Here is a 57,491-nt window from a genome sequence, read left to right as displayed (position 1 = left end):
TCGACCGACGATCCGCTGGAAAAGCGCACGACGACGGTCGGCCGCATCCAGCCGCATCTCGAAGTGAAGATCGTCGATCCGAGCGGGAACATCGTGCCGGTCGGCGCGACGGGCGAGCTGTGCACGAAGGGCTATTCGGTGATGCTCGGCTACTGGGGCGACGACGCGAAGACGCGCGAAGTGCTGGTCGACGGCTGGATGCATACGGGCGACCTCGCGACGCTCGATGCGGACGGCTACTGCAACATCGTCGGCCGCCTGAAGGACATGGTGATTCGCGGCGGCGAAAACGTCTATCCGCGCGAGATCGAGGAATTCCTGTTCCGCCATCCGAAGATCCAGAGCGCGCAGGTATTCGGCGTGCCCGATGCGAAGTACGGCGAGGAGCTGTGCGCGTGGATCGTGCTGCGCGCGAACGAGCAGATGACCGAGGACGACGTGCGCGCGTTTTGCAACGGGCAGATCGCGCACTACAAGATTCCGCGCTATATCCGCTTCGTCGACGAGCTGCCGATGACGGTGACGGGCAAGGTGCAGAAGTTCGTGATGCGCGAGCGGATGATCGAGGAGCTGAAGCTCGACGTGCAGAAGACCGCTTGAAGCGGGACGGCGCGGGAAAATGCGGGAAAAACGGGGCGGCTCGCGGGTCGCTACGTTTTCGATGGACGAAAAAAAGCGGGCTTATTAGCCCGCTAAAAACCACACGCTACGGGGTTAGCGCGAGGAGACCAAAGATGAAACCGGATCCGGCGGGGAGCCGGAAACGACTCCAACAGGGATGCCCCTCGGAAGGGCTTCGGTACGTGACCGACTGGCTCGCAGCGCTTCGCGTCCGCTCACACTTGGCACACGAGACCGCATCCGTGTTGAAACCGTTGAGGCCCATTGTGGGCGAATTAATGACCCATGGCGGTAACAAAGTGTTTCAGGTTGTAACGCCCGCCAGATAAGGCTTTCCGGGATTTTTTGCTGTTTTCGGGATCCTGAAAAAGGTCATATTTACCCATCTTTTCCGCTGTGTTTTCAAGGTATGCGCGCGATGCGTTTTTCACGCGTATCGGGCGCGATGAATTGCCGATTTTCACGCGCGAACGGGCACGGCCCGACCGATACCGCGCATGACGATTCAATCGTCAGAAAGATTTTGAAACGTGATCGGCACGCGTGGAAGTCGGCCATTCGGCCAATTCGGCGGGTTTCGGGCCGCTGGAAGGCCGCGGCTCGCGACGGCAAGGTGTAACGGCGGCATGCCGGCCGCCGCCCCGCGCGGGACGTCGGCGCCCGGCGGCCGCGGGATCGATGCCCGCGATCGGCCGCCGTGACGCGGGCTTGCTTATTTCAGCCACTTGTCGGCAATTGCCTGGTATTCACCGGTGGATAGGGCGAGATGCAGCCACTGGTCGACGTATTGCTGGAACACGACGTCGCCGCGCGGCACCATGTACGCCTTCTCGCCGAACTGGAACGGCTTGTCCGGATGCACCGAGCAGAGGCCCGGATTCAGCTTTTGCTGCAGCAGCGTCTCGGAGGCGTCCGTCACCATCACGTCGGCCTTGCCGGCGAGGATCTGCTTGAAGATCGTCACGTTGTCCGGATAGACGGTCAGGTTCGCATGCGTGAAGAACTGCTTCGCGAAGCGCTCGTTGGTGCCGCCCGGATTCACGATCACGCGCGTGTCGGGCCGGTCGATCTGCGCGACGGTCTGGTACTTGTCCACATCCGCGCAGCGCACGATCGGCGTCTTGCCGTCGACCACGTACGGCTGCGTGAAGAACACGCGCTTCTGGCGCTCGAGCGTCGTCGACACGCCGCCCACCGCGATGTCGCACTTCGCGACGAAATCGTGGGTGAGGTTCGGCCAGCTCGTCTTCACGTAGTCGGTCTTCACGCCGAGCGATTTCGCGAGCGATTCGGCCATGTCGATGTCGATGCCCTCGAAGCGGCCATCCGTGCGGTAGTACGAATACGGCTTGTAGTCGCCCGTCGTGCACACGCGCAGCGTGCCGCGCGCGAGCACGTCGTCGAGCCGCGAGCCGGCCGCCGCGGCGCTTGCCGGCGCCGCCGGGGCCGCGCCCTGCGCGTGCGCGGCAGTGCAGCAAAACGTGGCGGCCGCGGCGAGTGCGGCGAGTGCGGCGAATGTCTTCATCGGTCTCCTCCTTCGTTTCGTTCGATATGAGCGTCCGATCATAACGGAGCCATCGCGCGCGTCATATGGCCGCCATCGCATCGGCATGCGCAGCCCGATCGCGGCTGTCCGGTAAAATGCCGCTTTGCCTTCGCTTCGTCGCTCCTACCGTGGCCCATAACCTGCTCAACGACACCTTCCTGCGTGCGCTTCTGCGCGAGCCGACCGACTACACGCCGATCTGGCTGATGCGCCAGGCCGGCCGCTACCTGCCCGAATACAACGCGACGCGCGCGCGCGCCGGCAGCTTCCTCGGTCTCGCGAAGAACCCCGACTACGCGACCGAAGTGACGTTGCAGCCGCTCGAGCGCTTCCCGCTCGACGCCGCGATCCTGTTCTCGGACATCCTGACGATTCCCGACGCGATGGGGCTCGGCCTCGACTTCCAGGTCGGCGAAGGGCCGAAGTTCGCGCATCCGGTGCGCACCGAGGCCGACGTCGCGAAGCTCGCGGTGCCGGACATCGAGGAGACGCTCGGCTACGTGACGGGCGCCGTGCGCGAGATCCGCCGCGCGCTCACCGACGGCCAGGGCCGTCAGCGCGTGCCGCTGATCGGCTTCTCGGGCAGCCCGTGGACGCTCGCGTGCTACATGGTCGAAGGCGGCGGCTCGGACGATTTCCGCACGGTGAAGTCGATGGCGTATTCGCGCCCGGACCTGATGCACCGGATCCTCGACGTGAACGCGCAGGCGGTGGCCGCGTACCTGAACGCGCAGATCGAAGCGGGCGCGCAGGCCGTGATGATCTTCGATACGTGGGGCGGCGCGTTGGCCGACGGCGCGTACCAGCGCTTCTCGCTGGACTACATTCGCCGCGTGGTGTCGCAGCTCAAGCGCGAGCACGACGGCGAGCGCGTGCCGGTGATCACGTTCACGAAGGGCGGCGGGCTGTGGCTCGAGGAAATCGCGGCGACGGGCGTCGACGCGGTCGGGCTCGACTGGACGGTCAACCTCGGCGCCGCGCGCGAGCGCGTCGCGGGGCGCGTCGCGCTGCAGGGCAACCTCGACCCGACGATCCTGTTCGCGCCGCCGGCCGCGGTGCGCGAACAGGCGCGCGCGGTGCTCGACAGCTACGGCAACCATCCGGGCCACGTGTTCAACCTCGGGCACGGCATCTCGCAATTCACGTCGCCCGATCACGTCGCCGAACTCGTCGACGAAGTCCATACCCACAGCCTTGCAATCCGTAGCGGAGAGGCGGGCTGAACGCAAGCGCCGGCATGCTGCGCTGCGGGATGAAAATGTTTCGTTTTTGAAACTAAACAGGACGCAATCCCGCTCCCGATGCCGATTCGGTGCTTGTCAAGACTTGACTTATACACATTTTCCACGTTGCAGCGCGGTAGAGCCCCGTATCGGTCAATTTGTCTCGCTATGGTGAGGTAATTTGAATAGCAGCCTTATGGAATAAGGCTTCGCGGGGCACCGCCGGAAGCGGCGAAAAACAGCGGAAAGCACGGCCCGGCGCGCGTTGCGGCCGTTGAGCGGCGAGTTCTCAACAAAGTTATCCACAGGCTGGGCAGGGTATACGGCGATTCCTAATGCGAATCCAAAACTTAGCGCCGAATCTGACGTTTTACTTTAAGTTCGCTGTCGCGATGCGAGCGTGGATGCAGGCCGTCCGTATGCCGCGTACCGCCGTTGCCGGAGCGCGCGGATGAGCGGCACCTACCTGCGCGTGGCGCTCGACCATCCGCTCGCGACCCTGTTCGACTATCGCTGCGACGCGCAGCCGACGCCCGTGCCCGGCACGCTCGTGCAGGTGCCGTTCGGCAAACGGCAGGCCGTCGGGCTCGTCTGCGAAGTCACCACTCACACCGATGTCCCGCCGTCGCGGCTGCGCGCGGTCGATGCGATCTGCACGGAGCTGCCGCCGCTGTCGGCCGACTGGCTCGCGCTCGTGTCGTTCGCCGCCGACTACTATCAGCGCGGGCGCGGCGAAGTCGCGTTGCCGGCGCTGCCGCAGGCGCTGCGCGACGCCGGACGCTGGGGGCGGCTGCTCGCACCCGAAGTGCGCTACCGGCCGACCGAAGCCGGCCGCGCGGCGCTGCCCGACGCGTTGCCCGCGCGCGGCGCCGCGCTGCGCCGGCTCGCGCAGGCGCTGGTCGATACCGGTTCGCTGACGCTGCCTGACGCGCGCGCGCTGCATCCGAAGGCGGCCGCGACGCTCGACGACTGGGCGGCGCGCGGCTGGGTCGACGTCGAGGAGATCGGCTGGACCGATATGCCTGTGGCCAACCCTGTGGACAACCTGTCGACAAGCAGTGGACGGGCTGTGCCGCCAGCGTTGACGGACCAGCAGGCCGAGGCGCTCGACGCGATCCGCGCGGCGCAGGGCTTCGCGCCGTTCCTGCTGCACGGCGTGACCGGCAGCGGCAAGACCGAGGTCTATCTGCATGCGCTCGCGTCGCTGCTCGACGCGCGGCCGGATGCACAGGCGCTCGTGCTCGTGCCCGAAATCAACCTGACGCCGCAGTTCGAGGCCGCGTTTCGCGCGCGCTTCGCCGGCGCGCTCGCCGACGATGCGATCGTCACGCTGCACAGCGGGCTCGCCGAAGGCGAGCGGGCGCGCAACTGGCTCGCCGCGCACACGGGCCGCGCGCGGATCGTGCTCGGCACGCGCCTCGCGGTGCTCGCGTCGATGCCGACGCTCGCGCTGATCGTCGTCGACGAGGAGCACGAGCCCGCGTACAAGCAGCAGGAAGGGTTGCGCTATTCGGCGCGCGACCTGGCCGTGTGGCGCGCGAAGCAGCTCGGCATCACGGTCGTGCTCGGCTCGGCCACGCCGTCGCTCGAGAGCTGGTGGCAGGCCGAGCAGGGGCGCTACACGCGACTCACGCTGTCGCGCCGCGCGGTGGCCGACGCGACGCTGCCGACCGTGCGGCTGATCGATCTCGAAGAGGAACGGCGGCGCGGGCGCGCGTCGATGGGCGGGCTGTCGGGGCCGCTCGTCGCGGCGCTGAAGGCGCGGCTCGAACGCGGCCAACAGAGCCTCGTGTTCCTGAACCGGCGCGGCTACGCGCCGCAGCTCGCGTGCGACGCATGCGGCTGGGTGGCCGGTTGCCCGCGTTGCAGCGCGTACGTCGTGCTGCACAAGCCCGAGCATGCGCTGCGCTGCCATCACTGCGGCTGGGAAGCGCGGATTCCGCGGTCGTGCCCCGAGTGCGGGAACGTCGACATCGCGCCGCTCGGGCGCGGCACGCAGCGCATCGAGGAGGCGCTCGCCGAAGCGGTGCCGGGCGCGCGGATCCTGCGGATCGACGCGGACAGCACGCGCCGCAAGGGCAGCGCGCAGGCGCTTTTTTCCGACGTGCACGCGGGCGAGATCGACATCCTGGTCGGCACGCAGATGATCGCGAAGGGGCACGACTTCCAGCGCGTGTCGCTCGTCGGGGTCCTCAATGCCGATACCGCGCTGTTCTCGCACGATTTCCGCGCGAGCGAGCGGCTGTTCGCGCAGCTGATGCAGGTGAGCGGCCGCGCGGGGCGCGCCGGCCTGCCGGGCGAGGTGATGGTGCAGACGCGCTATCCGCGTCACGCGCTGTACCACGCGCTCGGGCGGCAGGACTACGTGGGCTTCGCGAATTCGACGCTCGCCGAGCGTCGTGACGCGCACCTGCCGCCGTTCGTCTACCAGGCGCTGCTGCGCGCCGAAGGGCGCACGCTCGACGCCGCGCTCGCGTTCCTGCTGCAGGCCGCGGCCGCATTGCCGGGGCTGCCGGGCGCCGACCGCGTGACCGTGTACGACGCGGTGCCGATGACGATCGTGAAGGTCGCGAACGTCCACCGCGCGCAGTTGCTGCTCGAAAGCGCGTCGCGGGCGGCGCTGCAGCACGCGCTGCGCGCGTGGCAACCGGAACTGCGCGCGCTGAAGGGCGTGCTGCGGTGGAGCGTCGAGGTCGATCCGCTCGATATCTGAGCGGCGCCCGCGCGGCCGTCGCGCGGAGTCGCCCGATAGCGGACGCCCGGGCTGCCGGGTACCCGAACCGTCGTCGGTCGCATGCCGGGCCGCGTCCCTCCGTGGGCTGCTGGTGCCCAACCCCTCCGTCGCCTATCCGATGCCGGCACCGTGCCGCGTGTCACACTTCCCAGTGCAACCCGTATTCGGCTGCTTCCGCGCATGCCGGAGGTTGCACGCGCGCGTCGAATCGGCCCGATCAGGGAAAACACCGAGCCTCCGACCACGGGCAACCCCTAGGTTGCAACCACATAAGTGACTGATTATATTGGCTAACTTATGGGTGCAACCTTTGTCTCAATTTGGTTGCACCTTTTTATTGCGTGCCGTAGGATTTCGCGCATCCTCTTACACCACATTGCCGGGCTCGCACCGGCGCACGAACCCACCATGGCAAGCACCACTCTCGGCGTCAAAGTCGATGACCTTCTCCGCTCGCGCCTGAAAGACGCGGCAGCGCGTCTCGAGCGCACTCCCCACTGGTTGATCAAGCAGGCGATCTTCGCGTATCTCGAACGGATCGAGCACGGCCAGTTGCCGCCCGAGCTGTCGGGCCACAGCGGCGTGACGGAGCTTGCCGACGGTCACGCCGGGGACGGCGACGACGACAACTCGCCGCATCCGTTCCTCGAGTTCGCGCAGAACGTGCAGCCGCAATCGGTGCTGCGCGCGGCGATCACGGCCGCGTACCGCCGGCCGGAACCGGAGTGCGTGCCGTTCCTGCTCGGCCAGGCGCGTCTGCCCGCGAACCTGCAGGCGGACGTGCAGGCGCTCGCGACGAAGCTGGTCGAGGCGCTGCGCGAGAAGAGCTCGGGCGGCGGCGTCGAAGGGCTGATCCACGAGTTCTCGCTGTCGAGCCAGGAAGGCGTCGCGCTGATGTGCCTCGCCGAAGCGCTGCTGCGCATTCCCGATCGCGCGACGCGTGACGCGCTGATCCGCGACAAGATCAGCAAGGGCGACTGGCGCTCGCACGTCGGCCACGCGCCGTCGCTGTTCGTGAACGCGGCCACCTGGGGGCTGATGATCACCGGCAAGCTCGTGACGACCAACAGCGAAGCGGGCCTGTCGTCGGCGCTCACGCGCCTGATCGGCCGCGGCGGCGAGCCGCTGATCCGCAAGGGCGTCGACATGGCGATGCGCCTGATGGGCGAGCAGTTCGTCACCGGCGAGACGATTTCCGAAGCGCTCGCGAACAGCCGCAAGTACGAAGCGCGGGGCTTCCGCTACTCGTACGACATGCTCGGCGAAGCGGCGACGACCGAAGAGGACGCGCAGCGCTACTACGCGTCGTACGAACAGGCGATCCACGCGATCGGCAAGGCGGCCGGCGGCCGCGGCATCTACGAAGGCCCGGGCATCTCGATCAAGCTGTCGGCGCTGCATGCGCGCTACTCGCGCTCGCAGCAGGACCGCACGATGAGCGAGCTGCTGCCGCGCGTGCGCGCGCTCGCGCTGCTCGCGCGCCGCTACGACATCGGCCTGAACATCGACGCGGAGGAAGCCGACCGTCTCGAACTGTCGCTCGATCTGCTCGAGGCGCTGTGCTTCGATCCGGATCTCGCGGGCTGGAACGGCATCGGCTTCGTCGTGCAGGGTTACCAGAAGCGCTGCCCGTTCGTGATCGACTACCTGATCGATCTCGCGCGCCGCAGCCGTCACCGTCTGATGATCCGGCTGGTGAAGGGCGCGTACTGGGACAGCGAAATCAAGCGGGCGCAGGTCGACGGCCTTGAAGGCTATCCGGTCTATACGCGCAAGATCTACACCGACGTGTCGTACCTCGCCTGCGCGAAGAAGCTGCTCGCGGCGCCGGACGCCGTGTATCCGCAGTTCGCGACGCACAACGCGTACACGCTGGCCGCGATCTATCAGCTGGCCGGCCAGAACTACTACCCGGGCCAGTACGAATTCCAGTGCCTGCACGGGATGGGCGAGCCGCTGTACGAGGAAGTCACGGGCCGCGACAAGCTGAACCGTCCGTGCCGCGTGTACGCGCCGGTCGGCACGCACGAGACGCTGCTCGCGTACCTCGTGCGTCGTCTGCTGGAAAACGGCGCGAACACGTCGTTCGTGAACCGCATCGCCGATAAGACCGTGTCGGTGAAGGAACTGGTCGCCGATCCGGTCGACGAGGCGTCGAAGGTCGTCCCGCTCGGCGCGCCGCACGCGAAGATTCCGCTGCCGCGCAACCTGTACGGCGACGAGCGTCCCAACTCGATGGGCCTCGACCTGTCGAACGAACACCGTCTCGCGTCGCTGTCGTCCGCGCTGCTCGCGAGTGCGCACCACCCGTGGCGCGCGGCGCCGATGCTCGCCGACGACGCGCTCGCCGACGCCCCGGCGCGCGACGTGCGCAACCCGGCCGACCAGCGCGACGTGGTCGGCACGGTCAGCGAAGCGACGTCCGAACACGTGAGCGCGGCGCTCGCGCACGCGGTGGCCGCCGCGCCGATCTGGCAGGCGACGCCGGTCGATGCGCGCGCCGATTGCCTGGTGCGCGCCGCCGACCTGCTCGAAGCGCAGATGCACACGCTGATGGGCCTGATCGTGCGCGAAGCCGGCAAGTCGCTGCCGAACGCGATCGCCGAGATCCGCGAAGCGGTCGACTTCCTGCGTTACTACGCGGCGCAGATCCGCGGCGAATTCTCGAACGACACGCACCGTCCGCTCGGCCCCGTGGTCTGTATCAGCCCGTGGAACTTCCCGCTCGCGATCTTCATGGGCCAGGTGGCCGCGGCGCTCGCCGCCGGCAACACGGTGCTCGCGAAGCCGGCCGAACAGACGCCGCTGATCGCCGCGCAAGCCGTGCGCCTCTTGCGCGAGGCCGGCGTGCCGGCCGGCGCGGTGCAGCTGCTGCCGGGCACGGGCGAGACCGTCGGCGCGGCGCTGGTCGCCGATCCGCGCACGCGGGCGGTGATGTTCACCGGTTCGACCGAAGTCGCGCGCCTGATCAACAAGACGCTCGCCGCGCGCCTCGACCCGGACGGCAAGCCGATTCCGCTGATCGCCGAAACGGGCGGCCAGAACGCGATGATCGTCGACTCGTCGGCGCTCGCGGAGCAGGTGGTCGCGGACGTGATGCAGTCGTCGTTCGACTCGGCCGGTCAACGGTGTTCGGCGCTGCGCGTTCTGTGTCTGCAGGACGACGTCGCGGACCGCACGCTGACGATGCTCAAGGGCGCGATGCACGAGCTGGCGCTCGGCAACCCGGACCGGCTGTCGACCGACGTCGGCCCGGTGATCGACGCGGAAGCGAAGCAGACGATCGATACGCACGTCGCGGCGATGAAGGACAAGGGCCACGCGGTCACGCAACTGCCGATGCCCGACGCATGCGCGCACGGCACGTTCGTGCCGCCGACGCTGATCGAGATCGGCAGCATCGACGAGTTGAAGCGCGAAGTGTTCGGCCCCGTGCTGCACGTGGTGCGCTACCGCCGCAGCCAGCTCGACAAGCTGCTCGAGCAGATCCGCGCGACCGGCTACGGGCTGACGCTCGGCATCCACACGCGGATCGACGAGACGATCGCGCACGTGATCTCGAAAGCGCACGTGGGCAACATCTACGTGAACCGCAACGTGATCGGCGCGGTGGTCGGCGTGCAGCCGTTCGGCGGCGAAGGGCTGTCGGGCACGGGCCCGAAGGCCGGCGGCGCGCTGTACCTGCAGCGGCTGCTCGCGACGCGTCCGTCGGGCCTGCCGCGCGCGCTCGCGCAGTCGCTGGTCGCGGACGGCGCGACTGAAAGCGATGCGCGCGGCAACCCGGCCGCGGCGCTCACGACGCTGCGCGACTGGCTGATCGAGCAGCGCGAGCCGGCGCTGGCCGCACGTTGCGACGGCTATCTCGCGCAGGTGCCGGCCGGCGCGACCGCCGTGCTGAGCGGGCCGACGGGCGAGCGAAACACGTATACACTCGGCCCGCGCGGCACGGTGCTGTGTGTCGCGGCCACGCCGGGCGGTGCGCGCGCGCAGTTCGCGGCGGTGCTGGCGACGGGCAACCGCGCGTTGTTCGCCGGTGCGGCGGGCGAGGCGCTGGTGGCCGCGCTGCCGGCGTCGCTGAAGGCGCACGCGGCCGTGCGCAAGCAGGCCGACGCGCCGTTCGACGCGGTGCTGTTCGAAGGCGACAGCGACGAGCTGCAGACGCTCGTGAAGGACGTCGCGCAGCGCCCGGGCCCGATCGTGTCGGTGCAGGGCGTGTCGGCGGGCGCGTTCGAGAACGGCGACGCGGAAGACTACGCGCTCGAGCGGTTGCTGACGGAACGCTCGGTGAGCGTGAATACGGCCGCGGCGGGCGGCAATGCGAATTTGATGACGATCGGCTGATCATCCTTGCCGTTCGGATCAAACAAAGGAAGCGGCCAGGCGATCCCGAAGCCGCTCCCATTTACCCTGGTACCAAGGAGATGCTATGCAACACACGATGAAAAAAGTGGCAGGCGCGACGTTCGTCGCGGTCATGTCGCTGGCGGGGACGGCTCATGCGGATGACGTGAAGATTGGTTACGCAGGGCCGATGACGGGCGCGCAGGCGCACTACGGCAAGGATATGCAGAACGGGATCGTGCTCGCGCTGGAAGACTTCAACGCGACGAACCCGAAGATCGGCGGCAAGGCCGTGAAGTTCGTGCTCGACACGCAGGACGATCAGGCCGACCCGCGCACGGGTACGACGGTCGCCCAGAAGCTGGTCGACGACGGCATCAAGGGCATGCTCGGCCACTTCAACTCGGGCACGACGATTCCGGCTTCGCGCATCTACGCGAACGCGGGCATTCCGGAAATCGCGATGGCGACGGCGCCGGAATACACGCAGCAGGGCTACAAGACGACCTTCCGCATGATGACGTCCGACACGCAGCAGGGCTCGGTGGCCGGCACGTTCGCGTCGAAGGATCTCGGCATGAAGAAGATCGCGATCGTCGACGACCGCACGGCCTACGGCCAGGGTCTCGCCGACCAGTTCGAGAAGGCCGCGAAGGCCGGCGGCGCGACGATCGTCGACCGTGAATTCACGAACGACAAGGCTGTGGACTTCAAGGCGATCCTGACGAAGCTGAAGGCGGCGAAGCCGGACCTCGTCTACTACGGCGGCGCGGATTCGCAGGCAGCGCCGATGGTCAAGCAGATGAAGACGCTCGGCATTACCGCGCCGCTGATGAGCGGCGAAATGGTGAAGACGCCGACGTTCCTGAAGATCGCGGGCAACGCGGCCGAAGGCACGATCGCGTCGCTGGCCGGCCTCCCGCTGGAAGAAATGCCGGGCGGCAAGGCTTACGCCGACAAGTACAAGAAGCGCTTCGGCGAAGACGTGCAGACGTACTCGCCGTACGCGTACGACGGCGCGATGGCGATGCTGAACGCGATGAAGAAAGCCGATTCGACCGATCCGGCGAAGTACCTGCCGGTGCTCGCGAAGACCGACATGGCCGGCGTCACGTCGACGCACGTCGCGTACGACGCGAAGGGCGACCTGAAGAACGGCGGCATCACGATGTACAAGGTCGAGAAGGGCGACTGGAAGCCGCTGAAGAGCATCGGCGGGAAGTAAGCAGGTTGATGTGATGTGCGGCGCGGGCGGCGGCGAAAGTTGCTGCCCCGTCGATTATGCGAAAAAGCCACCGGGCCGTCGGGCCGGGTGGCTTTTTCTTTGGCGGTGCACGGCCAGGTAGTACATACGGCTCTTGCCGGCGATGATTCAACGGTTTGGGTATGTTCCGACGGGGGCGTCGCGTGTGTACGTCAATGCCTCATCGATGCGACTGGCGGCAGTGCGAGGTTACTTATCTGCACAGCACTTGTTGGGGCAATCGGGCAGGAAGGAAATTTCCACACGCCGCCCGTTATCCACGTCCCCATGCGAATAGACGCGGGCGCTCGTCTTAATGGTTCCGCGTAGAAAACCGACTTGCTTCAGCAGCGCATACGCGGTTTGCATTCGCGATTGTGCAAGGGGCAGTGCGCTCTGTTCGCTTTCCTCAGCATGGCCGCTAATCAGCGTTGTTTCCTTGGTTACGTGACGCGCGTAGGCGATTTTCTGGTCTGCTGCCCAGTTTGCAGTGCGGATGATTTCAGAATTCGATACATATGAACTCTCTTTCGGAAAATGGATGTCGAAATTTTCGCTTGCGACACACGCAGATGCGTGACTAGACGTGACGACGCATAGGCCAGCAATTAATTTCATAGTTTATTATTTGGTGAGTTTTGTTGTCGGAGAGACGCCGGAGCGTCGCATAAATTTCCACATCCATTTTTGCAGAAAGGCAGAAGACTCACGCCGATCTGCAAGTATCCTCCATGGCCGGTGCTATCGATTGGATATGTAATTCGATTGACGTGCGTATCAACATAGATATATTGAGGCTTGATGCCAAGCTGTATCAGGAAGTCTTTCAGCTGGTCACCTCTTGATTTTGCCAGATTCAAGGGGTTGCGTTCGCCGACATATGCGCTGGCGATGATTTGCGCCTGCACTTCAACATCGGGCCATTGACGTGCAGCCAAAACCATATCCATTATCTTTATTCGATATGCATTTGGAATGCCGGGATAATTCAGAGGCACGCTTTCGAGCATGTTTTCCGATATCGTACAAGCGCTTGCGTGTTGAATAAAAACGGCACCGGCAAGCGCAGCAACGGGAATCAAAAATTTTATCATTCAATCACCAAATATTCTTTCTTAAGAATTCACTTATGTCATCAAAGTGCGCGATGTAGCATGCAATGCTGTCTGCATTTCTATGTGCACCTTCTGGATTGGCTTGTGCCCAATACCCGATCCCTCGAGCAAACCCATAGTTGACGTCGTCCGCATCGAATGTGTCAATGTAATGGGAACATTCGTGAATGAGAATTTTCAATTTGCAGTTTCCAGCAACGTAAACATCCTCGACAGTGCAGAAATGCGGGTAGATCGCGATTATCCGACGTGCCGAATCGGGCTTGCATACAGCCGCGTCATTTGTGCCAGTATCAGGGACCACTGAGCATGTAAGTTGCCGCTGGCTTTGTTCGTCCCATCTGATGATCTTCTCGGGCTGTAGTTCGCACATAGCCGCAGCGAGCCTGGGGAGGCCGAAACTTAGTTTTTGACGTATCGCTTCGTCGCTTCGGCCAAACCAGAATTGCACTCTATCTCGGGCAATTTTATCCCATCGCGCCAGATCCGATATGCGCTCCTCAATTAATATCACCGCGGTGTCCCGTAGTCGCATTATTAGGGATCTGAATGCCTTGTTACTCATGTTGGGGCAAATTGGCATCGTGTTGATTGATATATAGACCATGGACCCCGGACTGGTATTGGTGACGGCCCCCGAATGGACGAGGACCCATTCTTCGTTTTCCTGAACTTCGAAGTCGTATTTATTTCCCGAAAAACCGCTCATCGCGTCAATACCCCTTCGTATAGATTTTCAGAGATGCTGCGGCGTCGGTGGCAATTCGATCTGTTTGCCCGGCCACGTCCGTGGTGCCTGCGAAGATCCGCCCGGTGTCGGTGACGATTCGATAGCGAACGTTGGCGAGCGGACGGTGTGCATCATCGAGCAAGGTAAATTGCTCGTCATGTACGGCATCCGATAAGGCAAACGGCAAATGGGCTGCACCAGGTTTGCGCCCATCCAGCGTCGAAATTTCGCCCGCAGTAAAAATCATCCGCATGCCACGCTCAGCGTGGAAGACCGGTGGTGGGTTGCATCCGCAGACATTGATATCGCCGCTCAATGCCCACTGTTTGCCGTTCGGACCGGTACCTGGCCAGCGCGGCCCTTGTGGTGCGATGTACCCTTCACGCTTGCAGGCCGAACAGTAGGTCTTCATATCCAGCGTGGCGATATGAACCCTCGGCGGCGGATTGGAACAGGTCACGGTGTCGAGGCCTTCGACAATCACCGCTTCCCCGGCGCGGTCGCCTTTGGCAAGAAAGTAGCGGATCATGGACGCTACCTCAGCGGGGCATGGGCGAGCGGGTGACGACGCTAAATACGACGGACGACGCTACGCCTTGTCGCTCGGGACTATCGGTGATCGTGTCGCCGTTATCGAGTTGGCTGCCCACGAATGCGAGCGGCGCGAAATCGGGTCTGTCGACCAAACCCAGGCCGCTCGTAACGCGCGCGGTTGAACCGTCCGGATAGTGGATTAGGTCGCCCACCGTGGCAGCCTTGCCCAAGTGCGGTGCCACTTCCCACGTGCCGGACGGCTCGCGCAATGCACCGCCGCGCGCTGTTGTCGCGCCACATACCGCCAATCTGTAGGCGGGCGGCGCGGGCGGCGGCACATAGGTCGGATCGAACAGGCCCGCAACGCTTTGCCCGTCTCGCACATGAATGCCGCATGAGGTGCGCAGCGTTTCGGTAATGCGATCACCGTTGCTCAACCGGCTGCCGACCAACGCGAACGGCTTGCCGCCGCTATGGTTGTTTCCCGCGCCGTCGATTATCGCTGCCTCGCTGCCGTCGTTATAAGTCACTACGTCGCCGACGCAGGCGACTTCCAATCCCGCCAAGGTTAGGCCGCTGGTTGCGGTGGTGACGCGTCCACCGCGTTCCGTGAGTGCGCCAACGGTGGCAAAAAGATGGGTCGGTGCTTCGAGTTGGTTTTTCATCCGGCTTCCCTGTCTCAGTAAATGGAATGGCTACCTTGAGACGCTATTCCAGATAAGAAACGTCGATCAATCGGACGAATATGATTCAGCGCTGGCAACTTCTATTACTTGTTTCGTTCTGCCTTTTGCACTGACCGCGCGTGTGCGAATGCGCCGGCTCAATCGCGGATGCTCAGCCCGCCCGCACGCGCAGCAGAAACTTCTGCAGCTTGCCGGTCGGCGTGCGCGGCAGCGCCTGCACGAACGCGAACTCACGCGGGACCTTGTACGCCGCGAGCCGCTCGCCGCAGAACGCGCGCAGCGCATTCGCATCGGGCGCCGCGTTCGCCCGCGTCACGACGTGCGCGACGACCGTCTCGCCCCAGTCCGGATGCGCGACGCCGACGACGGCCGCCTCGGCGATGTCCGGGTGCGCGCCGAGCACGTCCTCCACTTCCTTCGAATAGACGTTCTCGCCGCCGGTGACGATCATGTCCTTCAACCGGTCGACGATGAACAGATAGCCATCCCGATCGATCCGCGCGAGGTCGCCGGTGCGATACCAGCCGCCCGGCGCGAACGCGGCGCGCGTCGCCGCCGCGTCGTCGAGATAGCCGAGCATCATGCTGTCGGCCTTCAGCCAGATCTCGCCGGTCTCGCCCGGCCGTGCATCGACGCCGTCCATCCGCACGACCCGCAGGTCGACGCCCGGGCCGCCGTGGCGGCCGATCGAGCCGGCTTTCGCGATCTGCTCGTCCGGATACAGCGTCGTACCGGCCGGCCCGGTTTCCGTCATTCCGTACACCTGGAAGAACGCGCGGCTGCGATACGCGTGCGCAAGCCGTTCGGCCTGCGCGGCGCCGATCGGGCCGCCGCCGTACAGCCACGCGCGCACGCTCGACAGGTCGAACGCCGCGAAGCCGTCGACCATGTCGAGCGGCAGCGTGTACGACACCGGCGCGCCGAAATACAGCGTCACGCGCTCGCGTTCGACCGTCTGCAGGAAGCGCAGCGGATGGTATTCGCGCAGCAGCACGACGGTGCCGCCCGCGACCAGCGTGCCGCCGAACCAGTTGTTCAGCGGCGACGAATGCCAGATCGGCATCGCCATCAGCGTGCGCTCGTCGCGGCCGATACCGATCGCGAGCGCCGCCTGCATCGCGGCGAGCGTCACCGTGCGATGACTGTGCACGCAACCTTTCGGGCGGCCGGTCGTGCCGGACGTATAGAGGATCTGCGCGACGTCGTCGTCGGCCGGCTCGATGCCCGCGAGGCCGTCCATCGTCGCGCACATCGTGTCGAAGTTCGGCACGCCGTCGAGTTCGCCCTCAGTCACGAGCCGCCGCGCCGGATGGGCGATACGCTCGACCACCGGCGCGAGCGCCACGTCGAACAGTAGCGTGGTGCTGCCGCTGTGTTCGAGCACGTAGTCGACTTCCGGCGCCTGCAGCTTGTGGTTGATCGGCACGAACGCCGCGCCGAGGCGCCATGCGCCGAACATCAGGTCGACGAAGGCCGGCGTGTTGAAGCACATCGCGGCCACGCGGTCGCCGGCCGCGATGCCGAGCGCGCTCAGCACGGCCGCCGCGCGGTGCGAACGCTCTCGGGCGGCGGCATACGTGATCGTCGCGGATTCGCTGACGAGGAACGGTTTGTCGGGCGTCGCACGGGCGGCGCGGTCGAGGGCGGCGACGAGGTTCATCGGGGCTCCGGGGCGGGGGCGAACGAACGCGAATTCGGGGAGCGGGCCGGCGTCAGGCCGGGTACGCGCGCTGCAGCAGCGCGGCGACGTCGATCGCGTGCGGATCGAAGCCGCCCGCGACGCAGCCCCAGTCGGGCGCGGCAAGCCGTGTCGCGACGAACGCGTCGGCGACGGCCGTCGGCGCATCGCGGCGCAGCAGGCACGCCTGCGCGACGAGCGCGAGCCGCTGCGCGAACACGCGGCCCGACGCTTCGAGCGTGTCGGCCGGGGCGGCGAGCATCGCGCGCAATCCGTCGAGCGCGGCCCGGATGCGCGGTTCGCCCGCGCCGAGGTCGGCCAGTTCGTCGAACAGCGCGGCGGCCGCGTCGGGCTCGCGCGACACCGCGCGCAGCACGTCGAGGCACATCACGTTGCCCGAGCCTTCCCAGATCGAGTTGACGGGCGCCTCGCGGAACAGGCGCGCGATCGGGCCGTCGTCGACGTAGCCGTTGCCGCCGAATACTTCCATCACCTCGCCGGTCAGCTCGATCGCGCGCTTGCAGACCCAGAATTTCGCGGCGGGCGTGACGATCCGCTTCCATGCGCGTTCACGCGGCGAGTCGTCGCGCTCGAACGCGTCGGCGAGCCGCATCGCGAGCGACAGCGCCGCCTCGCTTTCGAGCGCGAGATCGGCGAGCACGGTGCGCATCAGCGGCTGTTCGGCGAGCGCGCGGCCGAATGCGTGGCGCTGGCGCGAGTAGGCGATCGCTTGCACGACGCCCTGGCGCAGCATCGCCGCGCTGCCGAGCACGCAGTTCAGCCGCGTGGTGGTGGCCATCTCGATGATGGTCGGAATGCCGCGGCCTTCGTCGCCGAGCATGATCCCCCACGCGTCGTTCAACTCGATCTCGCTGCTCGAGTTGCTGCGGTTGCCGACCTTGTTCTTCAGCCGCTGGATCTCGACCGCGTTCTTCGTGCCGTCGGGACGCCAGCGCGGCACGTAGAAGCACGACGGGCCGCCGTCTTCGGTGCGCGCGACGACGAGGTGCGCGTCGCACATCGGCGCGGAGAAAAACCACTTGTGGCCGCGCAGCCGGTATTCGCCGCCGCGGCCGCCCGCGCCGACCGGCGTGGCGAGCGTCGTGTTCGCGCGCACGTCGGAGCCGCCCTGTTTCTCGGTCATGCCCATGCCGAACCAGATCGCGCGCTTGTCGGCGACCGGCACGTCGCGCGCGTCGTAGTCGTCGCTGTAGAGCTTGTCGCGCAGCAGGTCCCATAGCGCGGGCTCCTTCTGCAGCACGGGGATCGCGGCCTGCGTCATCGTCGCCGGGCACAGCGTGCCGGCCTCGATTTGGCCGTGCAGGTAGAAGCCGGCGGCCGTGGCGGCCCAGCGGCCGCGACGCGTGTCGCGGAACGCGAGCGACACGAAGCCTTCGTGGCGGTACTGGCCGAGCAGCGCGTGCCAGGCGGGATGGAAGTCGACACGGTCGATGCGCCGGCCGCGCCGGTCGAACGCGTTCAGTTCCGGCGTGTGACGGTTCGCTTCGTCGGCGAGCCGCGCGGTGTCGGCGCTGCCGAGCCGCGCGCCATATGCGTCGAGCTGCGGCACGGCCCACTCGGCCCCGGCCCGGACGAGCGCGTCGCGCAGCGCGAGATCCGTCGCGAAGAGGTTATAGTCGACGAGTTCGTCGAACTGGTTCGTGACGGCGTGGGTCGAGTCGGTCATCGCGGTTGTCTCCGGTCTCATGCTTCGCGGGCAGCCGGCGCGATGCCGCCCGCAAGGGCGCTTCGGCGCGGGTTCCGGCTTCCGGTAAAACGTATTCCCTGCTGAATTCAGAGTAGCAAATATGCCGCCGCGACATGTTCAGGTTCCGGCGCCGCCCGGCTCGCCGGCGGCGCAACCCGCGCCCGCATTGCGCCGCCGGCCGCGCCAGTCGCGCGCGCAGGCGAGCTCCGACGCGTTGCAACAGGCGTTCGTTCAGCTTTTGCTCGAACGCGGCTACGCGAAGGCGACGATCCGCGAGATCGCGGCCGTCGCGGGCGTCAGCATCGGCACCTTCTACGAGTATTTCGGCGACAAGCAGAGCCTTGCGGCGCTCTGCATCCACCGCCGCGTGTTGGCGCTGGCCGACCGGCTGCGCGACACGGTACAGCAGTCGCGCGGTGCGCCGCGGGCCGAACTCGCCGTCGCGCTGGTCGATCTCCAGGTCGATACGATCGCCGCCGACGCGGCGCTGTGGGGCGCGCTGCTTGCGCTGGAGCGGCAGGTGTCGCCGCTGGCCGCCTATCGCCGGCATTACGACGCCTATGTCGCGCTGTGGCGCGACGCGCTGGCCCACGCGGCCGATCCGCCACCGGCCGCGCGGCTCGACGGGCTCGCGCGGATGGCCCACACGATCTGCTACGGCGGCCTGTCGCAGGCGCTGCTGACGCTCGGGCCCGCGCTCGATTTCGCCGCGCAACGCCGCGAACTGCGGGCCGTGCTGCTCGCATACCTCGCGGCGGCGCACGCCTAGCCTTCCGTAGGGAAATGCCCGATTTGCATGCCGGCCCGTCGAGCCGGTCTTGCCGTTGCGCACTTCTCCCGGATAGTCATGAGAAAAATGCATGGCCGCCATGACGAACTTTCGATTGTCCGCCGATATTGGCTCGGGCTAAATCATGCGGCAGATGCAGGGCCGCGCAGGGTGCGGCCCGCCCGAAGAACATCAGGAGGAGTCATGCGAAGCGCTACCGCGCCCCGTTCGAAACTGCCCGACGTCGGGACGACGATCTTCACGGTGATCGGCCAACTGGCGGCGCAACACGATGCGTTGAACCTGTCGCAGGGCGCACCCAATTTCGCGCCCGATCCGGCGCTCGTCGAAGGCGTCGCGCGCGCGATGCGCGACGGCCACAATCAGTACGCGCCGATGGCCGGCGTGATCGCGCTGCGCGAGCGGCTCGCCGAGAAGACCGAGGCGCTGTACGGCGCGCGCTACGACCCGGCGACCGAGATCACGGTGATCGCGAGCGCGAGCGAGGGGCTCTATGCGGCGATCAGCGCGCTCGTGCATCCGGGCGACGAGGTGATCTATTTCGAGCCGTCGTTCGACAGCTATGCGCCGATCGTGCGGCTGCAGGGCGCGACGCCGGTCGCGATCAAGCTGTCGCCCGAGCATTTCCGCGTGAACTGGGACGAGGTGGCCGCGGCCATCACGCCGCGCACGCGGATGATCATCGTCAACACGCCGCACAACCCGACCGCGACGGTATTCTCCGCCGACGATCTGGAGCGGCTCGCGCAGCTCACGCGCGATACGGGGATCGTGGTGCTGTCCGACGAAGTCTACGAGCACGTCGTGTTCGACGGCGCGCAGCACCAGAGCGTCGCGCGCCACCGCGAGCTGGCCGAGCGCAGCGTGATCGTGTCGTCGTTCGGCAAGTCGTTCCACGTGACCGGCTGGCGGGTCGGCCATTGCCTCGCGCCGGCCGAGCTGATGGACGAGATCCGCAAGGTGCACCAGTTCATGGTGTTCTCGGCCGATACGCCGATGCAGGTCGCGTTCGCGGAGATCCTCGCGCGGCCGGACAGCTATCTCGGCCTGTCGGCGTTCTACCAGGCCAAGCGCGACCTGCTCGCGCGCGAGCTGGCCGATTCGCGTTTCGAGCTGCTGCCGAGCGAAGGCTCGTTCTTCATGCTCGCGCGCTTTCGCCACTTCTCGGACGAAAGCGACAGCGATTTCGTGCTGCGCCTGATCCGCGACGCGCGTGTCGCGACGATTCCGCTGTCGGCGTTCTACACCGACGGCACCGACGCCGGCGTGATCCGGCTCAGTTTTTCGAAGGACGACGCGACGCTGATCGAAGGCGCGCGGCGGCTGCGTTCGCTGTAAGACAACCGGCGGCGGAGACGTCGCATCGACCCGACACAGGAGATCACGATGAAACACACGGCCACCCTGAAACTCGCGTTCGCACTCGCGTGCGCCATCGGCTCCGGCGCGGCGCTCGCCGATGCGCCGACGCTGCGCTTCGGCCTCGAAGCGCAATACCCGCCGTTCGAATCGAAAGCGCCGAACGGCGACCTGCAGGGCTTCGACATCGACGTCGGCAATGCCGTCTGCCAGACGGCGAAGCTGTCGTGCAAATGGGTCGAGACCTCGTTCGACGGGCTGATTCCGGCGCTGAAGGGCCGCAAGTTCGACGCGATCAATTCGGCGATGAACGCGACCGAGCAGCGTCGCCAGGCGATCGACTTCACGACGATCATCTATCGCGTGCCGACCCAGCTGATCGCGCGCACCGGCAGCGGGCTGCTGCCGACGCCGGAATCGCTGAAGGGCAAGCGCGTGGGCGTGCTGCAGGCGTCGATCCAGGAGACCTTCGCGAAGGCGCACTGGGAGCCGGCCGGCGTCACGGTGGTCGCGTACCAGGACCAGAACCAGGCGTATGCGGATCTGGTCGCGGGCCGCCTCGACGCGACGCTCGTGCTCGCGCCGTCGGGCCAGCGCGGCTTCCTGTCGCGCCCGGACGGCAAGGGCTTCTCGTTCGTCGGCCAGCCGGTGCACGACGACAAGATCCTCGGCAGCGGCATCGCGTTCGGCCTGCGCAAGGGCGACGACGCGCTGAAGGCGAAGCTCGACGCGGCGATCGACAAGCTGAAGGCGGACGGCACGGTGAAGTCGCTCGGCCTGAAGTATTTCGGCGATATCGACATCTCGACGAAGTAAGCGGAGCCTCGCACGATGCCGACCTCGAACCCGGACGCCGCGGGCAGCGAACCGGACGGCAGGCCGCTGCCGGGCGGGGCCGTCGATGCCGTGCTCGCCGCCGAACTGGGCGACGCGCTCGTCACGCGCGCGGCCGATATCGATCCGCGTTACTTCACCGCGTACAACGAGCCGGCCGGCGTGCGGCCGCGTGCGCTGGTGCGCCCGCGCAGTGTCGACGACGTGTCGCGCACGCTCGCGCTGTGCACGCGGCTCGGCCAGCCGGTCGTGCCGCAAGGCGGGTTGACGGGGCTCGCGCGCGGCGCGATCGCGCTGGGCGGCGAGGTCGTGCTGTCGATGGAGCGCTTCGCGGGCGTCGAGGCGCTCGACGCGGCGGCCGGCACGATCACCGTGCGCGCGGGCACGCCGCTGCAGACGGTGCAGGAGGCCGCGCAAGCGGCGGGCTTCACGTTCGGCGTCGATCTCGGCGCGCGCGGCTCGTGCCAGATCGGCGGCATGCTCGCGACCAATGCGGGCGGCACGCGCGCGATCCGCTACGGGATGATGCGCGAGCAGGTGCTCGGGCTCGAGGCGGTGCTCGCGGACGGCACGGTCGTGTCGTCGATGAACCGGATGCTGAAGAACAACGCGGGCTACGACCTGAAGCAGCTGTTCATCGGCAGCGAAGGGACGCTCGGCGTCGTCACGCGTGCGGTGCTGCGCCTGCATCCGGTGCTCGCGGCGCCGGCCACCGCGCTCTGCCGCGTGCGCGACTACGACGCGGTGGTGGCGCTGTGGAACCGCGTGCGCACGCTGCCGGAAGTGGTCAGCTTCGAGGCGATGTGGCCGGCGTTCTACGACTACGTCGCACGCCATACGCCGGGCGTCACGGCGCCGTTCATCGGCGACGACGGTTTCGCGGTGCTGATCGAATGCGCGACGAGCGCGCCGGGCGGCGATGCGCACCAGGCGCTCGAAGCGGGGCTGGCCGCGGGGCTTGAAGCGGGGCTCGTCGACGACGCGGTGCTCGCGACCTCCGAGCGGCAGGCGCGCGATTGGTGGACGCTGCGCGAAGGGCTCGCGATCGATGCGCTGCCGCATCTCGTCAATTTCGACGTGAGTCTGCCGACCGGCGAACTGGGCGCGTTCGCCGAACGCTGCGAGGCGGCGTTGCGGGCGCGCTGGCCGGCGCTCACGTGCCTGTTCTTCGGCCATGTCGGCGACGGCAACGTGCATATCGGCGTGTCGCTCGCCGACATGACCGACGCGGACGCCGATGCGCTCGATCACTGCGTGTATGCGGTGGTACGCGACATGGGCGGCTCGGTGTCGGCCGAGCACGGGATCGGCGTGCTCAAGCGTCCTTATCTGGCGCACACGCGCAGCGACGCGGAAATCGGGTTGATGCGGCGTCTGAAGGCCGCGCTGGACCCGCGCGGCATCCTGAATCCCGGCAAGGTGCTTTGACCGCGCCGACGCGCGTTCCTCGCGGAAAACGGCTGGCGCCGCGCGTCAGCCGTCCACCCAGCGCAGCGCGCCGATCTTCAGGTGTTCGACGACGCTGCGTGCCCAGTCGAGCTCCGCATTGAGCAGCACGAGCGCATATTCGTTCTGGAGCAGGAACAAGCGCGGCACCTGGTCGGCCTGCGCGGTGGCGCGCAGCGCTTCGAGCCGCTCGCGCTCGGCGTCGAGCCGTGCGATGCGCAGCTCGAGCTGGTGACGCGCATCTTCCGCGTCGAGCAGCGGCAGGAATGCGAGGCCGGCGCCGAACGCTGGAAATTCTCGCGCGGGCTCCGCGAGCAACGCATGCAGCCACGCCTGCCCTGCGGTGTGTCCGGCTTCCGTCAGCGCATACACCGTGCGCTCCGGAAACGCGCCGTCGCGCTCGGTGTCGTGCACGACGATCAGCCCGTCGCGCAGCAGCCGGTCGATCGTCTGGTACAGGCTCGTGCGCTGCCGCACGTTGACGACTTCGTCGTAGCCGCGGGCCTTCAGTTGCTGCAGCATCCCGTACGGATGCATCGGCGTTTCGGTGAGCGTCGCGAGGACGGCCAGCGCGAGCGGGGACGGGCGACTCATGGACATGAATAGTTAAATTATATCTAGTAATAATATAACTATTCTCTATTGGACTATCTTATTTGACAAGGCTTTCAGCCGAGATGCGAGCGCTTCGCGGCCGGTGCGACGGTTTCCATCGTCGCGAGACCGTGCACGATGCCGCACTCCTCGACCGAATGCTCGCCGACGCACTGGCGGCGCAATTCGGTCAGCTGGTCGCGCAGATGCGTGAGTTCCGCGAGGCGGGCGTCGACGTGTCCGATGTGATCGTCGAGCAGCGAATTGATCGAATCGCAGCGGTCGGCCGGCGTGTCGGTGAGCCGCAGCAGCGCGCGGATTTCGTCGTGCGCCATGTCGAGCGCGCGGCAGTTGCGGATGAAGCGCAGCCGCTCGACGTGCACGTCGGTGTAGTTGCGGTAGTTCGAATCGGTGCGCTCCGCATCGGGCATCAGGCCCTCTTTCTCGTAGAAGCGGATCGTCTCGGGCGTGCAGCGGGCCGCTTTGGCCAGTTCGCCAATCTTCATGCCTTTCTCCCGTGTAAGGGTTGACCTTGTAGTGGCTTCAGGGTGTTAACTCTACACCGTCAAGCCATCAAAGGAGGTTGTCATGACCGACGCCCAGCGTCCCCACGACCCACGACACCGTCATGCCGGCGGCGCCGATGCGTGCTGCGCGGATACGCGCGACACGCAGACGGCGACCGTGGCCGATGCGGTGCCGGCGGCCGGCGAGCGCGCGCACGGCCATGAACACGATCACGATCATGGCCGCGGGCACGATCACGCTGCACATGGCGACAGGGGGCATGACCACGATCACCACGAGGCGCGTGACGATACGCATCAGCATGGCGCCACGTGTTCGCACGACCACGCCGCGCACGACCATGCCGGTCACGACCACGACCACGACCACGACCACGCGGCCGGCGATTGCTGCGCACCCGCCGCGCTGACGCTCGCGCCGCTGCCGGTCGCGCAGGCGACCGCGTCGGGTCACGTGCGCTCCGCGTTCCGGATCATGCAGATGGACTGCCCGACCGAGGAAACGCTGATCCGCAAGAAGCTCGGCGGGATGGAGCAGGTATCGGCGCTCGAATTCAACCTGATGCAGCGGATGCTGAGCGTCGAGCACGTGCCCGGCGCGCAACCCGCGATCGAAAGCGCGATCCGCTCGCTCGGGATGACGCCGGAAGCGGCGTCGGCCGACGCAACGGCCGCGCCCATCGCGCCGCCGCCCGCGAAACCGTGGTGGCCGCTGGCGCTCGCCGGCGTCGCCGCGATCGCGTCCGAAGGTGCGACCTGGGCCGGGCTGCCGGTGTGGCTGTCCGCGGCGCTCGCGCTCGCCGCAGTGCTCGCGTGCGGGCTCACCACATACAAGAAGGGCTGGATCGCGATCCGCAACGGCAACCTGAACATCAACGCGCTGATGAGCATCGCGGTGACGGGCGCGATGGCGATCGGCCAGTGGCCGGAAGCCGCGATGGTGATGGTGCTGTTCACGATCGCCGAGCTGATCGAGGCGAAGTCGCTCGACCGCGCGCGCAATGCGATCCAGGGGCTGATGCAGCTCGCGCCGGACACCGCGACCGTGCAGCAGGCCGACGGCGCGTGGCGCACGATCGAGGCCGCGCAGGTCGCGCTCGGCGCGGTCGTGCGCGTGAAGCCGGGCGAGCGGATCGGGCTGGACGGCGAAGTCGTCGCCGGCCGCTCGACGGTCAACCAGGCGCCGATCACCGGCGAGAGCCTACCCGTCGACAAGACCGCCGGCGACGCCGTCTACGCGGGCACGATCAACGAGTCGGGTTCGTTCGACTACCGCGTGACGGCCGTCGCGGCCCACTCGACGCTCGCGCGGATCATCCACGCGGTCGAGGAAGCGCAGGGCGCGAAGGCGCCGACGCAGCGCTTCGTCGACCAGTTCGCGCGCATCTATACGCCGATCGTGTTCGCGGTCGCGCTGCTGGTCGCGGTGGCGCCGCCGCTCGTGATGGGCGGCGCGTGGCACGACTGGATCTACCGCGCGCTCGTGCTGCTCGTGATCGCGTGCCCGTGCGCGCTGGTGATCTCGACGCCGGTGACGATCGTGTCGGGCCTCGCGGCCGCGGCGCGGCGCGGGATTCTCGTGAAGGGCGGCGTCTATCTGGAAGAAGGGCGCAAGCTCGCGTGGCTCGCACTCGACAAGACCGGCACGATCACGCACGGCAAGCCGGTGCAGACCGACTTCGACGTGCATGCGGACGACGTCGACGCGGCGCGCGTGCGGCACCTCGGCGCGAGCCTCGCGGCGCGCTCCGATCACCCGGTGTCGCAGGCGATTGCCGCGGCGGCCCGCGACGCCGGCACGACCGCATTCGCCGACGTACAGGACTTCGAAGCGATCGTCGGGCGCGGCGTGCGCGGCACGATCGACGGCACGCGCTACTGGCTCGGCAATCACCGGCTCGTCGAGGAACTCGAGCGCTGCTCGACGGCGCTCGAGGCGAAGCTCGACGCGCTGGAGCGGCAGGGCAAGAGTGTCGTCGTGCTGGTCGACGCCACGCGCGTGCTCGGCATCTTCGCGGTGGCCGACACGATCAAGGACACGAGCCGCGCCGCGATTGCCGAGCTGCACGCGCTCGGCATCCGCACCGCGATGCTGACGGGCGACAACCCGCATACCGCGCTGGCGATCGCGCAGCAGGCCGGCATCGACGACGCGCGCGGCAACCAGTTGCCGGAAGACAAGCTCGCGGCGGTCGAGGAACTGTCGGCGGGCGGCGCGGGCGCGGTCGGGATGGTCGGCGACGGGATCAACGATGCGCCGGCGCTCGCGCGCGCCGACATCGGCTTCGCGATGGGCGCGATGGGCACCGACACCGCGATCGAGACGGCCGACGTCGCGCTGATGGACGACGACCTGCGCAAGATCCCCGCGTTCGTGCGGCTGTCGCGCGCGACGCACCGCGTGCTGGTGCAGAACATCGGCTTCGCGCTCGGCGTGAAGGTCGTCTTCCTCGGCCTCACGGTCGCGGGGCTCGGCACGATGTGGATGGCGGTCTTCGCCGACGCGGGCGCGAGCCTGATCGTCGTGGCGAACGGCTTGCGGCTGCTGTCGTCCTCCGGGGCGTTCGGCGATGCCCGGGCCACGCGTTGAGGCGCGGGCGATGAGTTTTCTGAAGCGGATTCTTGGCGGCCGCGGCGGTGATCATGGCAGCGGGCACGGCCACGGCAATAGCGGAAACGGGGGCCACGGCGGCGCGCATCACGGCGGCGCGCGCCAGGGCGGGCACGGCGGCCACGATGCGCGCGACCGCAACCGCCACGGCTGGGGCTGGGGCTGGCAGGCGGCCGATGCCGGCAACGGGCAACGCGGCCACGACGGCAACATGCCGCTGAGCCAGCTCGCCTGCGCGGGCTGCGGCGCACTCAATGCAGCCGATGCTCGCTTCTGCACGCAGTGCGGCGCGGCGCAACGCGGCAGCGCCTGCAGCCGCTGTCACGCGGCGCTGGCGGCCGACGCGCGCTTCTGTCCCGGCTGCGGGACGCAGGCTGCCTGAAGCTATCCGCACGTTCGCGCCGCACGTTCGCACCGCACGTTCGCGCCGGCCGAGCATACGCACAGGCCGGCGCGCTTCGTTCGACAGCCGGCGCACCGGCATGCCCGATGTCGTCCCGGGCATGCTCGCACCGCAATATCGTCGCGGTCCGTTCAGATACACGGCGCCACGACGCATCCGTCGCTCAGCGTAGCGGCAGGTGAATTTCGGTGCGCAGGTCGGCCGGCGCCGTATCCATCGGCGTATTGAGGTACAGCTCGAACGGCGGCGCGTCGGCGGCTTCGCGGCCCGAGTGACGCAGCCAGTCGCCGTAGAGCCACTGGTAAGCGGTCTGCAGGTCCGCATACGGCCCGGTATGCAACAGCACCGCGTATTCGCCGCCCGCGATTGTCACCCGCTCGACCGGCGGCACGGGCGCGACGTCCGGCGCGCCGTCGGCCGGCATGACGCACGCTTTCGCGCGCAATTGCGCTTCAGGCGTCGTGTCCGGATCGTCGTAGAAAATCCCGATCATCTTCGCACCCGGCTCGATCAGCCCGTGCTGCCCGACCCACGCGCCGATCTGCCCGAACGCATCGCCGACCTTCATGTACGCGCCAGTGTGCGCCACCGCGTAGCCGCGCAGTTCCGGCAGGCGCCGGATCTCGACCTCGTGCTTGAACATGTCTGCCTCTCCTCGCTGTAGTGGATAAATCGGCCGGTGGGCGCCCGTGCGCCGATGCTGCGCGGGCAGCACGCCGTACGCGTCGCGAAACGCCCGTGCGAACGCGTGCGTCGAACCGTAGCCCGCGCGCCGCGCGATCTCGTCGAGCGGCCGCGTGGTGCAGACCAGATCCTCGGATGCCCGCACGATCCGCATGCGTCGCACCGTCAGCACGATCGATTCGCCGTACAGCGCGCGGTAGACGCGCTGCCAGTGATACGGCGACAGGCACGCGATTTCGGCGAGCCGGTTCAGGTCGAGCGGGCCGTCGAGATGCGCGCTGATGTATGCATGGACGCGCGCCACGCTCGCCGCATAGCGCACCCACGCGGGCGGATCGGTTTTCGTGTCGGCTGGGGTCATCGGCGTGTCCGGGCTGGAACCGACGCCACGGTAGCACGGGCGGAATGGACAAATCTTGCGGAAATGTCGGACACCCGACGATTCGCCCCTTTTTGATTTCCGACGAAATAGGGTCTTGCCCCTCCGGGATCACCGACTAAAGTTAAAGACGGTGAAATTGGGTGAACGCGTCATTTTTCTCGGGTAAGTTGCTCGGACGGGGCAGCATGCTTTTCGAATTACGCAGGTCGTTCGTCGATGTTCAATCGCCACACCACGTTTTCGGGAGAAGAAGAAATGGATGCTTCCAGCTTCATCACGTCGCTGCAGGCCACGCTAGGCGGATACCTGCCCAAGATCGCCGGCGCGATCGGCATCCTGGTGATCGGCTGGCTGATCGCCGTCGCGGTGCGGGCCGGCGCGCTCCGGCTGCTCAACGCGCTGAAGGTCGATCAGCGGATCACCGACAGCACGGGCCAGGGCGCGTGCGTCGAACGCATCGTCGCCAGCGGCCTGTTCTGGCTCGTGCTGCTCGTCACCGCGGTGGGCATCTTCAACGTGCTCAACCTGTACGCGGTCTCCAATCCGTTCTCGCTGCTCGTCACGCACATCGTCAACTACCTGCCGAACCTGATCGGCGGCGCGGCGTTGACGCTGATCGCGTGGCTGATCGCGTCGCTGCTGCGCAGCCTCGCGAACCGCGCGCTGAAGGCGAGCAAGGTCGACGCCACGCTGTCCGAAAGCGCCGGCATGCAGCCGATGAGCGGCTATCTCGGCGACGTGCTGTTCTGGCTCGTGATCCTGATGTTCCTGCCGGCGATCCTCGCGTCGTTCGCGCTGTCGGGCCTGCTCTCGCCGGTGCAGGGGATGGTCGACAAGCTGCTCGCGATCGTGCCGAACATCTTTGCCGCCGCGGCGATCGGCTTCGTCGGCTGGATCGTCGCGCGCGTGCTGCGCGGCCTCGTGACGAACCTGCTGGTCGCCGCCGGCGCCGATCGCCTCACGCAAGGCATCGACAGCCCGACGCCGGTGCGCGTGTCGAGCCTGGTCGGCACGATCGTCTACGTATTCGTGTTCGTGCCGACGCTGATCTCCGCGCTCGACGCGCTGAAGATCGACGCGATCTCGATCCCCGCGACCAACATGCTGAACCAGTTCCTCGGCGCGGTGCCGGACATCGTCGCGGCGATCGTGATCGTGCTCGTCACGTTCTACTTCGCGCGCTTCGTCGCGTCGCTCGCGCAGAAGCTGCTGGAAGCCGCCGGCGTCGACGGGCTGCCGGCCGTGCTCGGTGTCGAGCGCGTGTTCTCGGGCATCCTGCAGCCGTCGGTGCTGGTCGCGCGGCTGATCGTGTTCTTCGCGATGCTGTTCGCGTCGGTCGAGGCCGCGAACCGGCTCGGCTTCACGCAGGTGCGCGACGTCGTCACGCTGTTCATCGAATTCGGCGGCCACGTGCTGATGGGCGGTGTGATCCTCGTGATCGGCGTGTGGCTCGCGGGCCTCGCGCGCCGCGTGATCGAGCAGGCCGACCGCGAGCACAGCGTGCTGTTCGCGCGTATCGCGCAATTCGCGATCCTCGGCCTCGTGTTCGCGATGGGGCTGCGCGCGATGGGCATCGCGAACGAAATCGTCCAGCTCGCGTTCGGCCTCGTGCTCGGCGCGATCGCGGTGGCGGTTGCGCTGTCGTTCGGCCTCGGCGGCCGGGAAGCGGCCGGCAAGCTGCTCGACCGCTGGTTCAATCAGCGCGGCGGCGGCCAGTAGCGCCGGCCGGCATGGCCGATCCGGCCCGCATCGCGCGGGCCGGATCGGCGTGGCAACGCGCGCGGCCGAGGTTGCCGCGAGCGGTACCGCCAGCGTGTCCGCAAGCATTTCTGCAAGCGAAATGTCAGCCGCGATCTTTGCCGAATTTCGATAACACGTCGTTTAATGACTCTCTAGCATCGATTCTCAGTCGCGCGGGCCCGCAGGCCGGCGCCTTTGAGGAGAGAGTCCGATGAAAGCAGAGTCGAATGGCCGGCCCGCCGCCGGCGCCAAGTCCGCCGGCCAGCCCGCGCTTCAGCAGACGCTCGGGACCTGGCAACTGTGGGGCATCGCGGTCGGCCTCGTGATTTCCGGCGAATACTTCGGCTGGAGCTACGGCTGGGCGAGCGCCGGCACGCTGGGTTTCGTGATCACCGCGCTGTTCGTCGCGGCGATGTACACCACCTTCATCTTCAGTTTCACCGAGCTGACGACGTCGATCCCGCACGCGGGCGGCCCGTTCGCGTATGCGCGCCGCGCGTTCGGCCCGACCGGCGGCTATCTGGCCGGCGCGGCGACGCTCGTCGAGTTCGTGTTCGCGCCGCCCGCGATCGCGCTCGCGATCGGCGCGTACCTGCACGTGCAGTTTCCGGGGCTCGAACCGAAACACGCGGCGATGGGCGCGTATCTCGTGTTCATGGCGCTGAACATCGTCGGCGTGCAGATCGCGGCGACCTTCGAGCTCGTCGTCACGCTGCTCGCGATCTTCGAGCTGCTGGTGTTCATGGGCGTCGTGTCGCCGGGCTTCTCGTGGAGCAACTTCACGAAGGGCGGCTGGTCGGGCGCCGATCACTTCAGCGTGGGCGCGTTCCACGGGATGTTCGCGGCGATTCCGTTCGCGATCTGGTTCTTCCTCGCGATCGAGGGCGTCGCGATGGCCGCCGAGGAAGCGAAGAATCCGAAGCGCTCGATTCCGATCGCCTACGTGGCAGGGATCCTGACCCTCGTCGCGCTCGCGATCGGCGTGATGGTGTTCGCCGGCGGCGCGGGCGACTGGACCAAGCTCGCGAACATCAACGATCCGCTGCCGCAGGCGATGAAGTACATCGTCGGCGCGAACAGCGGCTGGATGCACATGCTCGTGTGGCTGGGGCTGTTCGGGCTCGTCGCGTCGTTCCACGGGATCATCCTCGGCTATTCGCGCCAGATCTTCGCGCTGGCCCGCGAAGGCTATCTGCCCGAATGGCTCGGGAAGGTGCATCCGCGCTTCAAGACCCCGCATCGCGCGATCCTCGCGGGCGGCGTGGTCGGGATTGCCGCGATCTACAGCGACGAGCTGATCCAGTTCGGCGGGCAGACGCTCACCGCGAATATCGTGACGATGTCGGTATTCGGTGCGATCGTGATGTATATCGTGAGCATGGCGGCGCTGTTCAAGCTGCGCCGCTCGCAGCCGAACCTGGAGCGGCCGTTCCGCGCGCCGCTGTATCCGATCTTCCCGGCCTTCGCGATCCTGGCGGCGCTCGTCTGCCTCGGTACGATGGTGGTTTTCAACGGGCTGGTCGCGCTGGTGTTCGTCGGCTTCCTCGCGGTCGGCTACGCGTACTTCCTCGCGACCCGTTCGCAGCGCGCGAGCGCGCCCGGCGACGCGCTGCTGGAGGAGTGAGCGCGGTGACGACGGCGAACGTGAAAGGCCGTTCCTGACGGCATCCGGCGCGCCCCGTCGAACGGGCGCGCCGTCGGCTTTTGGCAAGGAGATTCGAACGATGTCCTATACGGAGACGATCGGTCCGCGCACGTACCGCTTCGCGGACCTGAAGACGCTGCTCGCGAAGGCGAGCCCCCTGCGTTCCGGCGATCAGCTCGCCGGCGTCGCGGCGGCGAGCGAGGAGGAGCGCGTCGCCGCGAAGATCGCGCTCGCGGGCGTGCCGCTGAAGGCGTTCCTGAACGACGCGGTGATCCCGTATGAAGACGACGAGGTCACGCGGCTCATCATCGACGATCACGACGCGCACGCGTTCGCCGAAATCTCGCACCTCACCGTCGGCGATTTCCGCAACTGGCTGCTGTCGCCCGCGGCCGACGGCGCGGCGCTCGAACGGATCGCGCCGGGGCTCACGCCCGAGATGGTCGCGGCCGTGTCGAAGCTGATGCGCAACCAGGACCTGATCGCGGCCGCGAGGAAGCGCCGCGTCGTCACCCGCTTTCGCAACACGGTCGGGCTGGCCGGCCGGATGTCGGTGCGGCTGCAGCCGAACCATCCGACCGACGACGTGAAGGGGATCGCCGCGTCGATGCTCGACGGGCTGATGTACGGCTGCGGCGACGCGATGATCGGCATCAACCCGGCCACCGACAGCCTCGCGGCGATCGTGAAGCTGCTCGCGATGATCGACGGGTTCCGCGAGCGCTACGGCGTGCCGACGCAGTCGTGCGTGCTCACCCACGTGACCAACACGATCGCGGCGATCGAGAAGGGCGCGCCGGTCGATCTCGTGTTCCAGTCGATCGCGGGCACCGAGAAGGCGAACGCGAGCTTCGGGATCTCGCTCGCGCTGCTCGCCGAGGCGCGCGAGGCCGCGTTGGCGCTCAAGCGCGGCACGGTGGGCGACAACCTGATGTATTTCGAGACGGGCCAGGGCAGCGCGCTGTCGGCGAACGCGCATTTCGGCGTCGACCAGCAGACCTGCGAAGTGCGCGCGTACGCGGTCGCGCGCAAGTTCGAGCCGTTCCTCGTGAACACGGTGGTCGGCTTCATCGGGCCCGAATACCTGTACGACGGCAAGCAGATCATCCGTGCGGGGCTCGAGGATCACTTCTGCGGCAAGCTGCTCGGCGTGCCGATGGGCTGCGACATCTGCTACACGAACCACGCGGAAGCCGACCAGGACGACATGGACACGCTGCTGACGCTGCTGGGGGCGGCCGGCATCAACTTCATCATGGGGATTCCGGGCGCGGACGACGTGATGCTGAACTACCAGAGCACGTCGTTCCACGATCAGCTGTACGTGCGCGAGGTGCTCGGCCTGCGCCGCGCGCCGGAATTCGAGGAATGGCTGGAGACGATGGAGATCGCCGACGCGCACGGCGCGCTGCGCGCGGCGTCGGCACGCGTGCCGCTGCTCGCGGGCGCGAACGACTGGATGGGGATTTCCGCATGAGCGACGCCGTCGAGAAGAATCCGTGGGCGCAACTGAAGTCGTTCACGAACGCGCGGATCGCGCTCGGCCGCGCGGGCAACAGCCTGCCGACCGCGCCGCTCTTGGCCTTCAACCTGTCGCATGCGCAGGCGCGCGACGCGGTGCATCAGCCGCTCGACGCGGACGCGCTGCGGCGCGAGATCGAGGCGGCCGGCATGCTGCCGACGCTGCGCGTGCAGAGCGCAGCGCCCGACCGCGACCACTACCTGCGCCGGCCCGATCTCGGCCGCAAGCTGTCGGACGACAGCCGCGGGCTGCTGGCCGGCTACGGGGCCGCGCTCGACGACGCGCCCGATGTCGTGTTCGTGGTGGGCGACGGGCTGTCGGCGTTCGCGGCCGCGAAGCAGGCGCTGCCGCTGTTGCAGGCCGTGCGGCCGAAGCTCGACGCGGACGGCTGGCGGATCGGCCCGGTGGTGGTCGCGACGCAGGCGCGCGTCGCGCTCGGCGACGAGATCGGCGAGCTGCTGCGCGCGAAGGTGGTCGCGATGCTGATCGGCGAACGGCCGGGGCTCAGCTCGCCGGACAGCCTCGGCGTGTACCTGACGTGGGCGCCGAAGGTCGGCTGTCACGACGCGCTGCGCAACTGCATCTCGAACGTGCGGCCCGAAGGGCTGCCGCATGCGGCAGCCGCGCACAAGCTGCATTACCTGATGACGCACGCGCGCCGCCTCGGGCTGACGGGCGTCGGGCTGAAGGACGACAGCGACGCGCTGCTGCCGCCGGCGCAAGCGGAGCGGATCGGCGCGACTACCTGAACAGCCGCTCGCACAGGAAATCGACGAACACGCGCAGCTTCGGCGACAACTGCCGGCTCGACGGCCACACGATCGAGAACTGCCCCGGCGCGATCCGGTAGTCGTCGAGCACGGTGACGAGCGCGCCGTGTTCGAGCGCGTCGCGCGCGAGGAAGTCGGGCATGTAGCCGATGCCGAGCCCCGCGAGCACGGCGCCGCGCAGCGCCTCCATGTTGTTGCAGGTCATCGCGGTGCGCAGCGTGAGCGGCGTGCCGTCGTTGGCCGCGAGCGCCCAGTCCTGCAGCTTGCCGGTGGTCGGGAAGCAGTAGCGCACGCAGTCGTGCGCTTCGAGCTCGCGCGGCGTGCGCGGCGTGCCGGCCCGCGCGAGATACGCGGGCGTCGCGCACAGCACGAACGCGAACGGGCCGAGCCGCCGCGACATCAGGCTCGAATCGGACAGCGGGCCGCTGCGGATCACCGCGTCGAAGCCGCCTTCGACGACATCGACCATCCGGTCGTTGAAATCGAGATCGAGCTCGACGTCCGGATAGCGCTGCCGGAACTCGGGCAGCACCGGCAGCAGGAAGCGGTAGCCGATCACCGGCAGGCTCACGCGCAGCTTGCCGCGCGGGCGCTGCGCGGACGCCGTGACGGTTGCCTCCGCGTCGCGGAAATCCTCGAGGATCCGCTGGCAGCGCGCGTAGAAATGCCGCCCCTCGTCGGTGAGCGTCACGCGTCGCGTCGTGCGGTTGAACAGGCGCACGCCGAGCGACTGCTCGAGTTTCGCGATCGTCTTGCCGACGGCGGACGCCGAAATGCCGAGCGCACGGCCGGCCGCGACGAAGCTCAGCGCTTCGGCGGCACGGACGAACGCGACGATGCCGGTGAGGTTTTCCATCGAATCGAACGGTGTGCGGGGCAACGCACGGTAGTTGGCGTGATTGCGGAATTCTAGTCCGTTATATGCGGAGCTTCGCGTGGTTTTTCGCGAATTGAATCCGATTTATCTTCTGTCGCGCTGAGGGCGCATCCGCGCCGGCTTTTTCGAGGAGCGATGATGGATCACCCTGTTTCAGCCGTTTCGGCCCACGCGGCGCGCCGGCGCGCCTGGGTGCTGGCCGCCGTCTGCATGGCCGCGGTCGCGCTGCCGCTGTCGTTTTCGGGCGGCGCGGTCGCGACGCCGGCGATCGGCCGCGACCTGCACGGCAGCCCGGTCGCGATGAACTGGATCACCAACGCATTCATGCTCGCGTTCGGCAGCTTCCTGATGGCGTCGGGCGCGCTGGCCGACCAGTTCGGCCGCAAGCGCCTGTTCGCGATCGGCGTCGGCGGCTTCACGCTGATGTCGGTCGCGCTCGCGTTCGCGCCGTCGATCCTCGCGGTCGACCTGCTGCGCGCCGCGCAAGGGCTCGCGGCGGCCGCGGCGCTCGCCGGCGGCACGGCCGCGCTCGCGCAGGAATTCGACGGCGCGGCGCGCACGCGTGCATTCAGCCTGCTCGGCACGACGTTCGGGATCGGGCTCGCATTCGGGCCCGTGCTCGCCGGCGGGCTGATCGGGCATTACGGCTGGCGCGCGATCTTCGTGACGAGCGCGGTGGCCGGCGTGCTGTCGCTCGCGTTCGGGCTGCCGCGCATGCACGAATCGCGCGATCCGCACGCGACGGGGCTCGACTGGCCCGGCACGATCGCGTTCACGGCCGCGCTGACGCTGTTCACGTTCGGCGTGATCGAGGCGCCCGCGCGTGGCTGGTCGAGCCCGCTCGTGATCGCGCTGCTGGCCGGCGCGGCGCTCGGCGCGTGCGCGTTCGTGACGATCGAGACGCGCGTCGCGCGGCCGATGCTCGACCTGTCGCTGTTCCGCATCGCGCGCTTCGTCGGCGTGCAGGTGCTGCCGGTGTCGACCTGCTGCTGCTACATCGTGCTGCTCGTCGTGCTGCCGCTGCGCTTCATCGGCATCGACGGCTTCAGCGAGATCGACGCCGGCTGGCTGATGCTCGCGATCTCCGCGCCGATGCTGGTCGTGCCGCTCGTCGCCGCGACGCTCACGCGCTGGCTGTCGGCCGGCGTGATTTCCGGGCTCGGGCTGCTGGTCGCGGCGGCGGGGCTCGTGTGGCTCGGCATCGCGCTGCGCGGCGGCGCGGGGCCGGCGGCGATCGCGCCGATGCTCGCGATCGGCGTCGGCGCCGGCATGCCGTGGGGGCTGATGGACGGGCTGTCGGTGAGCGTCGTGCCGAAGGAGCGCGCGGGGATGGCCACGGGCATTTTCAGCACGACGCGCGTGGCCGGCGAGGGGATCGCGCTGGCGATCGTCGGCGCGGTGCTGGCCGCGCTCGCGCAAACGGGGCTCGCGCACGCGGCGGGGGCTGCCGGCACGCCGGACGCGACGCTGCGGGCCGCCGCGCGGCTCGCGACCGGCGATCTCGCGGGCGCGGCTGCCGCGTTGCCGGGTGTCGGCCGTGCGGCGTTGATCGCGAGCTACGCGCACGCGTTCGACCGGCTGCTGACCGCGCTGGCCGTCGTCACGGTGCTGTGCGCGGTGGTGGTGTTCGGGTTTCTCGGCGGGCGGCCGGTTGTCGACGACACGGGCGACGAGGCGGACGGTCACGCGCGGGCCGAAGCGTCGACGCGCAGCAGGAGCGAACCGGCGTGTGCGGAGACGCACGGGCGTTGAGCGTTGCGCTGCCGAGCATCGGTGCTTCGGCATCCCGGCACATCGGCACATCGGGACATCGGCACATCGGCACATCGGCTTTCCGGACTACGCAGCCGCCGCGCCAGCGTCGTCCGTTCATTAAAGCCTCACCCGCCGCGCGTCACGCCAGCACGAGCGGCGGCAGCCCCGCATCCGCGCGCGCCTCGGCGCATTCCACCTCGATCACCAGATAGCGCAACGCATCCGGCCACAGGTGCGCGCGCGCTTGCGCATCCTCGTCGAGCGTCGCGCGGCCCTGCACGAGCCAGGTCGTCTGCCGCACGAAATCGACGAACAGCAGCGCGATGGCCGGATTCACGAGCAGGTTGCCGATCGTGTTGAGCAGGTTGTTGCCCGCGAAGTCGGGCAGCACCAGCGTGCGGCGGTCCGGGATATCGACGAGCGGCGTGAACGAGCCGTCGGCGCGCGGCTGGCGGCCGCGGTACGAACAGTCGGCGTTGCCGGCCGCATCGGCGGTCGCGACGATCAGGAAAACCTGCTCGCGGATGAAGGCGATGGCGTCGTCGGTCAGCGGGCCGCGATCGGTCATGGTGTCGGTCGGCGCGTGCGCCGTGGCGTGTGGATCCGCAACGGGCACGCAAGCGACATGCCACACGGCACGGCGCGCGTGCGCGGGCAGCGCATCGCCGCGCACTGTGGAAATTCCGAACACCGCCCCCCTCGCTGCGCAATCGCGGTGTTCAGAATCGGTACACCGGTCGTGTTGCGGGCATGAACACCGCACGGTGCGAACCCGTGCCGGCCGCGATCGACGTGCGCCCGTTGCCGCCCGTTCCGTTTGGCACGCATGTTGCATGAACGGGACCAGCGCATTCCAACCGGCGCTCTACTCACACAAGCACGATGAACAGGAGACATGTATGAACCCGTTTGACCTGAAACAACTGGGCCTCGACGTCGAATACCCGTACCGTCAGCAATACGACAACTACATCGGCGGCAAGTGGGTGGCGCCGGTGAAGGGCGAGTATTTCGAGAACGTGTCGCCGATCAACGGCCAGCCGTTCTGCCGCATCCCGCGCTCGGGCGCCGACGATATCGAGCTGGCGCTCGACGCCGCGCACGCCGCGCGCCGCAAGTGGGGCAAGACGTCGGTTGCCGAGCGCGCGAACCTGCTGCTCGCCGCCGCCGACCGGATGGAAAAGAACCTGAAGCTGCTGGCCGTGGCCGAGACGATCGACAACGGCAAGCCGCTGCGCGAGACGATGGCGGCCGACCTGCCGCTCGCGATCGACCACTTCCGCTACTTCGCGGGCTGCATCCGCGCGCAGGAAGGCGGCATCTCCGAGATCGACGACAACACCGTCGCGTACCACTTCCACGAGCCGCTCGGCGTGGTCGGCCAGATCATCCCGTGGAACTTCCCGCTGCTGATGGCCGCGTGGAAGCTCGCGCCGGCGCTCGCGGCCGGCTGCTGCGTGGTGATGAAGCCGGCCGAGCAGACGCCCGCGTCGGTGCTCGTGCTGATGGAGCTGATCGGCGACCTGTTCCCGGCCGGCACGATCAACATCGTGAACGGCTTCGGCAAGGAGGCGGGCGAAGCGCTCGCGACCAGCAAGCGGATCGCGAAGATCGCGTTCACGGGCTCGACGCCGGTCGGCAAGCACGTGCTGCGCGCCGCCGCCGAAAGCCTGATCCCGTCGACGGTCGAACTGGGCGGCAAGAGCCCGAACATCTTCTTCGCCGACGTGCTCGACCAGGACGACGCGTTCCTCGACAAGGCGCTCGAAGGCCTCGCGATGTTCGCGCTGAACCAGGGTGAAGTGTGCACGTGCCCGTCGCGGATCCTGATTCAGGAATCGATCTACGAACGCTTCATCGAGAAGGCCGTCGCGCGCGTCGAGCGCATCAAGTCCGGCCACCCGCTCGACCTGCAGACGATGATCGGCGCGCAGGCGTCGCAGCAGCAACTCGACAAGATCCTGTCGTACATCGACATCGGCCGCGGCGAAGGCGCGCAATGCCTGACGGGCGGCGAGCGTACGGCGCCGGCCGCCGATCTCGGCACGGGCTACTACGTGAAGCCGACGATGCTGCTCGGCAACAACAAGATGCGCGTGTTCCAGGAAGAGATCTTCGGGCCGGTCGCGTCGGTGATGACGTTCAAGGACGAGCAGGAAGCGATCGAACTCGCGAACGACACGTTCTACGGGCTCGGCGCGGGCGTGTGGACGCGCAACGGCACGCGCGCGTACCGGATGGGCCGCGAGGTCGAGGCCGGCCGCGTGTGGACCAACTGCTACCACCTGTACCCCGCGCATGCGGCGTTCGGCGGCTATAAGCAGTCGGGCATCGGCCGCGAGACGCACAAGATGGCGCTGTCGAACTATCAGCAGACGAAATGCCTGCTGGTCAGCTACCAGGCCGAGGCGCTCGGGTTCTTCTGATCGCCGAAGCCGTGGCGACGTGTCGGGGCCGGTCGGGCCCGGCACGTCGCGCGGTTCGATTTTCCTGTTCGACAGCCGGCGCCGGACGCGCTTTGTTGCGCAGCCGGCGCCGGCAACGCTGCCGGCCGCCGCGCACGCGTGGCGGCACGGCGCGCCAATGTGTGCGACGACCCCCGGCCCAGCATGGCAGACCTGCCCCGATCCTTTCCGCGTCACCCGGTCTTCCACCCGGGCGAACTCGACGCGCAACACCGCTTCGGCGTCGCCGACGAAGCCGAGCGGATGAGCGACGTCGTGACCACCCGATTGAGCGTCGGCGTGCGGCAGTTCGTCGAATCGCAACCGTTCATGTTCGTCGGCATGGCCTCCGGCGCCGGCGCATCGATGATCTGCGACATCGTGCGGAGCCGGCGCGACGCGAATGGCGATCTGCTGCCGGTGGTGCGCGTGATCGATACGAAGACGCTGCGGTTCGCGTTGCCGGCCGCGCATGACGGCGACGGCGGCCGGATCGACGCGGCCGCCTGCGACGGCCGGGGCGTCGGATTGCTGTTCGTCGATTTCGTGCGCGGCCTGCGCTACCGGATCAACGGTCGCGCCACGCTGCGCGCCGATCTGCCCGAAGCGGACGCGGCGCCGTGGGCGGCGGGCAGCGCGATCGTCGAACTGGCGATCGTGCAGGCCTACGGCAATTGCGGCACGCGGGTCGTGCGGCTGAAGCCGGGCCGGTAGCCGGCCTCCGGGCACGCGCGGCGGCGCGCATGCGCGGTCGCCGCGCGGATCGCACCGGCCGCGTGCGCGGCATGCCGCCTTCGGGTGCGCCCGCATGGCGTGCATCGGCCGGACGGCGTGCAATGGCGGGTTGCGCGCCCGGCCGTGCGGTTCGGCACGGGACTTGCGTGATACGCAGGGTTCCGCGCAGGTGAGGGGAGGACACGATGAATCAACACGTGGCGTATACGGAAGAACCGACCGCCGAGGACACGCGGCGCAGCGCGCTGGGCGACGACGCGTTCGCCGGGCAGGCCGTCGTCAGCGTCGCGCACGATGCGGACGAGCAGGCGCGCAACCTGATCGGCTGGCGGCAAACCTACGACCAGCTCGCGGCCGGCCGCTTCGTCGGCACGCTGACCGAGCTGCCGCTCGACACGATGAAGCTGTTTCGCGAATCGACCAGCCACCTGCTGCGCCAGGCGTGCGAAGTGCGCGGCGACGCGTACTGGTTCGGCATCCCGCTCGTGTGCGACGGCTCGGCGCGCGTCGATGCATGCCGGATCGGCCCCGGCGCGCTCGCGTTCCGGCCCGGCAACGTCGAATTCGAACTCGTGACGCCCGCGCAGTTCTCGATCTACGGCGTCGTCGTGCGCGGCGACGTGCTGCGCCGCTATGCGGAGGAAGTCGAACGGCGCGCGCTCGACGAGCGGCTGTTCACGCAGCGCGTGATGCAGGTCGGCGACGCCCGGCTCGCACGCCTGTGCGCGCTGCTTGGCCGCCGGCTCGACGGCGCGGTGGCGATGGCCGGCCCGCTGCCCGATGCGCAGCGTGACGACCTGCAGGCCGAAGTGCTGGCCGCGCTGTTCGATGCGTGCGCGCAACCGGCGGACGATGGCAGCGGCGCCGCGCCGTCGACGCGCCGCTGGATCGTCGACCAGGCGCGCGATTACGTGCTCGCGCACCGCACGCGGCCGGTCGGCGTGCCCGAGCTGTGCGAACAGTTGCACGTGAGCCGGCGCACGCTGCAGTACTGCTTCCAGGACGTGCTCGGGATGGCGCCCGCGACCTACCTGCGCACGCTGCGGCTGAACGGCGCGCGGCGCGACCTGTGCGGGCGCGCGGCCGGCTCGGTTCAGGACGTCGCGGAGGCGTGGGGCTTCTGGCATCTGAGCCAGTTCGCGACCGATTACCGGCGCCTGTTCGGCAAGCGGCCGTCGGAGACGCTGCGCGATCGCGCGTGAGGGGCGCGGCGAGCCAGGCGGCCGGCGCGGCGCTGGCGGTTCGACCGTTCCGCTTGCCGCCGTGCCGGCTTCGCCCGAGTGGCCGGTGCGAATCCGACGGGATAAGGCGGGCAGCCGAAGCGGCGCCGGTGCCGGTGCGCATGCTGCAGCCGGTTCGATCGTCGCGCTCGCCTCACGCCGCTTCGCTCAGTTGGCCGGCGCTGCCCCGTCGCGCGGTGCGGGCCACGCCAGTGCATCCCAGTCGACCACGCGGTACGCGGCTTCGACCGCCGCCAGATCCTCCGGCCGCTCGCTGCGATGCAGCCCGTGCAATTCGGCCGGCACGTCGAGCGTGACCGGCACGCAATGCGGATAGTCGCGCACGCGCAGCGCCGGCCCGATCGTCGTGAAGCACGCGAGCGTCGGCACGTCGAAACCGTCGGCGAGATGCACGGCGGCCGTGTCCGGCGCGAACAGCAGGCTCGCGCCCTTGACCCACGCGATGAAGCGCGCGGTGTCGGTCGCGTCGCCGCTCACATCCACGTAAGCGGGATGCGCGAGCGGGCCGAATCCCACCACCGGCAGCCCGTACCGCCGCGCGAGCTGTTCCACGAAGGCGACGCGCAGCGCGGGCGGCACGCTGCGCACCGCGGTGCTCGCAGTCGGGCAGAACAGCACGTACGGCCGCTGCCACTCGGCCGGCAGCGCGGGCAGCGATAGTCGCGCGAGCCAGCGGTTGCGCTTCGCGGCAGCCGGCACGGCGGCCGGATCGACGCCGAGCGCATCGAGGAAGAAATCGATCATCGGCAGCCGCGCGAACGCGGGCCAGTACAGGTGATTGCCGACGTCGATGCAGTGCGCGCCGGCAGGCAGCGCTTCGGCGGGGCACGGCAATGCGCGCGACGGCGCGACGACGTCGGCCGCGAGCGCATACAGCGCATCGACATAGCGCGGCGCGCGCGCCGGCCGGTACAGCGTGAAGCGCAGGTGCGCATGGGCCGCACGCAGCGCGGCGACGGCCGTCAGCCCGATCACCGAATCGCCGAGCGTGACGCCCATCCCGTTGATCACGTGCACGTGCCGCGCATCGTCGTAATCGAGCCGGAACGGCCGGTGCGCGGCGTGCAGCAGGCCAAGCGCCGGCGCGGCCGCCGCGTAGCCTTCGGCGCGCACGTCGCCGTATTCGAGGTCGTACGGCGCGACGAGCGTGCCGTCGGGCGCGAGCAGCGTGCCGGGGCAGGCCAGCGCGTCGTCGTGCGACAGTGCGGCGACGGGCAGCGCGGCGCGCATGTCCACCGTCGTCATGCGCCGCGCGCGCGGCGGCCCTGCTCGCGGATCTGTTCGAGCGTCGCGGCGGGCGTGCTGGCGTCCTGCGGGATGCGGATCTCGATCACCGCGGGCCGCCCGCAGGTCAGCGCGCGTTCGAGCGCGAGCGCGAAATCGGCGGTGCGCTCGACCGTCTCGCCATGCGCGCCGAACGCACGCGCATACGCGGCGAAATCCGGATTCGTGAGCCCGGTGCCGTGCACGCGGCCCGGATAGTTGCGCTCCTGATGCATGCGGATCGTGCCGAAATGGCCGTTGTTGACGACGATCGCGACGATGTTCAGCCCGTATTGCATCGCGGTCGCGAGCTCGTTGCCGGCCATCATGAAGCAGCCGTCGCCGGCGAGCGCGACGACGGCGCGCTTCGGGTACAGCGACTTCGCGGCGAGCGCGGCCGGCAGCCCGTAGCCCATCGCGCCGCTCGTCGGCGCGAGTTGCGAACGGAAGTGCCGGTACGCGAAGTGGCGATGCAGCCAGATCGCATAGTTGCCCGCGCCGTTGGTCAGGATCGCGTCGTGCGGCAGGCGCTCGCGCAACTGCACCATCACGTCGCCGAGCTGCACGTCGCCGGGCATCGGCAGCGGCGCATGCCATTCGCGGTACGCGCGGTGCGCGTCGGCGGCCGAGCCGGCCCATGCGGGCCGCTCGGGCGGGTCGAGTGTGGCCAGCGGCGCGGCGATCTCGGGCATGCCCGACACGATCGGCAGGTCGGCGGCATACACGCGGCCGAGCTCGTCCGCGCCCTGATGCACATGGATCAGCGTCTGGCGCGTTTTCGGGATGTCGAGCAGCGTGTAGCCGCCGGTCGTCGCTTCGCCGAGGCGCGGCCCGATCACGAGCAGCAGGTCGGCGTCGCGGATGCGTTTCGCGAGCGCCGGATTGATCCCGAGCCCGACGTCGCCCGCGTAGTTCGGGTGCGCGTTGTCGATCGTGTCCTGGAAGCGGAACGCGCACGCGACCGGCAATTGCCAGCGTTCGACGAAGGTGCGCAGGTTCGCGCAGGCATCCGGCGTCCAGCCGCTGCCGCCGACGATCGCGAACGGCCGCTCCGCGCGCGCGAGCCGCTCGCGCACTTCGTCGAGCTGCGCGGCCGACGGCGCGGCCGCGATGCGTTTCGCGGCCGGCACGACGGGCTGCGGCGCGCACGCGTCGGACAGCACGTCCTCCGGTAACGCGAGCACGACCGGGCCGGGCCGGCCGGACGTCGCGACGTGGAACGCATGGCTCAGGTATTCGGGGATGCGGCGCGGGTCGTCGATCTGCGCGACCCATTTGGCCATCTGGCCGAACATCCGGCGGTAGTCGATTTCCTGGAACGCTTCGCGGTCGAGGTGTTCGCGTGCGCACTGGCCGACGAACAGGATCATCGGCGTCGAATCCTGGAACGCGGTGTGCACGCCGATCGACGCATGGGTCGCGCCGGGCCCGCGCGTGACGAACGCGATGCCGGGGCGGCCGGTCAACTTGCCGACCGCTTCGGCCATGTTCGCGGCGGCCGCCTCGTGGCGGCAGACGACCGTCTGGATGCGGGCGGTGTCGTCCGCGAGCGCATCGAGCACGGCGAGGAAGCTCTCGCCCGGCACGCAGAACACGCGTTCGACGTGATTGGCGAGCAACGCATCGACGAGCAGTCGCGCACCGGTGGTGGCGCGCGGCTCGAGATCCTTGGAATGCGACATGGGCTGCCGTCTCCCTGGGTAGCGGGACGTACAGCTTACGCCGGTTGGCCGGGCGCCGGTACGCCGGCCGCTGAAAAGTGTCGGAACGCTGAGGGGGCGGCGAGGGCGCGTCGGCTTCGATTGGCTGAACGGCCAGCTTGTGCACGCTAGTGCGACAGGGGAAAGTGAGCGCTACGGATGTTCAGCCGGACGCTGAATCGCATGTCGGCGTTCAGCGGTAGCGTTGATGCTGACGCGTCGAGCGGAATGCCATGGAGGCTTATGTACACACATGGATTTACATCTCGGCCCGCATCGGATAATGTACATACAATGTACATCCGGTCGGAGATCGACATGCATACCACGAGGGTATTTCGGAACGGCAACTCGCAGGCTGTGCGTATTCCTGCGGACCTTGCCTATGAGCGCAGCGATATCGAACTGGAAATCGAACGCGTCGGTGACGAAATCCGCATTCGGCCGATGCGGCGGCCTTTGACCCAGGTACTGGAGAAGTTCGCGAAATTCGGGCCTGATTTCATGACAGAAGGGCGTGGCGACCACGAGCAGGCCGAACGCGAGGGTTTGTGATGCCGCGCTTCATGCTCGACACCAACATGTGCATCTATCTGATGAAAAATCAGCCGGAGCAGGTCGCGAGACGGTTTGCGCAGTGCTACACGGGCGACGTCGTCATATCGGCGATCACCTATGCTGAGCTCGAATACGGCGTGACCGCATGCGCGAGGCCTGCCCGGGAGCGCAGCCATCTCGCTGCGTTGATCGAGGATATCCCCGTCGCGCCTTTCGACGTCGCGGCAGCCCAAGCGTATGGTCCGGTCCGGGAGGCCACCCGCGAGCGGAAGAAGGATCACCTCGACAAACTGATCGCCGCGCATGCGGTGTCGCTCGATGTCGTCCTGGTGACCAACAACGAGCGGGATTTCGTCAGCTATCCGGGGGTGCGACTGGAGAACTGGCTGAACGACTAGCGTCGGGCGCCAGGTCCGGCGGCAAAGCAGGGTATCGGGCGGCCCCGCGCCACCGCCGGCTTCCGCATCAGCACTCGACGATATTCACCGCCAGCCCGCCGCGCGACGTTTCCTTGTACTTGGTCTTCATGTCGGCGCCCGTCTCGCGCATCGTCTTGATTACGGAGTCGAGCGACACGTAGTGCGAGCCGTCGCCGCGCAGCGCCATGCGCGCCGCGTTGACGGCCTTCACCGACGCCATCGCGTTGCGCTCGATGCACGGGATCTGCACCATCCCGCCCACCGGGTCGCAGGTCAGGCCGAGGTTATGTTCCATCCCGATCTCGGCCGCGTTCTCGACCTGCTGCGGCGTGCCGCCGAGCACGGCCGCGAGCGCGCCGGCCGCCATCGAGCAGGCCACCCCCACTTCGCCCTGGCAGCCCACTTCCGCGCCCGAGATCGACGCGTTGAGCTTGTACAGGATGCCGATCGCGGCGGCCGTCAGCAGGAAGTCGATCACGCCCTGTTCGTTCGCGCCCGGCGTGAAGCGCGTGTAGTAGTGCAGCACGGCCGGGATGATGCCGGCCGCGCCGTTGGTCGGCGCGGTGACGACGCGGCCGCCGGCCGCGTTTTCCTCGTTGACCGCGATCGCGTACAGGTTGATCCAGTCGATCATCGACAGCGGATCCTGCAGCGCGCGCTCAGGGCTGCCCGTCAGCGTGCGGTACAGCTGCGGCGCGCGGCGCTTGACCTGGAACGGGCCGGGCAGGTTGCCGTCGGCGTCGGGATTGCCGATCCCGCAGCCGCGCGACACGCACGACTGCATCACGGCCCAGATCTTCAGCAGCCCGTCGCGCGTTTCCTCGTCGGTATGCCACGCGCGCTCGTTTTCCCACATCAGCTGCGCGATCGACTTGCCGGTCGACGCGGTCAGCGCGAGCAGCTCCGCGCCGGTGCGAAACGGGTGCGTCATCTGCTCGGCCGCGCTCAGCACCTTGGTGTTCGGCGCGCCGGCCGTCACGACGAAGCCGCCGCCGACCGACAGATAGGTGCGCTCGACCAGCACCGCGCCGTTCGCGTCGCTCGCGCGCAGCTTCATCCCGTTCGGATGTTCGGGCAGCGCCTGGCGGTAGAACGCGATGTTCTCCTTCAGTACGAACGGCACCGGATGCGTGCCGAGCAGCGCGAGTTGCTTCGTCTTGCGGATGGCTTCCAGCCGCGCGTCGATCGTGTCGGGATCGACGGTGTCGGGCGCGTCGCCGAGCAGGCCGAGCATCACGCCGCGGTCGGTGCCGTGGCCCTTGCCGGTGGCGCCGAGCGACCCGTACAGCTCGACCTTCACGTGGGCCGTCGCATCGAGCAGCCCGTCGCGCTCGAGGCCCTGGACGAACATCAGCGCCGCGCGCATCGGTCCGACCGTGTGCGAACTGGACGGACCGATGCCGATCTTGAAGAGGTCAAACACGCTGACTGCCATTTCGATACCTGCCTTGTTATAAGAATGGTGCTAGCGCGCCTGCAATGGCAGGCACGCGGCGAGCCAGGCGGGCGGCGTTGGGGAAAGCTGCTGCGCGACGCGGGCATAGCGCCCGTCGAGCCGCGCGGCCAGATGAAAGAGTTCGGTGGCGTTTTTCGGGTCCCACTGCCCCGTGTAGCCCGGCAAGCCGGCCTCGCGGCGCTTCGCGTCGAACGGCACCGGCGAATTCACGAATTCCTCGTGGGTTTTCTCGCCGAGCGCATACGGCACGAGCCAGTCGAGCGCGGCCTCGAGCGTCGCGCCGTTCGCGCCACGCTCGCGCAGCCAGTTGCGGTTGAAGCGGCGCGCGGCGAGCGCGGCCGTCACGAGCGGCTGCAGATCGTAGACCGCGTAATGCAGCGCGTCGCGTTCCTCGAAATCCCAGGTCTTGCCGTCCGGCCCGATGTTGTCGGCGAGATGCTCGACGAACAGCCGTTGCGCGGCGTTCATCATCTTGCGGTCGCCGAGCGTGAACGCGGACAGCGCGATCAGCTTGATCCGGTGGCTCTGCCAGTTGTTGCGCCACGTGCCGGTGAGCGGGCGCTTCTGCGCGTCGACCCGTGCGACGTAGCCGGCGCCGAGCTTCGCGATGAACGCGGCCGTCGCGTTGCGCGTCTTCACCGGCAGCGCGCTCGCGGTCATGTCGTACGCGACGATCAGGCTCTCGAAGCGCGTCTCGTCGATCGGGTTGAAGCTCGGCTGGTAGATGGAGACCCACGCGGACAGGAAGCGGTCGACGAGCTGAAGGTAGCGCGGCGCGTTCGTCACGCGCCACGCGAGCGCCGCATCGCGCATCAGCTCCATGTCCTTGAGCGCGGCTTCGCTCTGGTCGTAGATGCCTTCATGCGGCAGCGTGCCCTCGGTGTGCACGCGCGCCATTGCCTTCGGCTGCTCGCCGATGCGCGCGTCGACGCTGCGGATCAGCGCCTGCACACCCGGCTCGGCGTGCGTCGTCTCGCTCGACTGCAGCGCCGGCGCCGCGCAGAAATTCATCGCCGCGCGCGCACTGCCGGACAGGCCGAGGCCGGCGGCGGCCAGCGACAGCGATGCGACGAGCATCGGCACGTAGCGGCCTGCGCGCGGGCGCGGCCGCCGCGCCGTTGCACCATGGCCCGGAAACATCGGACGCACCATGCGGAACTCCTTCATTGGCTGGATCGCGTGTGATGTTAGCCGGATTGGCGGGCGAGCGTGAAACGGTTGGCCGGGCGGCGAACGTAAAAACCGCACGCAACCGGTGGCTGCGTGCGGTGGATCACGGTCGGATGCTCCGGTGCGACGCGCGCGTTATGCGTAGTCCGACATCGGCACGCACGAGCAGAACAGGTTGCGGTCGCCGTACGCGTTGTCCGCGCGGCCGACCGGCGGCCAGTACTTGTTCGTGCCGAGCGACGCGACCGGGTACGCGGCCTGCTCGCGCGAATACGCGTGCGGCCATTCGTTCGCGGTGACGACGGCCGCCGTGTGCGGCGCGTGACGCAGCGGGTTGTCCTCGCGATCGGCGCGGCCTTCCTCGACCGCGCGGATTTCCTCGCGGATCGCGATCATCGCGGCGATGAAGCGGTCGAGTTCTTCCTGCGATTCCGACTCGGTCGGCTCGACCATCAGCGTGCCCGGCACCGGGAAGCTCATCGTCGGCGCGTGGAAGCCGTAGTCCATCAGGCGCTTCGCGACGTCGTCGACGCTGATGCCGCTCGTTTCCTTGATCGGACGCAGGTCGAGAATGCACTCGTGCGCGACCAGTCCGCCCGGGCCCGAATACAGCACCGGGTAGTGCGGCGCGAGGCGCTTCGCGATGTAGTTCGCGTTGAGGATCGCGGTTTCGGTCGCGGCGGTCAGGTTCTTCGCGCCCATCATCGCGATGTACATCCACGAGATCGGCAGGATCGACGCCGAGCCGTACGGCGCGGCCGACACCGCGCCGATGCCGTCTTCCGCACGGGCGTAGCCGGTCGAACGCTGGTTCGGCAGGAATTTCGCGAGGTGCGCGCCGACCGCGACCGGGCCGACGCCCGGGCCGCCGCCGCCGTGCGGGATGCAGAAGGTCTTGTGCAGGTTCAGGTGCGACACGTCGCCGCCGAACTGGCCCGGCGCGGTCAGGCCGACCATCGCGTTCATGTTCGCGCCGTCGACGTACACCTGGCCGCCGTGCGCGTGGACGATCTCGCAGATCTCGCGGACGTTCTGCTCGAACACGCCGTGCGTCGACGGATACGTGATCATGATCGCCGCGAGGTTCGCCGAATGCTGCTCGGCCTTCGCCTTCAGGTCGGCGATGTCGACGTTGCCCTGCGCGTCGCACGCGACGACCACGACCTTCATGCCGGCCATGTGCGCGGACGCCGGGTTCGTGCCGTGCGCGGATGCCGGGATCAGGCACACGTCGCGATGGCCTTCGCCGCGCGATGCGTGGTACGCGTGGATGATCAGCAGGCCCGCATACTCGCCCTGCGAGCCCGCGTTCGGCTGCAGCGACACGGCCGCGTAGCCGGTGGCCGCGACGAGCATCTGTTCGAGCTGGTCGATCATCTCGCGGTAGCCGACGGTCTGCTCGGCCGGCGCGAACGGGTGGATGCCGCCGAATTCAGGCCACGTGACCGGCAGCATTTCCGACGTCGCGTTCAGCTTCATCGTGCACGAGCCGAGCGGGATCATCGAGCGGTCGAGCGCGAGATCCTTGTCCGACAGGCTGCGCAGGTAGCGCAGCATTTCGGTTTCGGAATGGTGGCGGTTGAACACGTGGTGCGTCAGGTACGCGCTCGTGCGCTCGAGGCCGGCCGGCAGCGCGGCGACGCCGCCGAGGCCCGAGTCCAGCGCGTCGACGGCCGGCGCGGTGCCGCCCGCGGCCTGCGCGAACACGTCGAGGAGATCGGCGAGGTCGTCGCGCGTCGTCGTTTCGTCGACCGATACGCCGACTTGCGTGTCGCTCACGCGGCGCAGGTTGATGCGCTTCGCCTTCGCGAATTCGTGGACCTGCGCGGTGCGCGCGCCGGTGTCGATCGTCAGCGTGTCGAAGAACGTGTCGTTGACGGTCGCGAAGCCGAGCTGTTTCACGCCGGCCGCGAGCAGCGCCGCGATGCGGTTCACGCGCAGCGCGATCGTCTTCAGGCCGTGCGGGCCGTGGTAGACCGCGTACATGCTGGCCATGATCGCGAGCAGCGCCTGCGCGGTACACACGTTCGACGTCGCCTTCTCGCGGCGGATGTGCTGTTCGCGCGTCTGCAGCGCGAGGCGCAGCGCGGGCTTGCCCTGCGCGTCGACCGTCACGCCGACGAGGCGGCCCGGCATCTGGCGCTTGAATTCGTCGCGCACGGCCATGTAGGCGGCGTGCGGGCCGCCGAAGCCCATCGGCACGCCGAAGCGCTGCGTGTTACCGATCGCGACGTCCGCGCCCCATTCGCCGGGCGGCGTCAGCACGGTCAGCGCGAGCAGGTCGGCCGCGACGACCACGTGGCCGCCGGCCGCGTGGATCGCGTCGGTGAGCGCGCGGTAGTCGCGCACGTCGCCGTTCACGCCCGGGTACTGCAGCAGCACGCCGAACGCGTTCGCTTGAGCTGCTTCGGCGGCCGGGCCCGTCTTCACGTCGATGCCGATCGGCAGCGCGCGCGTGCGGATCACTTCGAGGGTTTGCGGCAGCACGTCGTCGGCGACGTAGAACACGTTCGACTTCGGCTTGCCGGTGCGCTGCAGCAGCGTCATCGCTTCGGCCGCGGCGGTGGCTTCGTCGAGCAGCGATGCGTTCGAGATCGCGAGGCCCGTGAGGTCGGCGACCATCTGCTGGAAGTTCAGGAGCGCCTCGAGGCGGCCCTGGGAAATTTCGGGCTGGTACGGCGTGTAGGCCGTGTACCACGCCGGGTTTTCGAGCACGTTGCGCAGGATCACGGCCGGCGTGTGCGTGTCGTGATAGCCCTGGCCGATATACGAGCGGAACACCTGGTTCTTGTCCGCGAGCGCACGCAGCGCGGCGAGCGCTTCGGCCTCGCTCTTTGGCTGCGCGAACGGGCCGAGCGGCAGCGTTTCGGCGCGGCGGATCGAGGCCGGGATCACGGCGTCGATCAGCGCGGCGCGCGACGCGAAGCCGAGCGTGTCGAGCATGGCCCGCTGGCTGGCGGCGTCGGGGCCGATGTGGCGTTCGGCGAACGCGTCGTGCGTTTCGAGCGCGGCGAGCGAGAGGGGCGTGCGGTTCATCAGGCGGTCCGGGTGTTCGAGCTTCATGGCGTGACTCTGGTCCCGCGCGGGCCGGCTGCCCGGCCGCGCGCGGTTCGGGTAGGGAAATTAGTCGATCAGCTTGCTGTAGGCGTCGGCGTCGATCAGCTTGTCGGTCGATGCGCCGGCCGCGAGCTTGATCTTGAAGAGCCACACGCCGTATGCGTCGCCGTTCACGTCTTCCGGCGAGTCGGTGGCGGCTTCGTTGATGGCGACGATCTCGCCGGACACCGGCGAGTAGATGTCGGATGCGGCCTTCACCGATTCGACGACGCCGACGGCGTCGCCCGCGTTCACCGACTTGCCGACTTCGGGCAGTTCGAGGAAGACGATGTCGCCGAGCGTGCTCTGCGCGTGATCGGTGATGCCGACCGTCAGCGTGCCGTCCGCCTCGGTGCGGATCCACTCGTGTTCGTCGGTGTATTTCAGATCGGCCGGGACGTTGCTCATCGGATGCTCCTGGATAAAAGGGTGTGTTCGTTTTGCTGGCGCGCCGCCATGGTGCGCCGGATGGGGTTGCGCCGGGCGCCATCTCCCGGCAGGCCGGGAAGCGGCGCCGGCCGCCTCCCGGTCGTTACGCAGCGAGGACCTTGCCGTTGCGCACGAACGGCAGTTTTACCACGCGCGCGGGAAGATTCTTGTCACGAATTTGCACCTGGACGGTGTCGCCGATCTGGACGGCCGTCGGCACGCGTGCGAATGCGATCGATTCCTGCATCGACGGCGAGAACGTGCCGCTCGTGATCTCGCCTTCGCCGTGCGGCGTGACGACCTTCTGGTGCGCGCGCAGCACGCCGCCCGCCTTGCCGTTTTCCTTTTGCAGGATCAGGCCGACGAACGCGGCGCGCGTGCCGTTGGCTTCCAGCGCGGCGCGGCCGACGAAGTCGCGCGGCGCGGTGAGGTCGACCGTCCACGCGAGGCCCGCGTCGAGCGGGGAGACGGTGTCGTCCATGTCCTGGCCGTACAGGTTCATGCCGGCCTCGAGGCGCAGCGTGTCGCGCGCGCCGAGCCCGCACGGCCGCACGCCGTTTTGCTGGAGGGCATGCCACAGCGCTTCGACGTGCACGGCCGGGACGATCACTTCGAAGCCGTCTTCGCCGGTGTAGCCGGTGCGTGCGACGGTGAGATCGCCGAACGGCGTGCCGGCGACCTGCGCGGCGTTGAACGGCTTGAGCTCGCTGGTGGCGGCGCGCGCGGCGGGCACCGTCGCCCAGACCTTTTCGCGGGCGTTCGGGCCCTGCACGGCGACGATCGCGAAATCGCGGCGCGGCGCGATCGTCAGGCCGTAACCGCCTTGCTCGTTCAGCTGATTGAACCACGCGATGTCTTTCTCGGCGGTGCCGGCGTTGACGACCACGCGGAAGAATTCCTCGGTGAAGTAGTAGACGATCAGATCGTCGATGACGCCGCCCTGCGGGTTGAGCAGGCACGAGTAGAGCGCCTTGCCGGGCGTCTTGAGCTTGCCGACGTGGTTCGCGATCGCATGTTCGAAGAACGCGCGCACGCGGCTGCCGGTGAAATCGACGACGCACATGTGCGACACGTCGAACATGCCGGCGTCGGTGCGCACGGCTGCGTGTTCTTCGATCTGCGAGCCGTAGTTGACGGGCATGTCCCAGCCGCCGAAGTCGACCATGCGGGCATTGAGCGCGCGGTGCGCGGCGTTGAGCGGGGTGTGATTCAGTGCAGTCATCGAGGCCTCAGGCAAGGCGCTTGCGCGCGGATCAGAACGGCCATGTGCCGACCGCCGCGGCCGATGGCCTCGAGCGATCCGGTACATGCCCCTCTGTCCTCGATACCTGAGAGATTGCGCTGCGGGCAAAGCCCGGCGAACGCGCGCCCCTTCGGTGGGCAGCTTGCCCGCGCAGCCAAGGCGCTGCGGGCTACTGCCGCTCTCCAGAGTGCGGGGAGCGTGGTGCTCCCCGACGCGGTCGGTCCTTTTGCCTGAGAGTTTGCGGGTGTGCCCCTTCGGCGGCGCAACCGGTGTCGCAACGACCCGGTCACACGCTCTCCCGACGCGTGCGGGCGACTGTACGCGAGCGGGTGGGCATTGTCAATTTGAGCAAAAGAATGTCGCTTCGCGACAAGCGGCGGCAGCCGGCGCCGCCGCTTCATCCGCGCCGGCAGGCGCCGGCGCGTTACTCGCCGATCGCGCGTGCGGCCGTGTCGAGCTCCTGGTTCAGCACCCGCTGCTCGTCGCCGGACAGGCCGCCGTTGTGCTGGGCCGACATGTCGTTCGCTTCCCGGCGGATCACGTCGAGGCGGTGGTGCAACTGGGCGCCATACGGCGGCGGGTAGTAGCCGCCGTTCACGCGCGCGTCGATCCGGCGATGCAGGTTGTCGATCCGGCCCTGGACCTCCTGCAGGCGGTCGTTCGCGACGACCTGGGGATTCGGTCGCGGCGGTGGAGGCGTCTGCCGGGCCGGCCGCTGCGGCTGCACGATACAGGCCGCGAGCGAGGAAACCAGGACGCAGCATGCCGCTGCGCGAATCAACCGTTGCATCACATTCTCCTGACGGATAAGTGTCGAATCGACTTTTTGAGAAACGCGTCAGACCGGGCGACCGCTGACTTTCGTTCCCGCACTATTTGTAACGGAATGTTGGGGGCCGGGCCGGCGGGCCGGCGGGGCGGCGGCCGCGGTGCCGCCGCCCGGCGCGTGGCGCGGGATGGCGGCCGGGTCTGCGCGGACCGGCCGGCTGCCGTCAGACGATACGGCGCACGAACGGCACCCGGCGGCCGTCGTGTTCGCTCTGCGCGGCGAGCTCGATGATCGTCATCACGTCGACCGCGTCCTGCGGGGTGACCGGGAACGGCGCGCCGTCGCGGATCGACGCGGCGAGCGCGCGGTAGAACTCCGCGTACTGGCCGTCGAGCGTCGGCACGGGACGCTCGACCTCGACGTCGCCGTCGAGCACGCGCAGCAGGCCGGGCGGATTGCCGCCGCCGAATTCGACGTCGTCCGCGGTGAGGCCGGCCTTGAGCTGGTCTTCCTGCGTGTCGAGCCCGAACTTCTGGTAGCTGCCGCGCGTGCCGTGCAGCGTGAAGCGCGCGGGCTCGATCGCCGATAGCGCGCTTGCATGCAGCGCGACGTCCTTGTCCGGATAGCCGAGCAGCAGGTGCACGAAGTCGGGCGCCGTGCCGTTGTCGCGGCGCGTCTTGACGGTGGCGCTCACCGTTTCCGGCGTGCCGAACAGCGCAAGCGCCTGGTCGATCAGGTGCGGGCCGAGGTCGAGCAGCAGGCCGCCGCCGCGGGCCGGTTCCTCGCGCCAGCGCGTGCGCGGCGTCGGCCGGAAGCGGTCGAAGTGCGACGCGAAGTAGGTGAGGCGGCCCAACTCGCCCGATTCGACGACGCGGCGCACGGTGAGGAAATCGCCGTCCCAGCGACGGTTGTGGAACGGCGCGAACAGCCGGCTGCGCGCGTTCGCGAGCCGCGCGAGCGCGAGCGCCTCGTCGGCGGTGAGCGTGACCGGCTTGTCGACGACCACGTGGCGGCCCGCTTCGAGCACCTGGCGCGCGAGCGTGAAGTGCGTGTCGTTCGGCGTGGCGATCACCACGCATTCGATATCGTCGAGGCCGAGCAGCGTGTCGAGATCGGGGACGATGCGCGCGCCCGGATACGCGGCGTGCGCGCGATCGGACTGACCCGTCGCGATCGCGGCGACTTCAGTGCGGCCGCTCGTGGCGATCACGGGCGCGTGGAACGTCGCGCCGGCGAAACCGAAACCCATCAAACCAATCCTGAGCAATGACGACATGGCAATTCCTGGCTGCGAAGGAAACTAAAGGATGGCGCGCCGGAGCGGCGCGAAGACGACCGGCTATTTTGGCATGGCGCCGCTGCCTGCACAGACGCGTCGGGCAAAATGCGCGAAGTGATGCGGCGGCTGCGCAAGGAGTGCCGGCATTTGCGCGGGATCGGACGCTGGGCGCCCGACCGGCTGGCTTTCGGCTCGGGGCTCGCGGCTCTGTTCGCGGCTTTCGGCGCTGCGCGTCGTGCGACGAGCCGTGGCGGCCAACCTGCCGCCGGAGAGCGTGCCGCATCATGCGCCCACCCGCTGCCGCACGGCCGCCGCCACCTGCGCGGCCCATGCCGCGCACGCGGCTGCGCCGGGATGGAAGCCGTCGGCGGCCATCAGATGACGCTCGAGCGGCAGGTCGACCCGCAGGAACGCGCAGTCCGGCTGCGTGCCGGCCCAGCCGGCGAGCGCCGCGTTGAGCCGCTTCGCGCGCAGGCCGAGATACCACGCGAGCGGCTGCGGCAGCGCCGGGAAGCGCTCCATCGGCGGCACCGCCGACAGGATCGCGTGCCCCACCTGGAAACGCGCGGCGAGCAGCCGCACCAGCTCGGCCTGCTGCGCGAGCCAGCGTGCGGGCGGCACGCCGCCCGTCACGTCGTTGACGCCGAGCGACGTGACCGCCACGTCGAACGGCTCGGCCGGCTCGGCGGCGAGCCAGTCGACCAGCTCCCGCGTGGTCAGGCCGGTGCGTGCGAGCAGTTTCCAGCGCACGCGGTGCGTGGCCGCCAGCGCGTTCGCCAGTTGCCCGCTGAGCGCGTCGTCTTGTGTCGCGACGCCGACGCCCGCGGCGGCCGAATCGCCGACCACCAGCACGCGCAGCGGCGGGCCGTCGCCGGCCACGCCTTCGCGTGGGCCGGCCGCCTCGGGTAGCCGCGGCGTGACGCGGCGCACGTAGCGTCCCTGCGCGAACAGCAGCGGGCCGAGGACGGCAGTGGCGAACGGGTATCCCATGAGGTCGATCCGGTGACGATTCAGGCGAGTTGAAGCGGGCCGGCGCGGGTGGTGCCGGGGGAGTGCGTATTGTGTCCGATCGCGGCGCCGACGGGGCCAGATTGGCCGAACGGACAGGCGCGACCACGCCGAACGAACAGGCGGCGCCCGCCCGGCAAGCCTGCCCGCGCCCGTCAGGCGGCGCGCCCGAAATACGCGCCGCCGACGTGTTAACATGCGCGTCCTGCCCGCGTGTCCGCCTGCTTCGCCAGCCTGTCGCGCACGGCATCCTCCCGGCGTTCCGCCGTCAACCAGCAACACCATCCGCCATCATGTCCGCAGGCCTGAATTCCGCTCAGAATGAAGCGGTGCGCTATCTCGACGGTCCCTGTCTCGTGCTCGCCGGCGCGGGCAGCGGCAAGACTCGCGTGATCACGCAGAAGATCGCGCACCTGATCGAAGCGAAAGGCTTCGAGCCGCGCCATATCGCCGCCGTCACGTTCACGAACAAGGCGGCCGCCGAAATGCGCGAGCGCGTGTCGAAGCTGCTGGAAGGCAAGACGCTCACCACGCCCGGCAAGGAAGGCCGCAAGGTGCCGGTCAACCAGCTCACCGTCTGCACGTTCCACTCGCTCGGTGTGCAGATCCTGCGCCAGGAGGCCGAGCACGTCGGGCTGAAGCCGCAGTTCTCGATCATGGATTCGGACGACTGCTTCGGGATGATCCAGGAGCAGCTCGGCACGACCGACAAGGGGCTGATCCGCAAGATCCAGAGCATCATCTCGCTGTGGAAGAACGGCCTGATCATGCCCGACGAGGCGATGGCGATCGCGGCCAACGAGGACGAGCACCAGGCCGCGCTGGTCTACCGCAACTACGTGGCGACGCTGCACGCGTACCAGGCGGTCGACTTCGATGACCTGATCCGCCTGCCGGCCGAGCTGTTCGCGAAGAACGAGCCGGTGCGCGACCGCTGGCAGAACAAGCTGCGCTACCTGCTGATCGACGAATACCAGGACACCAACGCGTGCCAGTACGAGTTGCTGAAGCAGCTCGCGGGCCCGCGCGCCGCATTCACGGCGGTCGGCGACGACGACCAGGCGATCTACGGCTGGCGCGGCGCGACGCTCGAGAACCTCGCGCAGCTCGGCAAGGATTTCCCGAAGCTGCACGTGATCAAGCTCGAGCAGAACTACCGGTCGACGGTGCGGATCCTGACCGCCGCGAACAACGTGATCGCGAACAACCCGAAGCTGTTCGAGAAGAAGCTGTGGTCCGAGCACGGGATGGGCGACTCGATCACCGTCACGGCGTGCAACGACGAGGAGCACGAGGCCGAATCGGTCGTGTTCCGGCTGTCCGCGCACAAGTTCGAGCGGCGCGCGCAGTTTCGCGACTACGCGATCCTGTATCGCGGCAACTTCCAGGCGCGCATCTTCGAGCAGGTGCTGCGGCGCGAGCGGATCCCGTACGTGCTGTCGGGCGGCCAGTCGTTCTTCGACAAGGCCGAGATCAAGGATCTGTGCGCGTACCTGCGGCTGATCGCGAACGCCGACGACGATCCCGCGTTCATCCGCGCGGTCACCACGCCGCGCCGCGGCATCGGCAACACGACGCTCGAGGCGCTCGGCTCGTTCGCGGGGCAGGCGAAGGTATCGCTGTTCGAGGCCGTGTACATGGGCGGCATCGAGGCGCGGCTGTCGGCGCGCCAGGTCGAGCCGCTGCGGATGTTCTGCGACTTCATCCAGCGCCTGACCGAGCGCGCGGACAAGGAGCCCGCGACCGTCGTGCTCGACGACATGATGGAGGCGATCCACTACGAGGCGTACCTGTACGACGCGTTCGACGAGCGGCAGGCGCAGTCGAAGTGGCAGAACGTGCTCGAATTCCTCGAATGGCTGAAGCGCAAGGGGACCAAGCCCGAGACGGAAGCTGTCGACGGCGAGGCCGAGGGTTTCCACAACGCGGACGGCCTCGCCGACACGGGCAAGAACCTGCTCGGCTTGATCCAGACCGTCGCGCTGATGTCGATGCTCGAGGGCAAGGACGAGGATCCGGACGCCGTGCGGCTGTCGACCGTCCATGCGTCGAAGGGGCTCGAGTATCCGCACGTGTTCCTGGTCGGCGTCGAGGAAGGCATCATGCCGCACCGCGGCGGCAGCGAGGACGACGGCCCGATCGACAACGAGCGAATCGAGGAGGAGCGCCGGCTGATGTACGTCGCGATCACCCGCGCGCAGCGCAGCCTGCACCTGAACTGGTGCAAGAAGCGCAAGCGGGCGCGCGAGACGGTCGTGTGCGAACCGTCGCGCTTCATCCCGGAGATGGGGCTCGACGAAGCGCCGCCGCCGACGCCGGAAGAAGCGCCGATGTCGCCGAAGGATCGGCTCGCGAGCCTGAAGGCGTTGTTGCAGAAGTGACGGGGCGCCGCCGCAAGCACGATCGCGCGACGAACCGGCGGCACCAAAACGAAACCCCCGCGATGCGCGTGCGTCGCGGTAATGCCGTTCAGTTAAGAACTGAACGGCATTTTTGTTTTGGGTGTTGTAAACGGTGATGGAGGCTGTTAACCTGCGTCGCCATGCTTGATGACACCCTGAATTTTCTCGCTGAAGAACAGGA

General features: G+C 68.2%; 45 protein-coding genes and 2 riboswitches (1 of these 47 running past the window's edge). Of the genes, 22 read left to right on the top strand and 23 right to left on the bottom strand.

The annotated features are described in order from the left end of the window. On the top strand, positions 1 to 600 hold the 3' end of the coding sequence (locus tag QZM72_RS25765; RefSeq protein ID WP_301739563.1) for an AMP-binding protein. It extends 1,128 nt beyond the left edge of the window; 600 of the gene's 1,728 nt are visible here — the last part of the coding sequence; the start codon falls outside the window, past its left edge; its stop codon occupies positions 598 to 600. Between the two features lie 733 nt (positions 601 to 1,333). Here QZM72_RS25765 and QZM72_RS25760 read toward each other — a convergent pair. Further along, positions 1,334 to 2,146 carry a transporter substrate-binding domain-containing protein gene (locus QZM72_RS25760; RefSeq protein ID WP_301739562.1) on the bottom strand — a complete coding sequence of 271 codons (813 nt, stop codon included), beginning with the start codon at positions 2,144 to 2,146 and terminating at the stop codon, positions 1,334 to 1,336. 149 nt (positions 2,147 to 2,295) lie between these two features. Between QZM72_RS25760 and hemE the strand changes: the two genes are divergently transcribed. From hemE to QZM72_RS25740, 4 genes are all read left to right on the top strand, one after another. Next, a complete protein-coding gene (hemE, locus tag QZM72_RS25755) occupies positions 2,296 to 3,390 on the top strand; it encodes a uroporphyrinogen decarboxylase (RefSeq protein ID WP_301739561.1) in 1,095 nt (364 codons plus the stop codon). 451 nt (positions 3,391 to 3,841) lie between these two features. Then, positions 3,842 to 6,103, top strand: a complete 2,262-nt coding sequence (locus QZM72_RS25750; RefSeq protein ID WP_301739560.1) for a primosomal protein N' — start codon at positions 3,842 to 3,844, stop codon at positions 6,101 to 6,103. 429 nt (positions 6,104 to 6,532) lie between these two features. Further along, positions 6,533 to 10,465, top strand: coding sequence for a trifunctional transcriptional regulator/proline dehydrogenase/L-glutamate gamma-semialdehyde dehydrogenase (gene putA / locus QZM72_RS25745; protein WP_301739559.1), 3,933 nt, complete (start codon positions 6,533 to 6,535; stop codon positions 10,463 to 10,465). Between the two features lie 85 nt (positions 10,466 to 10,550). Then, positions 10,551 to 11,690, top strand: a complete 1,140-nt coding sequence (locus QZM72_RS25740; protein WP_011546793.1) for a branched-chain amino acid ABC transporter substrate-binding protein — start codon at positions 10,551 to 10,553, stop codon at positions 11,688 to 11,690. Positions 11,691 to 11,918: 228 nt separating this feature from the next. Here QZM72_RS25740 and QZM72_RS25735 read toward each other — a convergent pair whose 3' ends face one another. The 7 genes from QZM72_RS25735 to QZM72_RS25705 form a co-directional block, all read right to left on the bottom strand. Beyond that, positions 11,919 to 12,326, bottom strand: a complete 408-nt coding sequence (locus QZM72_RS25735) for a hypothetical protein (RefSeq protein ID WP_301739558.1) — start codon at positions 12,324 to 12,326, stop codon at positions 11,919 to 11,921. Continuing rightward, positions 12,323 to 12,802 (bottom strand): hypothetical protein, encoded by a 480-nt coding sequence (locus QZM72_RS25730; protein ID WP_301739557.1) that lies wholly within the window; start codon positions 12,800 to 12,802, stop codon positions 12,323 to 12,325. Before QZM72_RS25730 ends, QZM72_RS25735 begins: the two co-directional genes overlap by 4 nt. 4 nt (positions 12,803 to 12,806) lie before the next feature. Beyond that, on the bottom strand, positions 12,807 to 13,358 hold the full coding sequence (locus tag QZM72_RS25725) for a M35 family metallo-endopeptidase (protein WP_301739595.1): 552 nt from the start codon (positions 13,356 to 13,358) through the stop codon (positions 12,807 to 12,809). Between the two features lie 178 nt (positions 13,359 to 13,536). Then, entirely contained in the window at positions 13,537 to 14,082 is a 546-nt protein-coding gene (locus QZM72_RS25720) for a hypothetical protein (protein WP_301739556.1), read from the bottom strand. A gap of 10 nt (positions 14,083 to 14,092) precedes the next feature. Continuing rightward, entirely contained in the window at positions 14,093 to 14,752 is a 660-nt protein-coding gene (locus QZM72_RS25715) for a PAAR domain-containing protein (protein WP_301739555.1), read from the bottom strand. A 172-nt stretch (positions 14,753 to 14,924) separates the two neighbouring features. After that, on the bottom strand, positions 14,925 to 16,433 hold the full coding sequence (locus tag QZM72_RS25710; protein WP_301739554.1) for a class I adenylate-forming enzyme family protein: 1,509 nt from the start codon (positions 16,431 to 16,433) through the stop codon (positions 14,925 to 14,927). A gap of 52 nt (positions 16,434 to 16,485) precedes the next feature. Further along, entirely contained in the window at positions 16,486 to 18,138 is a 1,653-nt protein-coding gene (locus QZM72_RS25705) for an acyl-CoA dehydrogenase family protein (protein ID WP_301739553.1), read from the bottom strand. Positions 18,139 to 18,259: 121 nt separating this feature from the next. On the opposite strand from QZM72_RS25705, the gene QZM72_RS25700 reads away from it, so the two are divergent. The 4 genes from QZM72_RS25700 (at position 18,260) to QZM72_RS25685 (ending at position 22,570) form a co-directional block, all read left to right on the top strand. After that, positions 18,260 to 18,928: a TetR/AcrR family transcriptional regulator gene (locus QZM72_RS25700; protein ID WP_089466325.1), complete on the top strand. Its 669-nt coding sequence runs from the start codon at positions 18,260 to 18,262 to the stop codon at positions 18,926 to 18,928. 204 nt (positions 18,929 to 19,132) lie between these two features. After that, positions 19,133 to 20,287: a pyridoxal phosphate-dependent aminotransferase gene (locus QZM72_RS25695; RefSeq protein WP_301739552.1), complete on the top strand. Its 1,155-nt coding sequence runs from the start codon at positions 19,133 to 19,135 to the stop codon at positions 20,285 to 20,287. Positions 20,288 to 20,335: 48 nt separating this feature from the next. Next, positions 20,336 to 21,124 carry an ABC transporter substrate-binding protein gene (locus QZM72_RS25690; protein ID WP_301739551.1) on the top strand — a complete coding sequence of 263 codons (789 nt, stop codon included), beginning with the start codon at positions 20,336 to 20,338 and terminating at the stop codon, positions 21,122 to 21,124. Positions 21,125 to 21,139: 15 nt separating this feature from the next. Beyond that, positions 21,140 to 22,570 carry an FAD-binding oxidoreductase gene (locus QZM72_RS25685; protein ID WP_089466328.1) on the top strand — a complete coding sequence of 477 codons (1,431 nt, stop codon included), beginning with the start codon at positions 21,140 to 21,142 and terminating at the stop codon, positions 22,568 to 22,570. Between the two features lie 45 nt (positions 22,571 to 22,615). Here QZM72_RS25685 and QZM72_RS25680 read toward each other — a convergent pair whose 3' ends face one another. Both QZM72_RS25680 and cadR read right to left on the bottom strand, forming a co-directional pair. Continuing rightward, positions 22,616 to 23,188, bottom strand: a complete 573-nt coding sequence (locus tag QZM72_RS25680) for a PadR family transcriptional regulator (protein ID WP_089466329.1) — start codon at positions 23,186 to 23,188, stop codon at positions 22,616 to 22,618. Between the two features lie 68 nt (positions 23,189 to 23,256). Then, positions 23,257 to 23,688 (bottom strand): Cd(II)/Pb(II)-responsive transcriptional regulator, encoded by a 432-nt coding sequence (gene cadR, locus QZM72_RS25675; RefSeq protein WP_089466330.1) that lies wholly within the window; start codon positions 23,686 to 23,688, stop codon positions 23,257 to 23,259. 82 nt (positions 23,689 to 23,770) lie between these two features. Between cadR and QZM72_RS25670 the strand changes: the two genes are divergently transcribed. Beyond that, the gene (locus QZM72_RS25670) at positions 23,771 to 26,299 is read left to right on the top strand and encodes a heavy metal translocating P-type ATPase (RefSeq protein ID WP_301739550.1); all 2,529 of its coding nucleotides are present in this window, start codon (positions 23,771 to 23,773) and stop codon (positions 26,297 to 26,299) included. A gap of 10 nt (positions 26,300 to 26,309) precedes the next feature. Further along, the gene (locus tag QZM72_RS25665) at positions 26,310 to 26,702 is read left to right on the top strand and encodes a zinc ribbon domain-containing protein (RefSeq protein WP_301739549.1); all 393 of its coding nucleotides are present in this window, start codon (positions 26,310 to 26,312) and stop codon (positions 26,700 to 26,702) included. A 184-nt stretch (positions 26,703 to 26,886) separates the two neighbouring features. On the opposite strand, the gene QZM72_RS25660 is transcribed toward QZM72_RS25665, so the two are convergent. After that, positions 26,887 to 27,768: a GyrI-like domain-containing protein gene (locus QZM72_RS25660; protein ID WP_301739548.1), complete on the bottom strand. Its 882-nt coding sequence runs from the start codon at positions 27,766 to 27,768 to the stop codon at positions 26,887 to 26,889. 276 nt (positions 27,769 to 28,044) lie between these two features. Between QZM72_RS25660 and QZM72_RS25655 the strand changes: the two genes are divergently transcribed. The 4 genes from QZM72_RS25655 to eutC all read left to right on the top strand — a co-directional run bounded on the left by QZM72_RS25655 (position 28,045) and on the right by eutC (position 33,445). After that, positions 28,045 to 29,508, top strand: a complete 1,464-nt coding sequence (locus QZM72_RS25655; protein ID WP_301739547.1) for a mechanosensitive ion channel — start codon at positions 28,045 to 28,047, stop codon at positions 29,506 to 29,508. A 232-nt stretch (positions 29,509 to 29,740) separates the two neighbouring features. After that, positions 29,741 to 31,153: an ethanolamine permease gene (gene eat, locus QZM72_RS25650; protein WP_089466335.1), complete on the top strand. Its 1,413-nt coding sequence runs from the start codon at positions 29,741 to 29,743 to the stop codon at positions 31,151 to 31,153. A gap of 100 nt (positions 31,154 to 31,253) precedes the next feature. Then, positions 31,254 to 32,651: an ethanolamine ammonia-lyase subunit EutB gene (locus QZM72_RS25645; RefSeq protein WP_301739546.1), complete on the top strand. Its 1,398-nt coding sequence runs from the start codon at positions 31,254 to 31,256 to the stop codon at positions 32,649 to 32,651. Next, positions 32,648 to 33,445, top strand: coding sequence for an ethanolamine ammonia-lyase subunit EutC (gene eutC, locus QZM72_RS25640; protein WP_089466337.1), 798 nt, complete (start codon positions 32,648 to 32,650; stop codon positions 33,443 to 33,445). Before QZM72_RS25645 ends, eutC begins: the two co-directional genes overlap by 4 nt. Here the strand turns inward: eutC and QZM72_RS25635 are convergent. After that, complete coding sequence (locus tag QZM72_RS25635; protein ID WP_301739545.1) at positions 33,438 to 34,322, bottom strand: LysR family transcriptional regulator; 885 nt, start codon at positions 34,320 to 34,322, stop codon at positions 33,438 to 33,440. The two genes, eutC and QZM72_RS25635, sit on opposite strands and share 8 nt — an antisense overlap. 159 nt (positions 34,323 to 34,481) lie before the next feature. Here QZM72_RS25635 and QZM72_RS25630 point away from each other — a divergent pair, with 159 nt between their 5' ends. Beyond that, entirely contained in the window at positions 34,482 to 36,095 is a 1,614-nt protein-coding gene (locus QZM72_RS25630; RefSeq protein WP_301739544.1) for an MFS transporter, read from the top strand. 142 nt (positions 36,096 to 36,237) lie between these two features. Here the strand turns inward: QZM72_RS25630 and QZM72_RS25625 are convergent, their stop codons facing one another. Next, positions 36,238 to 36,666 (bottom strand): pyridoxamine 5'-phosphate oxidase family protein, encoded by a 429-nt coding sequence (locus QZM72_RS25625; RefSeq protein WP_089466445.1) that lies wholly within the window; start codon positions 36,664 to 36,666, stop codon positions 36,238 to 36,240. A gap of 331 nt (positions 36,667 to 36,997) precedes the next feature. On the opposite strand from QZM72_RS25625, the gene QZM72_RS25620 reads away from it, so the two are divergent. From QZM72_RS25620 to QZM72_RS25610, 3 genes are all read left to right on the top strand, one after another. Next, positions 36,998 to 38,524: an aldehyde dehydrogenase family protein gene (locus QZM72_RS25620; RefSeq protein ID WP_089466340.1), complete on the top strand. Its 1,527-nt coding sequence runs from the start codon at positions 36,998 to 37,000 to the stop codon at positions 38,522 to 38,524. Positions 38,525 to 38,707: 183 nt separating this feature from the next. Next, complete coding sequence (locus QZM72_RS25615; protein WP_301739543.1) at positions 38,708 to 39,256, top strand: hypothetical protein; 549 nt, start codon at positions 38,708 to 38,710, stop codon at positions 39,254 to 39,256. Positions 39,257 to 39,462: 206 nt separating this feature from the next. Then, positions 39,463 to 40,479, top strand: coding sequence for a helix-turn-helix domain-containing protein (locus tag QZM72_RS25610; RefSeq protein ID WP_301739542.1), 1,017 nt, complete (start codon positions 39,463 to 39,465; stop codon positions 40,477 to 40,479). A 186-nt stretch (positions 40,480 to 40,665) separates the two neighbouring features. On the opposite strand, the gene QZM72_RS25605 is transcribed toward QZM72_RS25610, so the two are convergent. Together QZM72_RS25605 and QZM72_RS25600 are read right to left on the bottom strand one after the other, a co-directional pair. After that, positions 40,666 to 41,763 (bottom strand): ADP-heptose--LPS heptosyltransferase, encoded by a 1,098-nt coding sequence (locus tag QZM72_RS25605; RefSeq protein ID WP_301739541.1) that lies wholly within the window; start codon positions 41,761 to 41,763, stop codon positions 40,666 to 40,668. After that, positions 41,760 to 43,463, bottom strand: a complete 1,704-nt coding sequence (locus QZM72_RS25600; protein ID WP_301739540.1) for a thiamine pyrophosphate-binding protein — start codon at positions 43,461 to 43,463, stop codon at positions 41,760 to 41,762. Before QZM72_RS25600 ends, QZM72_RS25605 begins: the two co-directional genes overlap by 4 nt. Positions 43,464 to 43,799: 336 nt before the next feature. Here QZM72_RS25600 and vapB point away from each other — a divergent pair, with 336 nt between their 5' ends. Next, entirely contained in the window at positions 43,800 to 44,036 is a 237-nt protein-coding gene (gene vapB / locus QZM72_RS25595) for a type II toxin-antitoxin system VapB family antitoxin (protein ID WP_012327630.1), read from the top strand. Then, positions 44,036 to 44,437: a type II toxin-antitoxin system VapC family toxin gene (locus QZM72_RS25590; RefSeq protein WP_301739539.1), complete on the top strand. Its 402-nt coding sequence runs from the start codon at positions 44,036 to 44,038 to the stop codon at positions 44,435 to 44,437. Before vapB ends, QZM72_RS25590 begins: the two co-directional genes overlap by 1 nt. A 67-nt stretch (positions 44,438 to 44,504) precedes the next feature. Here the strand turns inward: QZM72_RS25590 and QZM72_RS25585 are convergent, their stop codons facing one another. The 8 genes from QZM72_RS25585 to QZM72_RS25550 form a co-directional block, all read right to left on the bottom strand. After that, entirely contained in the window at positions 44,505 to 45,893 is a 1,389-nt protein-coding gene (locus tag QZM72_RS25585) for an L-serine ammonia-lyase (protein ID WP_089466346.1), read from the bottom strand. A gap of 30 nt (positions 45,894 to 45,923) precedes the next feature. Further along, positions 45,924 to 47,054, bottom strand: coding sequence for an alginate lyase family protein (locus QZM72_RS25580; protein WP_301739594.1), 1,131 nt, complete (start codon positions 47,052 to 47,054; stop codon positions 45,924 to 45,926). A gap of 165 nt (positions 47,055 to 47,219) precedes the next feature. After that, positions 47,220 to 50,147 (bottom strand): aminomethyl-transferring glycine dehydrogenase, encoded by a 2,928-nt coding sequence (gene gcvP, locus QZM72_RS25575; RefSeq protein WP_301739538.1) that lies wholly within the window; start codon positions 50,145 to 50,147, stop codon positions 47,220 to 47,222. Between the two features lie 60 nt (positions 50,148 to 50,207). After that, positions 50,208 to 50,588: a glycine cleavage system protein GcvH gene (gene gcvH / locus QZM72_RS25570; protein WP_089466348.1), complete on the bottom strand. Its 381-nt coding sequence runs from the start codon at positions 50,586 to 50,588 to the stop codon at positions 50,208 to 50,210. Between the two features lie 124 nt (positions 50,589 to 50,712). Next, entirely contained in the window at positions 50,713 to 51,831 is a 1,119-nt protein-coding gene (gcvT, locus tag QZM72_RS25565) for a glycine cleavage system aminomethyltransferase GcvT (RefSeq protein ID WP_301739537.1), read from the bottom strand. A gap of 83 nt (positions 51,832 to 51,914) precedes the next feature. Beyond that, a riboswitch (glycine riboswitch) is annotated at positions 51,915 to 52,048 on the bottom strand. An 11-nt stretch (positions 52,049 to 52,059) separates the two neighbouring features. Next, a riboswitch (glycine riboswitch) is annotated at positions 52,060 to 52,163 on the bottom strand. A gap of 113 nt (positions 52,164 to 52,276) precedes the next feature. Then, positions 52,277 to 52,642, bottom strand: a complete 366-nt coding sequence (locus tag QZM72_RS25560; RefSeq protein ID WP_301739536.1) for a hypothetical protein — start codon at positions 52,640 to 52,642, stop codon at positions 52,277 to 52,279. A 202-nt stretch (positions 52,643 to 52,844) separates the two neighbouring features. Beyond that, positions 52,845 to 53,897 carry an oxidoreductase gene (locus QZM72_RS25555; protein ID WP_089466351.1) on the bottom strand — a complete coding sequence of 351 codons (1,053 nt, stop codon included), beginning with the start codon at positions 53,895 to 53,897 and terminating at the stop codon, positions 52,845 to 52,847. A gap of 285 nt (positions 53,898 to 54,182) precedes the next feature. Beyond that, positions 54,183 to 54,890 (bottom strand): SGNH/GDSL hydrolase family protein, encoded by a 708-nt coding sequence (locus tag QZM72_RS25550; protein WP_301739535.1) that lies wholly within the window; start codon positions 54,888 to 54,890, stop codon positions 54,183 to 54,185. A 311-nt stretch (positions 54,891 to 55,201) separates the two neighbouring features. On the opposite strand from QZM72_RS25550, the gene QZM72_RS25545 reads away from it, so the two are divergent. Then, on the top strand, positions 55,202 to 57,289 hold the full coding sequence (locus QZM72_RS25545; protein ID WP_301739534.1) for a UvrD-helicase domain-containing protein: 2,088 nt from the start codon (positions 55,202 to 55,204) through the stop codon (positions 57,287 to 57,289). The last annotated feature ends 202 nt before the right edge of the window (positions 57,290 to 57,491 follow it).

Origin of the sequence: Burkholderia sp. AU45388, assembly GCF_030481585.1 — a bacterium.
GTDB lineage: Bacteria > Pseudomonadota > Gammaproteobacteria > Burkholderiales > Burkholderiaceae > Burkholderia > Burkholderia sola.
This window is presented reverse-complemented; position numbering and strand designations above follow the sequence as displayed.

What these genes read in the sequence shown, in the direction of transcription:
- QZM72_RS25760 (WP_301739562.1), bottom strand. Translation starts at nt 2,146, where the DNA reads ATGAAGACATTCGCCGCACTCGCCGCACTCGCCGCGGCCGCCACGTTT.
- QZM72_RS25750 (WP_301739560.1), top strand. Translation starts at nt 3,842, where the DNA reads ATGAGCGGCACCTACCTGCGCGTGGCGCTCGACCATCCGCTCGCGACC.
- putA (WP_301739559.1), top strand. Translation starts at nt 6,533, where the DNA reads ATGGCAAGCACCACTCTCGGCGTCAAAGTCGATGACCTTCTCCGCTCG.
- QZM72_RS25740 (WP_011546793.1), top strand. Translation starts at nt 10,551, where the DNA reads ATGCAACACACGATGAAAAAAGTGGCAGGCGCGACGTTCGTCGCGGTC.
- QZM72_RS25735 (WP_301739558.1), bottom strand. Translation starts at nt 12,326, where the DNA reads ATGAAATTAATTGCTGGCCTATGCGTCGTCACGTCTAGTCACGCATCT.
- QZM72_RS25730 (WP_301739557.1), bottom strand. Translation starts at nt 12,802, where the DNA reads ATGATAAAATTTTTGATTCCCGTTGCTGCGCTTGCCGGTGCCGTTTTT.
- QZM72_RS25725 (WP_301739595.1), bottom strand. Translation starts at nt 13,358, where the DNA reads ATGCGACTACGGGACACCGCGGTGATATTAATTGAGGAGCGCATATCG.
- QZM72_RS25720 (WP_301739556.1), bottom strand. Translation starts at nt 14,082, where the DNA reads ATGATCCGCTACTTTCTTGCCAAAGGCGACCGCGCCGGGGAAGCGGTG.
- QZM72_RS25715 (WP_301739555.1), bottom strand. Translation starts at nt 14,752, where the DNA reads ATGAAAAACCAACTCGAAGCACCGACCCATCTTTTTGCCACCGTTGGC.
- QZM72_RS25710 (WP_301739554.1), bottom strand. Translation starts at nt 16,433, where the DNA reads ATGAACCTCGTCGCCGCCCTCGACCGCGCCGCCCGTGCGACGCCCGAC.
- QZM72_RS25705 (WP_301739553.1), bottom strand. Translation starts at nt 18,138, where the DNA reads ATGACCGACTCGACCCACGCCGTCACGAACCAGTTCGACGAACTCGTC.
- QZM72_RS25700 (WP_089466325.1), top strand. Translation starts at nt 18,260, where the DNA reads ATGCCGCCGCGACATGTTCAGGTTCCGGCGCCGCCCGGCTCGCCGGCG.
- QZM72_RS25695 (WP_301739552.1), top strand. Translation starts at nt 19,133, where the DNA reads ATGCGAAGCGCTACCGCGCCCCGTTCGAAACTGCCCGACGTCGGGACG.
- QZM72_RS25690 (WP_301739551.1), top strand. Translation starts at nt 20,336, where the DNA reads ATGAAACACACGGCCACCCTGAAACTCGCGTTCGCACTCGCGTGCGCC.
- QZM72_RS25685 (WP_089466328.1), top strand. Translation starts at nt 21,140, where the DNA reads ATGCCGACCTCGAACCCGGACGCCGCGGGCAGCGAACCGGACGGCAGG.
- QZM72_RS25680 (WP_089466329.1), bottom strand. Translation starts at nt 23,188, where the DNA reads ATGTCCATGAGTCGCCCGTCCCCGCTCGCGCTGGCCGTCCTCGCGACG.
- cadR (WP_089466330.1), bottom strand. Translation starts at nt 23,688, where the DNA reads ATGAAGATTGGCGAACTGGCCAAAGCGGCCCGCTGCACGCCCGAGACG.
- QZM72_RS25670 (WP_301739550.1), top strand. Translation starts at nt 23,771, where the DNA reads ATGACCGACGCCCAGCGTCCCCACGACCCACGACACCGTCATGCCGGC.
- QZM72_RS25665 (WP_301739549.1), top strand. Translation starts at nt 26,310, where the DNA reads ATGAGTTTTCTGAAGCGGATTCTTGGCGGCCGCGGCGGTGATCATGGC.
- QZM72_RS25660 (WP_301739548.1), bottom strand. Translation starts at nt 27,768, where the DNA reads ATGACCCCAGCCGACACGAAAACCGATCCGCCCGCGTGGGTGCGCTAT.
- QZM72_RS25655 (WP_301739547.1), top strand. Translation starts at nt 28,045, where the DNA reads ATGGATGCTTCCAGCTTCATCACGTCGCTGCAGGCCACGCTAGGCGGA.
- eat (WP_089466335.1), top strand. Translation starts at nt 29,741, where the DNA reads ATGAAAGCAGAGTCGAATGGCCGGCCCGCCGCCGGCGCCAAGTCCGCC.
- QZM72_RS25645 (WP_301739546.1), top strand. Translation starts at nt 31,254, where the DNA reads ATGTCCTATACGGAGACGATCGGTCCGCGCACGTACCGCTTCGCGGAC.
- eutC (WP_089466337.1), top strand. Translation starts at nt 32,648, where the DNA reads ATGAGCGACGCCGTCGAGAAGAATCCGTGGGCGCAACTGAAGTCGTTC.
- QZM72_RS25635 (WP_301739545.1), bottom strand. Translation starts at nt 34,322, where the DNA reads ATGGAAAACCTCACCGGCATCGTCGCGTTCGTCCGTGCCGCCGAAGCG.
- QZM72_RS25630 (WP_301739544.1), top strand. Translation starts at nt 34,482, where the DNA reads ATGGATCACCCTGTTTCAGCCGTTTCGGCCCACGCGGCGCGCCGGCGC.
- QZM72_RS25625 (WP_089466445.1), bottom strand. Translation starts at nt 36,666, where the DNA reads ATGACCGATCGCGGCCCGCTGACCGACGACGCCATCGCCTTCATCCGC.
- QZM72_RS25620 (WP_089466340.1), top strand. Translation starts at nt 36,998, where the DNA reads ATGAACCCGTTTGACCTGAAACAACTGGGCCTCGACGTCGAATACCCG.
- QZM72_RS25615 (WP_301739543.1), top strand. Translation starts at nt 38,708, where the DNA reads ATGGCAGACCTGCCCCGATCCTTTCCGCGTCACCCGGTCTTCCACCCG.
- QZM72_RS25610 (WP_301739542.1), top strand. Translation starts at nt 39,463, where the DNA reads ATGAATCAACACGTGGCGTATACGGAAGAACCGACCGCCGAGGACACG.
- QZM72_RS25605 (WP_301739541.1), bottom strand. Translation starts at nt 41,763, where the DNA reads ATGACGACGGTGGACATGCGCGCCGCGCTGCCCGTCGCCGCACTGTCG.
- QZM72_RS25600 (WP_301739540.1), bottom strand. Translation starts at nt 43,463, where the DNA reads ATGTCGCATTCCAAGGATCTCGAGCCGCGCGCCACCACCGGTGCGCGA.
- vapB (WP_012327630.1), top strand. Translation starts at nt 43,800, where the DNA reads ATGCATACCACGAGGGTATTTCGGAACGGCAACTCGCAGGCTGTGCGT.
- QZM72_RS25590 (WP_301739539.1), top strand. Translation starts at nt 44,036, where the DNA reads ATGCCGCGCTTCATGCTCGACACCAACATGTGCATCTATCTGATGAAA.
- QZM72_RS25585 (WP_089466346.1), bottom strand. Translation starts at nt 45,893, where the DNA reads ATGGCAGTCAGCGTGTTTGACCTCTTCAAGATCGGCATCGGTCCGTCC.
- QZM72_RS25580 (WP_301739594.1), bottom strand. Translation starts at nt 47,054, where the DNA reads ATGTTTCCGGGCCATGGTGCAACGGCGCGGCGGCCGCGCCCGCGCGCA.
- gcvP (WP_301739538.1), bottom strand. Translation starts at nt 50,147, where the DNA reads ATGAAGCTCGAACACCCGGACCGCCTGATGAACCGCACGCCCCTCTCG.
- gcvH (WP_089466348.1), bottom strand. Translation starts at nt 50,588, where the DNA reads ATGAGCAACGTCCCGGCCGATCTGAAATACACCGACGAACACGAGTGG.
- gcvT (WP_301739537.1), bottom strand. Translation starts at nt 51,831, where the DNA reads ATGACTGCACTGAATCACACCCCGCTCAACGCCGCGCACCGCGCGCTC.
- QZM72_RS25560 (WP_301739536.1), bottom strand. Translation starts at nt 52,642, where the DNA reads ATGCAACGGTTGATTCGCGCAGCGGCATGCTGCGTCCTGGTTTCCTCG.
- QZM72_RS25555 (WP_089466351.1), bottom strand. Translation starts at nt 53,897, where the DNA reads ATGTCGTCATTGCTCAGGATTGGTTTGATGGGTTTCGGTTTCGCCGGC.
- QZM72_RS25550 (WP_301739535.1), bottom strand. Translation starts at nt 54,890, where the DNA reads ATGGGATACCCGTTCGCCACTGCCGTCCTCGGCCCGCTGCTGTTCGCG.
- QZM72_RS25545 (WP_301739534.1), top strand. Translation starts at nt 55,202, where the DNA reads ATGTCCGCAGGCCTGAATTCCGCTCAGAATGAAGCGGTGCGCTATCTC.